Consider the following 57,671-nt stretch of genomic DNA (forward strand, 5'->3'; position numbering starts at 1 on the left):
TGGGGCGTCGCCATCAACGAGCGGAATTGGCTCGAGTCGATCGTCGGCCCTTCGGCGCCGTTCTCGCGAGCCAACATCTGAATCACCGCGAACAGCGGCGGAAAGTGATAGAGCAAATTGGTGCCGGCCAGCAGCAGCAGGAATCGGGAGAGGTACCGTTCCCACTTGGTCGCCGTGGGACGGAGCGATCTCCAGAACAGATAACCGCCGACGCATGCGATGTAAAAGGCGAGTTCCCACCAGCCGAAGAAGACCTTGGTATCCCAAAATCGGGCGAGCGCCGAAAAAAACTGCCGCTCGCCGCTGGCCCAAATTACCAGCCCGTTGATGGCGCCTAGCAGCATCGCCAAAACGAACGCCGCCAGCGACCACCAGGTTACCGATTTCGCGAGGGAAAAGAGGGGTTGGTTCCCTGCCTTGCCGCCGCGGGCGTCGATCCAAATTGCCGCTAAAGGCCCGGCCGCGGCGAAATTCATCCCCGCCAGATGGGTCGCCAACAGAAGAATTCGTAGGAGAATCAAGGTGATGGTAAGTGTTGGAGAGGCTGGGAGTTGCGAATTATTTCCAGATTATAGCGAGCCTTGGCCGAGAAAGGTTCCTCCCTCATGAAGCGGAAGGCGCCCGATTGACGATCTTTCTTGAGGTACGGTATTATTTCGGGTTTTCCGGGCGATTAGCTCAGTTGGTTAGAGCGCTTCGTTTACACCGAAGATGTCGGGGGTTCGAGTCCCTCATCGCCCACTTTCTGTAAATCAGGCCGAGGCTTTAACTTAGCCCCCTGCCATTTTCGGCGGTGCGGCCCACGAAGAGTTGCGAAAGCAACTTTGTACGGTTTTGCGAAACCGGGGAGTGGACGCACAGGTGCCAAAGCTACGTCATGTCGTGCCGAAATACTGTCGGCACAAGGCCCGAAATCTGGCCTACGTTCGGATTGCCGGCCAGGATATCTACCTGGGCAAATGGCGATCCGAGGAAAGCCGGCGACTCTACGAGTTGATAGTCGCCGAGTATCTCAAGAGCGGCCGAACTCTCGATCTGCGAGAGATCAATTCTTCCCACGATTCGGCCGCACTCGCCAAGGCTGAAGAGGTTTTGCCGTCGATCACCGTCTCGGAATTGATCGATCAGTATCTCGAAGCAGCAAAAACGCACTATGTGAAAAATGGCCGGCCAACGAGCGAACTGACGAATACTCGTATCGCGCTCGAGCTCGCGCGAAAAGAGTTTGCCGATCTGCCCGTCGATCAGTTCGGAGCACGTTGTCTCGAAAAGATTCGGGACGCGATGTTATCACGGAAGAAGAAGTGGATGCGTAAGACGATCAATGGACACTGTCAGCGCATCAAACGAGCGTTTAAGTGGGGGCTCGAGCGAGAGCTATTCGTCGCGACGTCGAAATACCAATCACTAGTCGCCGTCCGCGGCCTAGCTGCCGGCCGGAGCATAGCGAAAGAGTCGAAACTGGTCGCCGCGGTTTCCGACGATGTTGTCGAGAAGACGCTCGCCAAGCTCCCTGCGGTTGTCGCAGATATGTAGAATTCCCGCGTAGCAGGTCTGCTTACTCTTGTTTCACAACTCACATCCGTCGAAGCCCATCGTGGGATTGATGGTGCTGTCGCACCATTGAATTTCGGTCTTCTTTGCCATCTCATCTTCCACTCTTGTGTCAATTGAAATTGATCAGGGCAAACGCTTCGCACCTGAAACGAAAAAAGCCGCCTGACTTGCATCAGGCGGCTTTGCCGGTATTTCGCATGAGGTCCACCATGAACGACCCAACAAGCGAAGGGCTGTGGCTAACTGACAAAAAAACGTTGCGAGGAATGAGTAAGCTACACCCACTCCCGGCAACGCCAATGAAATATCGTAGGGCCCCGGCGTAACCAAGGCCAATTGAGTGCCAACGGTCAAATGACCGAAGATGCGAACACAAGTCCTTCCTGCTCCGTGGCATCATCCACGGCGGTCAGGAAAGGAAAGGCGATGGGCCGCTCGCCCGACACTGTTTCACTGTCGAAGATGAAATCGCAATTCCGGTCGGCAAAGCCGCCGAAACGAAGCCATTCCTTTCGACATTCGAGTACACGAACAGGTTACTGTTCCATTGATTTGCCACAGTCGACTACTTTCCGGGGATATACTGACCGTTGCTGGGATTGTAGGGCTGCGGCAGTCCACCACCGCCAGGCTTCATCGGCGGTGCGTTCCCATCACATCCGCTCGCCAAGGCGAGCGTACACACGACACAAAACGCAAGCAGTAGACTTTTCATTTACTTACCCTATTTTTCGGTGCGGTTTGTTCAGCCGCAACCACGCGTGAAAAGAACGAAAAGTACGATGAGAACAATCACCGTACCACATCCACCGCCAGCGGGAATCCACTCCGTTTCGATCCGTTTGTTTCCAAAAATGTCTTTGGAGACTGTCGTAACCTTCTTGTAGCGTTTTCGAGACATGCCTGGTGTTCACCCCTTGAACTTGTGCCATCCTGAACCGCCGCACTTCTTACAGGTGACAGTAAACGACCCACGGCCACTGCACTTGCGGCAAGTTGCCGAGAATCCACCAGTGCCGTTGCACTTCTTGCAGGTCTGAGAAACGGCGGGCTTGAAGTTCCCGGTTCCTCCACACTTGCGGCACGGATTTCCGAACTTTTGGCCCGTTCCCTCGCAGGTAAAACACGGCTTGGCCGACAATTCAAATTGGCCAGTCCCATGGCACCCGCGGCACTGCCCGGAATGGGTTCCCGTACCGTGGCAAGCTCTGCATTCCAGCGTCTTCGATCCACTTCCCTCGCAAGAGAAGCACGTCCCGTAATCGTTGATTGGGCTGATGAAGTTCTTGCCAATCGTGGAAGGCCGGTACTGATCTCGTTGGGCCTTCGATTTGTTGTCCTGTCCAAAAAGGAACTTGAACATGCCCAATAGGCTGTCTCCAACTATAAAGAAAAGGAAAACCGGAACGACCCAGCATCGTCCCGAACCCTATAAGTCTATCAGGTGGCTTGCAGGGCAAAAAAGGTTTCAGACCGAAAAAATATGAATAAAACCCGGTGAATCTGGGATCCGGCCACCGCCAATAATGCGACAGCATGCCTTTATTAACCGGCGAAGGGAATCAGCAGCAAGCCGAGCAAACTGAAGTCTGGATCGGACGACCGCTCAGCGAAGATCAAGGAAATCGTCCACACTTCGCCGAGACACTTTTTGCACGTGCCGTTGGGATGAATCGCAAGCCGATTGAAAAAATGAAAGAAGCTTTGATCGCCGCGTAAATCGGTTTGCTGCTTTTTGCCGCACTTTTCGCAAGTGAAGAGGACGGCGTTGGGAATCACGAGCATCGATATTGGTTGTTCGTCAGGGGTACGTCTTAGTCGATGCCAAAGAGAAAGTCGAGAATGCGCCAGCCGTTGGCGTTGCCCCCGACGATGTTCGCATCATACATCTGGACGAGGCCGCAAAAAGAACAACTTACCACAATGAACTCATTGAATTGGAAGTCGATCATGCGGGAAACGCCGGTTCCAGTGGCGGCAATTTGTTTGACCTGCCCGCCGTACGATCGGCAATTGGCGCAGCGGTAAGTTCGTCCCAGCTCTTCCGCCTTGGTTTCCTCCATCGTATCGCCGATGTATCGCGGTTTGTGACGACGAATTGGCGTTAATCGTGGGGCGATTCCATAGTTGCAGTTGGTGCAGCGATAAGCGGACTGCGGGTTTTCGGTTTTGCAACTGGGACAAATGATCAAAGAAGAAACTCCCGGCGATGAAGGTTCAACGTCACTGCGTCGCCGTCGATTCGCATCGCAGCGAATTCTGTTTTTATCATCGGTTCGAAGCGGTACAATACGAAAACCGTTAATATCATGCGTGCTATTAGATTTCGCCGCGACGGAAGCAGACGCATCTCCGGCAAAACGGCGCATTTCCCACGGTCAAGAGTTTCCCCCATGATCGACATCACCACTCTTTTCGCCTGGTTCGTGATGACGCTTCTTTTTTGCGTGATCGTCGTGGCGATCGTCGCGCTCGGCTCTTTGCCGGGGCGAATCGCCAAGCAGCGGCATCATCCGCATAGCGACGCCGTGAACGCCGCCAGTTGGATTGGACTGGCGCTCGGGGGCGTGTTTTGGCCGCTGGCGCTTGTCTGGGCCTTTATGTCGTTTGATAAATCGAGCGGGGCGAAAGCGGACGCCGGCAATTCGGCGGCGGAGCTGGCGTCGCTGCGCAAGCAGGTGGAACAGTTGCAAGCGGAACTGCGGTCGCACCAGGGAAGCGGCGGTTAGTCGAACGCATTAGGACTGGGAGCTTCGAACGATGATTGCAGTCTTTACGCTGCTCTATATAGCCGGCATCTGGCTCTTCTACGTCAAAATGAAAGTCGCACCAAAGCCGACCAACCTGGCTGTGTGCGCCGTGATCGGCGTGGTCGCGATCGGCGCGATTGTGATTCTGTGGCGGTTTTCGGCGCCGATGTCGAGCCAGGTGGTCGTGAATCGCCATGCGATTCAGATTGTGCCGCAAGTGCAGGGGCCTATCACCAAAATCGTCGCGCAGCCAAACGTTCCCTTGAAAAAGGGAGAGGACGTGCTGTTCGAGATCCAGAAGGATACGTACGAGTTCGCGCTGGAGCAATGCCAGGCGGCGCTGGCCGCTTCGGAGAAATTGGTCGAGCAGCAACAAGCCGCGATCAAAGTGGCCGACGCGACGCTGCAACAGGCGCAGGCCGAGATGGGGGTCGCGAAAGCCGATCTAACCGCCAAGGAGGCGTCGAACGAAAAGACGCCAGGCGCCGTTAGCCAATTGGAGTTGGCGGAACTCCGTCAGCAACTAGCGGGGGAAGAAGCGGCGGTGCGGAAAGCGAGTTTCAGCAAAGAGGAAGCGACGTTCGCATTGGACGTCGCCACCGCGCAAGTCGACGGGGCGAAAGCGAAGCTCGCCACCGCCGAGTTCAATCTGAGCCAATGCACCGTCTACGCGCCGGCCGATGGTTTCGTCACCAATTGGCAGGTTCGCGAAGGATCGATGGTGGTGCCGTTGCCGCTGGCGCCAATGGGAACGTTTATTGATACGTCGGACCTCGACGTCGTCGGCGTCTATAGCCAGAACGTGGTGAAGAACGTCAAGCCGGGGGACAAGGTTGAGATAGCCTTCAAGAATCATCCGGGACAGATTTTCCAGGGAACGGTCGACGCGGTGATCGCGGCGAGCGGAGAAGGGCAGTTCGTCACGTCTGGCCAACTGGTCGACGTTTCCGATATTCGTTCCAGCGGCAAGTTTGCGGTCAAAATCAAGCTGGACGACGAGACGATGGTTCATGAGCTGCCGATGGGCACGGCCGGCGTGACCGCCATTTATACCGACACCGGCAAGCCGTTTCATGTGATCAGCAAGGTCACGATTCGCATCAAAACGTGGATGTACTATCTGTTGCCGTTTTAGGCCTACGGCTTGAAAACTCGCGGCATTGGTGTTGCGTCTCCAGTGTTTTTTTCTTCGCCAATTGCTCGACAAGATTGGCGTCGAAAGTTCATTCGCGCAAGGTCGAGATTCTCGGTTACTCGGACCTTTCCGCGGCCGATCGATTGATCGTCGCGATCGCATTTTGCGCTGCGGTTCGTGCCGGTTCATATCGGGACGCTTCCGCGACTTGTTGCAGCAGTGAGATCGCGGAAGCCGCGTCCGCTCCAATCATTCCCAGGGCGTTGCAGAGCATGATTTGATCGTCATCGAGGAGGACGCCGTCGGCCTGATTGTCGAGAAAGCTCTCCAGCGATTTCATCAGCGGCTCGGTAAGCCAAGCGGGATCGACGATCGAGTCGTACTGCGTCATTTCCCAGGGAATTTGCCAACCGATCGGCTCCCACGGTTCGAGTCCTCGCAGCAGGTCCAGCGTGAGCTCTTCGAGCATATAAATCCAGCGATCAAGCGTTTGCTTATCTTCCGCGGAAATGAAGTGCCGCCCGTGGAAGTGCGGTTCGTGAGGGGGCTGAGTCAGCAGGCGGGCGCCGCGCGTCATGTCCCAGATCAAGTGAATCGTATCGCGATCGACATGCGGTTGATTCAGCAGGGGCGCAGCAAAGTAGATCGCTTTCACGATCTCCGAAAAGTACGCCTTGCGGATGCCGGAATAGGGACGCAAGTTGCCGATGAAGTTATCCGGTTCATCCGCAAGGTAGTTGTTATGCTTCTGCAGTAGAAGGATCGCGTCGTCTATGTTCATTGGACTTTCGTTGGCCTTGGGGTGGGAGCAAATGAGAAATGCCCCGCCCCATGGGAATCGATAGTCTCGCTTGTCCTGCGAACAATTTCAAGAATCACTCTTCGATGGATCGAAGGTGCAAATTAGCTCGCCGCTGCGGTGACGCCGCTGGTCAGCAGGTTGAGCAGCGTATCCGACGTGGAACTGCGGGGGTTGTTCGACATCCGTTCGGCGTTCACTTCCTGGACGATCGCTTCGATCTGCGGGCGAGAGGTAATGCCGGCCGCTTGCAGCGAAGTGGGGCAGCCGAGCTTGGCGATGAAGCTGTCGATTTTTTGACTCGCTTCGTCTAACGTACGACTCGCCAACAGATCGACGATTCGATCGATCTGTCGACGTACGAACGAAACGCCGCGCGGGTCGGAGCAGTCTTCCGCTTGGACCGAGCCGTTGTACTGGAGCATACGGCTGAGCGTCATCGCGACCGCCATGCCGTGCGGATATCCATGTCGCGACGTGATCGCATACGAAATCGCATGCGGCGCCGTGGTGCGGCTGATGTTGATCGCTTTGCCGGCCAGGTGCGAAGCGTGACTCATTGCGCGCCGCGCTTCGGCGTTTGGAGCATGCACCGCGGTCGGCAGATGTTCCAGGATCAGCGGCAAAGCTTCACTGGCGTAGGCGATCGATTCTTCGGTGCTGCCGACCGCCCAGAGCGATTCGATCGCCTGGCAAAAGGCGTCGAGTCCGGTGGCGGCCGTAATCGAGCGGGGGAGACTGCGGGTCAGTTCGCTGTCGACGACGACGAAGCCTGGAAGCAGATTCGGATGAGCGAGCGAGAACTTTTCGTTCTGGATGTAGACGACGGCGAAATGGGTCGCCTCGCTGCCGGTTCCGGCGGTGGTGGGTACGGCGACGAGCGGAACGTCGAAATCGGCGAGCGGCGCTTCGCCCCGAATGAGCATCTTCGCCGGTTGCGTTTGCTGCGAGAGCGCGGCGATCAACTTGGCGATATCGATGGCGGTCCCGCCGCCGACGGCGATGATCACGTCGGACTGCGACTCGCAAAAGAGTTGAACGGCGCGCTCTACGTCCGGCAGTTTCGGATTCAGTTCAAACTTGCTGAACCAGGTTGTCGAGCGCTTCGCGAAACTGGGCTGCAGCGCCGCTTCGGCGCCAGAGGAAACGAAGGCGGTCTCGTCAATGACGACGAAGGGACGTTCCGAATTCAGGTTCGCTAGGATCGATTCGACTTCGCGGATCGATCCGTCGTACAGATAAGTCGTAGGTTGTCGCATCGAGCGGTCGTCGTTTTGCAGAGCGAAAAGCGAAAGCGGAAAAGGTACGCGGCGATTAAGCGGGGCGAAGTTGCGTTTCGTCGAGCTTCAGGTCCCACATTTTGCGATCGTCGCGTTGAACCCACTCGGCATGGAGCGTCGCTGGAGTGCGGGTCATATCCGCTTCCAGGCGAAGCCACACGTGCGGGATCGCGGCGCCTTTGATGAGATCAGGATGAGCAACGTTCAGGCTGGGGATCGTTCGATCGTGGATCGGGGAAACGATGAACTGATGGATCGGATAGCCTGCCTGACCTGTCGTTTTATATCGTAACAATCGGCTGCAGTGAATATCTCCGCCGATCAAAACGACGCCGGTGATTCGCTGCTGGCCGATAAAATCGAACAGGGCGTCCCGCTCGTAGGTGTACGTGCCCCAGTCATCCGACTCGGTGTTTTCCTTGTCGTCCCAGATCATGCCGCAGGCGATGACCTTAAATGGCGCCGTCGAGCTGGCTAATCCTTCCTTGAGCCATTCCCACTGCCGTTTGCCAAGGAGCGTCGGCTTTTCCGGATCGACCGGCGACGGTTCGGTCCGCGAAAACCAGCGGGTGTCGAGCAGGAAGACTTCCATCCCCCCGTAGCGGAACTTGGTATAGATCCCTTCGTCGTCGTGACCAAACGCTTCGTTGGCGTGATACTCGACGAACGCGCGACGGGTATTCTCTTTTCCTGGGACGCGGCCATCGGTGTCGTTGCCAGCGAAATCATGATCGTCCCAGGTCGCCCAGACAGGCGTATGCCGAATCAGCGCGGCTAGCTCCGGCACCTGCAGGAACGTTCGTTGTTTGGTGCGCGCCGTTTCGAGCTTGGTCGAGTCGATGTAGGGAGTGTCGCCGAGGAGCACCAAGCCTTGGGCGCCGCGTTCTTCCATCTGCGACCACAACGACGACGGTTTCATGTCGGCACACGAGCCGAACGCCAGACAAGTCTGTTCACGGCGATCGGCAGGGGGCGCGGTAATCAAGTAGCACTCGTCGGGCGATGCGGCGGCGCCTTCGATTGCGTATTGATAACGCGTGGCCGGCTTCAGGTTTTCGACCTGCCAAGTCAGGCAGAGATCGTTGTCGAGCGTCGCTTCGGCATCGATCGACTGCGATTTTCCCTCTCCCTGCGCTTCGCGAATCTGCAGCCGGTATTTGCCGGGTGCCGCCGGGCGATACCAGACTTTAGCGGTCGTCTCGGAGACATGTCCGACCATCGGACCAACCGTATCGCCGGAGGTGGGAGCCGCGGCAATGGCCGTAGCGGCGAGCGTGCCGCTGGCCAGCGTGGCGGTGAAGGTACGGCGGTTAAGGAGATGATCGGTCATAGGAGAGAGACGTTCTGTTTTGGGTAGGTGCGTGCCGGCCAGTCGTGTCGGCGCGCAGGCAATACGTTGGTTTACGGCAGTTGCACGACTTCGTGCCCCAGGTCCTCGCCAGATCGTGATGTGAAGTTTTGGTGAACAGCTTGACGCGCGACCGTCACGCCAGGGATAAATGGTTTACGAAAGTTGACTTGTAATCAACAAAGAATAGATTAACCAAGTGTGAAGTTTTCGTCCAGCTTTTCATTTTGCGAAAAGTTGACCTGGGGCCTCGATGTCCCCGAGTCGCCAGCGCGGGGGAGTGAGAATAAAGTGAAGAGTCGCCCGTCCGATCCCGCTTCGCAGATCTCAGCCGCCGAAGAGACGTTGCTCGACCATCGCCGTAACGATACTGAAATCGCCTCCTCTGTCTCGTCGGAGATCGACGAGCGGAACCCACGATTTCGTCGATATCAATGGCGCGTCTTGCTGGCGACCATGTTTTGCTATCTCTTCTTTTACACCGGCCGGCAAACCTTCGGCTTCGCGATTCCCGGGATATCCGAAGAGCTCAAGATCACGAAAGAGACGCTCGGTTGGGCGAGCGCCGCACTGCTGTGGGCCTATGCCGTCGGGCAGTTCATCAACGGCGGGCTGGGCGATCGGTTTGGGGGACGGCGGATGATGAGCCTGGGGGCGATTCTGTCGTGCGGGCTCAACTGGATCGTCAGTTTCGGTACCAACGCGACCGAGTTGATCGTGCCTTGGGCGGCAAACGGTTACGCACAGTCGATGGGCTGGGCGCCGGGAAGTCGCGTTTTGTCGAACTGGTGGGGACATTCCGAACGGGGGAAAGCGTATGGCGCGTACGTCTTCGCCGCGGGAATGTCTTCGGTCCTGGCGTTCGCGACTTCGATGTTGATCCTCGAATGGAACCTCAACTGGCGATGGATCTTCCGGTTGCCGGTCCTGTTGTTGTTGGTCGGAGGCGTCAGCTACTACTGGCTCGTGCGAGACAAACCGGAAGAGCTTGGCTTTACGCCCCAGCGCGACGAGGAGCTTCCCAGCGATCAGGAATCTTCGCCGCAAGAGGAAACAGGCTTCGCAGCGCTGGTTCGCCGATATCGAAACGTCTTTTCGTGCATGCCGTTTTTGGTGGCGGCGGTTGCGATTGGATTTCAGAGCATGGCCCGCTACGGACTGTTGATCTGGGTGCCGGTTCATTTTCTCGGTGAAGACTGGAAAAACTCCGATACGAAGTGGATCAGCATCGCGCTGCCGATCGGCATGGCGCTCGGCGCGATGGCGAGCGGATGGATTTCGGACGTCTGGCTGAAAGGGAACCGCTCGCGGGTGATCTTTTTGTTTATGTCGGCGGCTGCTGCTTGCTCTGTGGCAATGTTCCTGCTGCCGAAGCATCATCCCTTGGGGATTCCGATTCTGTTTTTGACCGGCTTTTTCGCCTATGGTCCGCAATCGGCGTTTTGGGCGCTCTGCCCCGATTTGCTCGGAAGAAAGAACGCCGGGACCGGAACCGGCGTGCTGAATAGTTTCGCTTATGGGTTCGCCGGCTTTGGCGAGCCGCTGATCGGCTATTTGATTGACTCGAGCGGGAACACGTCGATCATTTTTGCGGTGGTCGCGAGCGCTTGCATCGCCGGAGCGTTGTTGTCGCTGGGGATTCGCAAGTAGGCGAACGCTATTCGTTCGGCGATTGGAAGACGCAGAGAACAACGGCGGGGCGTTTGCTTGAATTGATCAGACGGTGGGGAATTCGAGCGTCGAAATAAAGGCAATCGCCCGAGTCGAGCTTATGCTTTTCGCCGTCGTATTCGAATTCGACCGACCCGCTTTGGACCATCAAGAACTCTTCGCCCAGATGTCCGAGCGCTTCTTCCCGCGCGACGCCGGGGGGCATCGTGATCAGAAAGGGATCCATCGATCGTGATTTGCGGCGATGAGCGAGCGACTCATAAACCGAAGTATTGGTCGTCGACTTATCTCGTTCGACCACCTTGCGCTCGTTCTTGCGAATGATCGCCAGCGACGGCTTGTCGTCGAGCCCTTCGACCAGTTTCGAAAGGGGAACGTTCAACGCTTGGGCGATTTGGGCGAGCGCCGGGAGCGAAGGAGTGACCCGGAAGTTCTCGACCTTCGAGAGCCAACTGCGGGTCAAACCGGTGCGCGACGCAACTTCTTCCAGCGTAAGTCGCTGGTCGATGCGATGAGAGCGAATGCGTTCGGCGAGTTCGACGAGATTCATGGCAAGATTATAGCCAGCGGAATCAGCCGCACAACAAGCGCAAAACGGCTAGCCAAGCAAAAAATGAGGCCACCGATCGGGCCTTTTTTGATCACTGGCGGAATGAAAATGCAGGGAGACCGACTAGTCGCCCACCTTCTTGCCGATCGTCATGACCTTGTCGTCAATTTCGAGGTTACGCGCCCGCGCGGCGGTTGGATTGACCTCGACGGCGAGCGTTCCGGCGTCATCCATGAAGAAACCGATCGCGGCGCCGCAGGCCGTGACGTTGGCGCCTTCGCCGACGATCAAGATCGGCTGGCCGGCGGTCGCTTTCGCTGCTGCGGCGACAGCCTCTCGCTTCGCACCAGGCAGGTAAAGGAGATGAGCGCCGTGGAAACTGTGCATGTCGCCGATTCGCTCCAGCACAATCTTGCGTTGTTGAATCGACTTCTTCTCGACCACCTTGTCGAGCAGTCCGCCCAGGTCATCCGCGCCGACGATCACAACCTTGTAGGGCGAATGTTCGTCCGTGTGCGTTTCGGGCGGCCAGGTCGAACCGCGCAGCAACGAATAGATGTAGGCGGTCTTCACTTTCGCTTCGACCGACTGCGCGAAGACTTGCTGAGGAAAACTGACGCTGACGATTCCGGCGATCGCGAGGATCAGCCGGCGAGTCGCAACTGGGAGGAAACGGTTCATCGTATGGCAGTGGAAGAGGGAAGCGGAAGGTTGGGCGGTGGAGGGGAGCCCGCCTGAGGACGCTTCGAAAAGGTAGCTTTCAGCGCTTGCGTGGCAATCGGCGATCGGGAGAATGGCCGAGCAAACGAGAGAAGCTGCGACATTCCGCACCGAAAGCGTCGCCAGCTAGACGGGCTGTTCAGCTCGCGATTGTTGTGTAGGTCTCTATGGGGGGCAGGGCGTTGCGCGGAAATAGACGTGGCGACGTCGCCGCCTCCTCCCCGTCTCTACTAGTCGCAGCACGACTGACGAAAGACGCCGCGCAGTTGGAGCTCGATTTGCAGGTCGCTCACTTCCTTCTCGAGCGCCGCCTGACGTGCGCGACAGGCCTGCAGTTCTTCCAGCAGCAGCTGAATCGCTTCCGCCGCCGGCCCGTCTGAGAGATTCGACTGAAGTTCGGCCAGACGTTCGCAACGCGCGGCGGACAACTGAGCGGGACTGGGGCAAGAATCGGCGGACATGTCGAACAACTTGGTTGAGTGAGCGTGGCTTAATTCCTCTAGTCAACATAAGCCGCCGCCAGCGCCGCGGCAAGCGGAAGGCGTGTCGCCTATCGGTCGAGGACCGTATGCAGGAACTGCTGTGTGCGGGCTTCTTGCGATACAGGCGGAAGCGGAAGCGCCGACCAGAAGCACGTCGCGCGATTGCGACGTGCATGATGGGGGGAGACTTAACGGCGCCCTGGAAGAAGAAGTCGCTTAGTTCAGCGAGAACCGGGCGGTCCGATCATGAGCGACGACTTCTTGCGACACCTTCGGCGCTTCGTCGGTCAACGCAAAGTCGAAGACGTTGGAGCCCGGTTCGATCACGGCGATCAAACCCGAGGTCGGGCCGTCTCCGTAATGTTCCGGCAGCAAGTCGATGACATGCATCGAGCGGAAGTCATGGTGACCGTGCCAACGTCGGCGATCACGGCGCGTCTCGTCGCCATGTTCGGCCCAATCATCGCCGCGAACGGCGATCTCGTGGTCGCGATCAATTCGGTCGTTGCAGCGATCGCCCCAACCGTTGCCGTGATCAGCCCAGTCGCCCCCTTCATTGACTCGTTTGACGATCGTGACGGCGTACTTGCCGATCGGCAGCGCCTGGTCCATCCGCGAGTAAAGTCGGTAGCGTCCTTCGTTGTCGGTCTGGCCGTACAACGATTCGGACATGCCGCGGCACTTGAAAGTAATGAACGCGTTCGAAACCGGCTCACCGCGGTACGTCACAATTCCTTCAACCGTGGCGGGTTCGGGCTCGGCGCTGGCCGCGTGAAGGCGGAGAAGGACCAAAAGCCCCCCCAGAAGCAGCGCACCAGCAAACGTAGAAGCATGTCGAAGCATATCGTCTCTTTCCTGTTCCAAGAGGGTTTAACGACATCACCTATATAAACAATTCCCGCCAAAAAAGTTTCGCAATTGTTAACCCAACATTCGAAAAGAACTCGAAATGCCCGATTACTGCGGGAAATACGATCCAGACGATGAGCTGCCAATCGTTCGCGTTGTAAACGAATCGAAAGCGCGTTAGGGTGACGCTGGCACTTTTTAAAGCCGCCGTTGCGGCCGGCAATGGTAAACATCAGGCCAAACGTTCCGATCAGACAGGAAAGTGATCCACTTCAAGCGATGACAGAGTCTTCCCCCCAGGCGGAAAACGAAAGGGAGTCCCCTCGTTTGCGTCGTCCTGAAAAACAGGACGCTCAGTCGTTGTGGAAATTGGTGTGCGCGGACGAAACGCTCGATAGAAATTCCTGTTATCTCTATTTGCTCCAGACTACCGAGTTTTCCGACTCGTGCGTCGTCGCGGAACTCGGCGGCGAAATCGTCGGTTGTGCGACCGGTTTCCGCCCTCCGAAACGCCCCCGATCGTTGTTCGTCTGGCAGATTCTCGTTGCGCCGAACGCGCGCGGCAAAAAGCTGGCCAAGCGGATGTTGTCGTACCTGGTGCGGCATGGGGGTGGGGTACAGTTCGTCGAGGCGACCATCACCCCATCCAATGCGGCGTCGCGAGGTTTGTTCGCCTCGTTGGCGTCCCAACTGGGAGCGGCGATTGAATACTCGCCCTGCTTTGAGGCCTCTGACTTTGGCGCTTCCGGCCATGAAGCGGAAGAGCTGGTTCGGGTGGGCCCCATCTCGCCGAAAGAATGAATCGGTTTCGGCACCGGTAAGCCACGCCGAGGGGCGGCTACTGGTTGTCCCGTCGTCTCGGGGAGGATGCCGTTCCTAGCGGCTAGGCCATATCCCGTGCGGCGATAAGTCGCGTTATGATTACCCAAACGGCCGGCCCCAACGATGAGGTGGTCAAGACGCTGCCGCCGCTAACTATCGCCGAAGATGCGCTCGACAAGGGGCTGAATATTCTGGCCGATTCAGTGCGCGAAGTATTGGGAACTCCCAAGCGTAAGCCGGCCCAAACGATGGCGACCGCCGACTGGGCGAGTCCGTCGTAATTTCTTTCCATTTCACTACTGCGCGCTCCTGATCGGGGCGCGTTTTCGAGGAGTAAGCGCACTTTGATTATCAAGAAGTTGAGTGATGTCGTTGGAACGGAAGCCGAAGTCGTATCGGAAAACTGGATCAGCCGCCGCTTGTTGCTGAAGAAGGACAAGATGGGGTTCTCACTGCACGACACCATCATCAAGGCCGGAACCACCACCAAGATCCACTACCAGAACCACCTGGAAGCGGTTTATTGCATCGAAGGCAAGGGGAAGGTGGAGTTGGTCGATTCGGGCGAAGTCTTTGAAATCGAAGCCGGTACCGTTTACGCCCTCGATCAGCACGACAAGCACCTCCTCTCGGCTGAAGTCGACATGCGTCTGGTCTGCGTCTTCAATCCGCCGATCGCGGGAACCGAAAAGCACGATGAAAACGGCGTCTTTCCGGCATGCCTGGACTAGCGATCGCCACAGAAAAGAGTCGTCGCTTGAAGTGACGTGCGTGTCGATCGAACCGACATTCAAGCGAACGACGCAGGGGTGAATCGCCGCGTGAGTTGCCGTTTTTCCGGCATTTCGACGCGGGAGGCGAATCTTGTCGCACCGGCACAGCATGTGCTTTTAGATCGGCCCATACTGGCCTGCGCCTACTCGTACCGGATCGCGTCGGCGCGCGATCCGGTCGAGTTGGCCGCTATTCTTACTCCGCCAGGTTGACCGTGACGGTCTTATTCTCGAGATAAGCGTCGAGACCCGCGGCGCCCAGTTCGCGTCCGAGGCCTGACATCTTGAAGCCGCCAAACGGAGCGGCGGTATCAAAGACGTCGTAGCAGTTGACCCAAACGGTTCCGGCGCGAACTTCCGATGCGAAGCGGTGCGCCTTCTTCACGTCTTTGGTCCAAACCGCCGCGGCCAATCCGTAGAACGAATTGTTCGCACGGTGGATGATGTCGTCCTGCCCTTTGAAGCGGAGGACCGACATGACCGGGCCAAAGATTTCGTCGGTGGCGATCTTCATGTCGTCGGTGACGTCGGCGAAGAGAGTCGGTTCGACGTAGAAGCCTTTGTCGCCGAATCGCTTGCCGCCGCTCAGCAGTTTGGCGCCTTGCTTCTTGCCGAGATCGACGTAGCTGAGAATCTTGTCCATCTGACGCTGATCGACCTGCGGACCTTGCTCGGTCGACATGTCGAGCGGATCACCCAGCTTGCGATCGTGGTTCATGCTGGCGACCCGTTCGCAGAATTCGTCGTAGATCGAATCTTCGACGTAAACGCGGCTGCCGGCGGTGCAGCATTGACCTTGGTTGAAGTACAAGCCGAAGTGGGAGCCTTCGATCGCCGCGTCGAGGTCGGCGTCGGCGAAGACGACGTTCGGGCTCTTGCCGCCTAGTTCAAACGTCACCCGCTTCATTGTGTCGGCGGCGTTCTTCATGATGATCTGGGCGGTGGTGTGTTCGCCGGTGAAGGCGATCTTGTCGACGCCGTGATGTTTGACCAATGCGCCGCCGGCGGTCGGACCGAAGCCCGGCACAACGTTGATCACACCGTCCGGAATGCCCGCCTCTTGCGCCAGTTGCGCCATCCGCAAGCAGGTGAGCGGCGTTTGCTCGGCCGGCTTCATCACGATCGTGCAGCCCGAGGCGAGCGCCGGTCCCCATTTCCAGGCGGTCATCAGCATCGGGAAGTTCCACGGGATGATTTGCCCGACGACGCCGACCGGTTCGCGGCGGGTGTAGCAGAAGTATTCGCCGCGGATCGGAATGGTGGCGCCTTGGATCTTGTCAGCCCAGCCGGCGTAGTATTTCAAGCAGTCGATCACCAGCGGCAAGTCGGCGGCGAGTGCGTCTTTGATCGGCTTGCCGTTGTCGAGCGTCTCGAGCGCCGCGAGTTCTTCCTTTTCCTGTTCGATCAGTTCGGCCAGACGATAAATAAGAGCGCCGCGATCGCGGGCGTCCATCTTGCGCCATGGTCCGCTATCAAACGCATGACGTGCGGCGCGAACGGCGACGTCGATATCAGCGGCGTCCCCTTCGGCAACTTCGGCGATCACCTCCTCGGTGGCGGGATTCAGCGTCGCGAAGGTTTTGCCGCTCATCGCGGGAACCCATTTGCCGTCGATAAAGCACTGCGTATGGCGAACTTCGGGGGAAGCGATGGCGCGAGAATCAGAAATCGTAGCCATGATTAGGTAGTTCCTTTTGCAACAGGAAGAGACGGGTAATGAATTGTAGGGCGTTTCGCCGTCCCCAAGCAATCGGTTTTGAGGGAAGATCCGTCCTAGCTGCGTTGGAAAGGGAGTCGCATCGCGATAGAATGATCGCCGAGCAAGTCGCTCGTCCCATACGCAATCAGAGCGACGACGTCTGTCAGGAGAGATTTTTTGCAAGATTTCGACTACGCAGCACCGATTTCCACCAACGAAGCCGTCCGGTTGCTGGCAGACCCCGCCCAAAAAGCGGTAGTGCTGGCAGGCGGTACTGATATTTTGGTTTTATTACGAGAACGGCGTCGCCGCGCGACGCTGGTTGTCGACGTCAAAAAAATCGCCGAATTAAATGAGTTGGCGATGACTGCCGAAGGAGGACTCTTCCTCGGCGCGGCGGTTCCGTGCAGTCGCATTTATCGCGAAGCGACGATCGCCGAAAAGTACTCGGCCCTCACCGACGCCGTGAAGATCATCGGCGGTTGGCAAATCCAATCGCGCGCGACGGTCGGCGGCAATCTATGTAACGCGTCGCCGGCGGCTGACTCGATTCCACCCTTGGCGATCTATGACGCGGTCGCCGAAATCGCTGGTCCTTCCGGCCGCCGACAAATGCCGGTCGCAGAGTTCTGCAGCGGCGTCGGTAAGAATGTCCTCGCCCGCGGCGAACTGCTGGTCGCGATCATCTTTCCGCCGACGCCGGTGCATAGCGGCGCCGCTTATCAGCGATTCATCCCGCGCAACGAGATGGATATCGCGGTCGCCAGCGCCGCGTCGTACGTCGAACTTGATGACAAGGGAGCGATTCGCAAGGCGCGGATCGTGCTGGGCGCCGTCGCGCCGACGACGGTGCGAGCAACGAAAGCGGAGGAAGCGCTGATCGGCCAGCAGCCGAGCGACGCGTTATTTATCAAAGCGGGCGAACTGGCCCAACTGGCCGCCAGCCCGATTGACGATATGCGGGGAACGGTCGAGTACCGCAAGCATCTCTGCGGCGTACTGACGCGGCGCACATTGGCGATCGCCGTCGAGCGAGCCGCAGCGAACAAGAAATAGAACATCCAACCTTGGGACTTCAAGCGTGGCGAAGAAACAACTGATTACGGCGATCATCAACGGCGAAGAACGCGAGTTCGCGTGCGAGCCGCGGCAGAGCCTGTTGGAAGTGCTCCGTGACTCGCTGCAACTGACCGGCGCCAAAGAAGGGTGCAACAACGGCAACTGCGGCGCGTGCACCGTGCTGCTGAACGGCGAGCCGGTCGTCAGTTGCCTGGTGTTGGCGGTCGAAGCGGAAGGCGCCAAGATCGAGACGGTCGAAGGGATCGCCGCAGGGGGGCAGCTGCAACCGTTGCAGCAATGCTTTCTGGAAGGGGCCGCTTTGCAGTGCGGCGTTTGTACGCCCGGCTTTCTGATGACGACGAAGGCGCTGCTCGAGCGAAATCCGCATCCGACGGAAGAGGAGATTCGTTTCCAACTGGCCGGCAACCTTTGCCGCTGCACCGGGTACGACAAGATCGTCCGCGCCGTCCAAGCCGCCGCTGAAGGAGCGAAGTAATGAGCGACAACTCGCCAATCTCGTACAGCGACAAGAAGTACAAGGTCCTCGGTACGCGGCCGGTTCGTCATGACGGCGCCGACAAGGTGACCGGCCGTGCCCAATATGGCGCCGACGTGCAACTTCCGGGCATGACGCATGGCAAAGTTCTCCGCAGTCCGCATCCCCATGCACGCATCAAGGGGATCGATACGTCGATCGCCGAGAAGATCGACGGCGTCTACGCGATCGCCACCGGCGAAGATTGGCCTGACCTGATCGACAAAGTTGCGGAGCTGGGCGAAGGCGCCGTAAACCTGCATGACCTGGCCCAGAACTGCCTGGCGGTCGGCAAGGCGTTGTACAAAGGACACGCCATCGCGGCGGTGGCGGCTCGCAATGTGCATATCGCGGAAGAAGCGATCGCGGCGATTCGAGTCGACTACGAAGTGTTGCCGGCGGTCACCTGCGTTCTCGATGCGATGAAAGAAGACGCGCCGATTCTGCATCCTGGACTTCGAACCGAGACGCTCGATGAGCCGAGCGATCAGCCGACCAACATCGACCGTCACATTCACTTTGAGACCGGCGATATCGACGCCGGCTTCGCCGCAGCGGATGTGATCGTCGAGAAGGAATACAAAACGGCGACGGTTCATCAGGCGTACATCGAGCCGCAAGTCTCGACCGCGTTGTGGAACGAAGATGGCCATCTGAAGATCTGGACGTCAACGCAAGGCGCCTTCACTGCTCGTCAGCAAACGGCGGAACTGCTGCAGCTTCCGGTCTCAAAGGTGACCGTCACGCCGTGCGAAATCGGCGGCGGCTTCGGCGGAAAGATCCCCGTATACCTTGAGCCAGTCGCGGCGATCCTCAGCCGCAAGTGCGGTCGCCCCGTCAAAATGACAATGCAGCGCGACGAGGTGTTTGAAGGAACCGGGCCGACGCCGGCCACGTTCATGAAGGTGAAGCTTGGCGCTACCCGGGATGGGAAGCTGACCGCGGGGCAGGCGTACCTCGCGTACGAATCAGGGGCGTTTCCTGGCGGCATGATCGGCCCCGGCACGATGTGCGTCTTCAGCTGCGTCGAGCTTCCCAACGCCGTCGTCGACGGTTACGACGTCTGCGTGAACAAACCGAAGACGCAACCGTACCGAGCTCCCGGCGCCACGCAAGCGGCGTTCGCCTTTGAGTCGACGTTCAACGAACTGGCTGACCAGCTGAAGATCGATCCGATCGAGATCCGCCAGATGAACGGCGTGAAAGAAGGTTCGCAGCGCGTCGACGGGCCAGTCTATCCGCGGATCGGCTATTTGGAATGTCTCGACGCCGCGCAGAAGTCGGCACATTGGAATACGCCGCTCGAAGGCCCGAATCGTGGACGGGGCGTCGCGGCCGGCTATTGGTTTAACATTGGTATGAAGTCGAGCGTTTCGGCGTCGATCAATCCAGACGGAACGATCCATCTGCTGGAAGGTTCAACTGACATCGGCGGCACGCGGACTTCGATCGCGATGCAGTTGGCGGAGACCATCGGCATTCCGGCCGAAGACGTGTTGCCGAAAGTGGTCGATACCGACAGCGTCGGCTACACCGACGTGACCGGCGGCAGCCGCACCACGTTTGCGACCGGGATGGCGGCGCACAAGGTCGGCCTCGATCTGCTGCAGCAGCTAACCGCGCGAGTGGCGTTCCTGTGGGAATGCGAACCGAACGAAGTTCAAGTCGATGGCGACGTTTACCGCTATCGCAGTCAGCAGATGACCTTCAAAGAGCTCGCGGCCAAGTTGCCGGAGACCGGCGATCCGGTGATCGGGCGGGCTTCGGTTTCGCCGGAAGGATCGACCAACGGCTTTGGTGTGCATATCGTCGACGTTGAAGTTGATCCTGACACGGCGAAGGTCACGATCCTCCGCTACACCGCAATCCAAGACGCCGGCAAGGCGATCCATCCCAGCTATGTGGAAGGGCAGATGCAGGGAGGCGCGGTGCAGGGGATTGGTTGGGCGCTGAACGAGGAGTACTTCTACGGCGCCGACCACAAAATGCGAAATGCGTCGCTGCTCGACTATCGGATTCCGACGTGTCTCGACGTGCCGATGATCGATACGATCATCGTCGAAGTTCCCAACCCGGCCCATCCGTTCGGCGTGCGAGGGGTCGGCGAAACGCCGATCGTTCCTCCTCCGGCTGCGATCGCCGAGGCGATCTATCAGGCGACCGGCGTCCGAATGACGGAGCTGCCGATGTCGCCGCCCCGGCTATGGAAAGCGATGAGTCAGCGTTAAGCGGCCGCGCGTTCCTCGCTGCGGTTCGCTTCGTCCAGGAAGTCGCTGAGTTGGCGTCGCAACTGTGCGACGTCGACTTCGATGTTGGCGTCGGCGCCTTGTTGATCGACCGGCTGACCGAAGTAAACGGCGTAATGCAATTCGTTGATTTCGGCCAGGTAGTGGAAGAAGAGGGGAGGGCGACAGGTCGGCGTGATCTCGAAGACCGCCGTCCCCGGACGCGAATAGACAAGGTTCGAGAACCCGGCGCCATGCGGGCCTGCGACGACGTCCGCTTGTTGGAAGAGCTGAATCTGTCGCTGTAGCGGCAAATCTTCCAGGTAAACCTTCTGGAAGCCAAGCGGCTTCAGCGCTGCGAACAGTTCGTCTTCATTCACGATGTGTCGCGACAATCGCCGTCGCCGAGCGACGTACAGCTTCAACCGTTCGCTGTGATCGTAGTGCGACCAGCTTTGGCCGCTCATCCTGTCGCGCAGGTATTTAACACCTTCCGGTTGCGGAAAGTAGCAGCCGACGCTCGGCACGATCAGTCGATCGGCTTGGATGTGAGTGTAGTGTCCGACCGGCAAGATCCGCGACGGCTCGATGCCGAGCAGTTCAAGCGACTGCGTGGCGAAGGCGTGTCGCTTGGGAGCGGCGACATAGTCGAACGAGACCGCCGCTTTCTCCAGCAAACGCAGCTGCGCGAGCATCTCGAACGTCCAGTGATAGTAGTTCCGCTGCGCCAAAGCGCGCGTCATCACCAGCACGTTGCCGGCAATCTTGTGCGGCTTCGGCAGGTGCGAAGGACGCATGCTCTTACCGAACAAGGACGAAAGCGAGGCGCCTCCCAACGTTTCGAGGACTCCCTGCTTTGGCGAAAGCAGGATCCCGTTGCGACCGACGACGCTCCCTTGCTCGACGATGGTTACGCCGCTCTCGCGATACTCCAGCGCCGAGGCGCCGTCCCAATAGCGTTCGCTCGCTCCCAGCAGCCCGGCTTCCAGCAGCTTTTCGACCATCGGGCCGACCTGGTCGACGGCGCCAAACATGGTCCGGGGGCCAAAGCCTTGTCGGTAGGCGAACTCCACCAGCAGCGTCAGATTGGCGTCGTTGCAGACGTCGGTCGGCGCCGCAACGCCGAAGCTTCGCCACCACGCGTTCAGCGCATGTCCGCGTAGTTTTTTGACGGTCTCAAATTTCAGACGCATGCCCGGCTGGCCCCTAGGCGGTTCGATTTAGATCGCGGCAGTCTAGTCGGAATCGTCTGCTAGCGGCAAGAGAGATTTGCTGCCTTTGGGGCGCCAAGTGGCCATGCGTATGGCGTTAACCCCCGCCGATCGCCGGCAAGAAGTAGACTTCGCTCTCCGCCGCCAGTCGGGCGGCCAGTCCTTTGTTGCTTACGGCGCCGTCGATCGTCACCTGTAAGCCGGGGCGAATCCGGTCGCCGTCGCACAGCCGGGCCGCGATCCCGGGAAACTTGGCCTCCAGCGCCTCGATCAGCTGACGGACGTTCGTCGCTTCGACCTGCAGTTGTTCGGCGCCGGTTAGCGAGCGCAGCTGAGCCGGGATGTGGACGGTCGACATGACTGGTCCCTCTTCACGTGAAAAACGCCGCGTCTCTCATGTAGACGCGGCGCTTCGATTTTCAAATCCACTCGAAGTAAGCGGTCGCTTACTTCAGGCCCGAGACGGCGATCACCGAGCCTTCGTTCTTGTCGAACTCTTTGCCGAGCTGGGCGATGTAGAGCTTGCCGTCAGGACCGAAGGTGCAAGCGACCGGGCCGAGCAGCTTGTCGGTCAGCACTTCAACTTCGGCGGCGCCCGATTCTTCCGGCAGCGTGACGATCGCCAGCTTGCCCGGCTTCACTTCGGTCAGCGCCCAGTTGTTGTCGACCACGGCCAGCTTCTTGGTTCCGGGAATCACGGCGAAGCCCATCGGATCGAGCAGGCCCGGCACGGTCCATTGCTTGGTCGGCTTGCCGCTTTCCAGGTTCCACTCGACGATCAGGCCGTCATCTTTGCCGCCGGCGCCGGAGTACAAAGCCAGGATCGCGTCGTCGCCCCAGAGCGCGGTCGCCATCGGCGAGTTGATCGCGATCTCGTTTTCGTCGGCCGAGAAGAGCGTGCTCAGCTTCTTGTCGGCGACGTCGACCTTCAAAACCCAGGTCTTGGCGTCGGCGCCTTGGCCGGCGACATAGATCGTCTTGCCATCCTTGCTGGCGGTCAAACCGGTCAGGTTCCCTTCCCCCTTGTCGGCAGGATCGTCGGAGGTCGGCGGAACCGAGTTGGTCGCTTCGCCAGCGTCGACTTTGCCGGGACCTTTAAAGAAGACGACCGTTTCTTCGCCGTCCAGCAGACCGGCGTTGGTGACGGCCAGCGTTTCGCCATCGAGCCAAACGGCCGACAGCGGACCTAACTTGAATCGCTTGGCGCCCGATTCAGCGTCGACCTTCCAGTACTCGGTCGGGAAGCCGGTGATGTATTCTTTCAGCTCGCCCGATTCGAGGGTCAGGACGCGGCCGTCGGCTGAATCGCAAATCGTCAGCGTGCCGCTTGGGCTGAAGGTGACGCCGGACGGGTTGGACAAACCCTTCGCGGCGACTTCGGCCGAATACCCTTCGGGGAGACCGAGGTCAATCGTTTCGGCAAACGCGCCGGCGCCGCACCAGGCGGAAGCGGCGACGAACAAACTGCAAAGCATGGTTCTACGCATCAGTGGCCTTCCTTCTCATGAATCATCAAAGTGGAACCGTTACCGTCGCAGGAGGATAGTGTAACACCGTCGCTCCTCGTGCGCCGACAGCCCTAACGTGACGATTACTTGCCAGCTTTGTAGTTCGGATTGGCGGTAGGCAGGATCGCCCCCACCTGTTTCCGCCACTGACGCAGTTTTTGGTGAAGTTCCTTACGTTTCTCGGGCTGGGCGTCGGCCAAGTCATGCTTTTCGCCGATATCATCCACCAGATTAAATAACTCCACTTTGCCGTCTTCGTACCATTCGATCAGCTTCCAGTCCCCTTCGCGGACCGCAGCGGTCGGCTGGCCCCCTTGATTGCCGTAGTGGGGATAGTGCCAGAAGATCGGGCCGCGATCGAGCGGCTTTCCTTCCAAGGCCGGCACAATACTGACGCCGTCGGTGTCGATCGCAGGGCCCGGCTTGTCGACCAGCGCCAGGAGCGTCGGCAAAAAGTCAGGGCTGGTCACGATCGCATCGCTTTCGCTCCCTGCTTTGGTCAGCGGCGGATAGCGCACGATCAGCGGTTCGCGAATTCCCCCTTCGTACATCCAACCTTTGCCGCCGCGGAGCGGAAGGTTGCTGGTCGGGTGACCTTCCGACGTGGCGAGTCCGCCGTTGTCCGAAGTGAAGATCACCACAGTGTTGTCGGTCAACTTCAGGCGATCGAGCGCGTCGAGCACTTTGCCGACCGCCGCGTCCATCGCTTCGACCATCCCGGCATAGACCGCGTGCTCTTGCACCAGGCGAACCTTGCTCTTTCCTTCTTCACCCCAGATCGGACCGGCGATGCGGATCCGCGATTTAATGTCTTCGTACTTCTGCTTCAGGTCCTCGCGCGCCATCAGCGGCGTGTGGACCGAATAGAACGAAAGGTAAGCGAGGAACGGCTCGTCCTTGTGCGCTTCAATAAACTTCACCGTTTCGCTCGCCAGGCGATCCGGCAGATGCTCTCCTTCCGGTCCGTCGGGCAGGCGCGGATTGCCATACGGCGAAAAATACTTCTTGCCGCCGTAAGGACCGCCCCGGTCGATGCCTCCCATGTTGACGTCGAATCCTTGGTCTTCCGGCCAATTGCCCTGATTCCCCAAGTGCCATTTGCCGGCGAAGAAGGTGGCGTAGCCGCGCTCTTTCAGCGATTCGGCCAACGTCTTCTCTTCCAGGTCAAGCTTCGTGTTGTAAGGCGCCGGCAACAGCGGCGTGTTCCGCTTCCAACCTTCCGGCTGGGCGGCGCCGATGTAGTCGGTGATCCCGACCCGCTGCGGATACTTGCCGGTCATGATGCTCGCGCGCGTCGGCGAACAAACCTGGCAAGCGGCGTAAGCGTTGGTGAACCGCATCCCGGTCGCCGCCAGGTGATCGACGTTCGGCGTCTGATAAAAGCTCGACCCATAAACGCCGATATCGGTCCAGCCAAGATCGTCGACCAAAAAGAAGACGATATTCGGCGGACGTTTTTCCTCCGCCGCGGCGGCGAAATTGGTCAGCATCAGCGTGGTCAGCAAAGCCGCCAGAGTAAGGCGACCGAGGACCGAAGGGCGGAACGTGTGCATGAGGGATCTCAGATAGGGGATGTCGGCGAGCGAAACGGAAGCGATTGAGCCCCTCAGTATCGACCGAATTCCATGCGAGGTCAATGTTTACGCCGCCGCGGCGTCCGCCGAAAAAATGGGACCGGACCCCGCGCACTTTTTTCTTACGTCGGATCTTATCCTCTGGCGCCATGCTCTTGTCGCGTCTTCGCAAGAAGAGCATGCCTTCCCACCGCAGGATCCCAAAAATAGGACCGGACCCTCGACCGTTTTTTTTTCAAACCGGGTGGCCCGTCCAGCAAACGTAGGGCAGGCCATGCCTGCCGTCGATTGGCGCCGAATCACCTCGGCAGGCACGGCCTGCCCTACGACTGGACTGGACCGCACGCTCCGTTTTTTTCGCGCGGAGTGGACTGGACCGCAGCGCCTTTTTTTCGCGAACCCACTCTCCCGTCCGAAAACCCCCTTTTACTTTCCCGCATCTCCCCCAGTCCGCCTATCATGTGGACCGCAACACGCAATTTTTTTCGCGAACGAGTGGACTGGACCGCAACCAATTTTGTTCACGGCGGCCGCTACCGAGTCCGCTCACCCCGGTGCCATGCTCTTATCGCGTCTTCGCGAGAAGAGCATGTCTTCCAAGGAGAAGATTGGACTGGACCGCGAGACGCCATTTTTTTCCCCAGCACAGTGGACTGGACCGCAACCAATTTTTTTACGGCGGACCCTATCGAAACCGCACACCAAAACAGCGCAGCCGCGACCGCCAGCACGAATCGCCCACGCTCAAAAAAGCGGCCGGCAATTCGCCCTTCAAACAGGAAGACGCACGACTTCAAACCACCCCGCAATCGATCACGAATCCGTGCGCTTTGTCAATAGACAACGTTGGGCGTTCGGGTAGGCTGGGGCGAGACCGAGCAGGGTAAGAAGAGGGAACTGGGAGGCTATTCTGGCGACGCTTCAAAAAGACCCCCGTCCCCTTTTCTTAGCCTATTCGCAGGAAAGAGCCGTCTGAAAAACTTGACCTTTGAACAGATTGTCGAGGTTCGCTATTGAATGAGATAGCCAAGTAAGACCACTGTCGCAGACGACAGTGGCGCCCGAAGAAAAGGATTTGCAAACAGTGCCACCCCGCCGCTACTTTATCAAATTCCTCCGATGCCAATGGATTGCTTTTAAATCTGGAAATAAGGCCGCGGCGATGATAGCAAAAACCTCCACTGTTTTGACTTTACCGAGCATGGGGCTGCTGGCTACCTGGACTTTGCTTGCCGCGCTGCCGTTCCACGCGTGGGCGGATGATGGCAATAGTCTCGTGCCACTCAACGAAAGGCAAGTCGCACTCATTACCCAATTTGACCTTGCGTATGCCGCTAATGATTTCAAGGCCCAAAGAGAGGTAATGCAGCGCTTGTACGAAATAACAAAAGACGACACTACCGGAAAACGGCTTGTAACTGCCGCCGAAGCTCGCATGATTCTGAATGAACTCGATGCAGCTTTGGCAATGAATGCAGAATCCTTTCAAAAGGCACGCCAACACCAAATCGAAAATCAGCTTGGCAAATCCGATGCTCACCGTGGGGATTTCGTTGGCGCGGTTTCCCATCTAAACAAGGCGTTGGATTTCGCCAAGGTTTACGACGATGACTCCTATTGCATACTTGAGTCAAAGATGTTGTTGGCGAGCGTTATTCTTCATAGCGGCAAAGATCTTGATAAAGGCGCCTCCTACGCGATAGAAGTCAAAACCGCGCTAGAAAATCGAAACATGGCGGATTGCTATCTCTATGGGGAGAATCTGGCCTATTTGTTTGTGCTGCAGTTAGCTTCAAATCGAGTCATCGAGGGAATCGAGAACGGCGAAAAGCTTATCCGTTTGTATCAAACTCAAGGGACCGAAAGGACGCTACGATTCGCCAAGGTAACAGGAATCGTCGCAGAGCATCTAAATGGCGTAAAGGAATACGAAAGAGCGTATCATATTGCTGCACTTGGGCTAAAAACCTGTCCCGAATTGACGGGCGGTGATGTTAGGCATGGACTGCGTCTTCTGCAGGAGTGCGCAAGGGCTGCCGTAAGCTTAGAGGACTACGAGCAAGTACCAGTGATGTACGAGAGAATATTGGCCATCATCGCTGCGACTCCCGGATACCCGGATGACTTGCGGCTTGGATTTCTCGAAGAGTACTCGGTAGTTCTAGAAAAGATGAATAGTGAGACGAGAGGCAAAGAGATTACGCGGGAAATCGAAAAAATAAAGAATCCTGCAGTGCCTCAAAAGAGTCGTTACAGTGATTAACTCTTCAATTTGCGGCGTGGCCCTGCTAGGCCTCCTTATGTTGTAGCATCCATGAGGACGCGGCCGACAATTTGATAGCGGGATAGAGTTCGGGGACTTCCAACGAGGAAAAGGGGCGGCAGCGTCGCCCAAGAGGAGAACGTCCGACTGCACCACCCCGCGGGCAAGCACAACATTGGGAAAAGAAGAAGAAAAAGGGACGGGGGTCATTTCCGAGCACGACTTAAAAAGACCCCCGTCCCCTTTTCTTGCCCCAATAGACAACGTTAGGCGATCAGGTAGGCTGGGGCCGGGCGCCATGGTCACGGCTTTGCGTGGCCATGTTTGTGGTACTGGAAATCCTCGAAAGTGCGACGCCGAAGTGTATACGGACTGATTTGTCGCGTAGACTGAGCCCTGTCCGCAACGGGGTGACGACCGCATTCATGGCCACGCAAGACCGTGGCCATGGCGCCCGCGCGTTGGACGAGAGTTGAGCGCTGGTGATGAAAGGGGCGATAAATGAAGTTCAGAATTCTGTACCGCGACACATATGGAAAACTTCGAGAGCGCCAGGTCGATGCAGCTGATGAATCAGAAATCAGGGCATCATTCGATCAAGGAAACGCTGAGCTAATTAGCGTTTCGGAACTTGATTCCGCTCCACGTGAAACTTCAGGAAGTCAACATGCGGAATCAACTGATTCCAAATCAACACGGTCCGCAGCATTACGAAACTCGTTTGTCGAAGATTTCGCCATGAACTATGCCACCTGGTTAGGATGGGTGTTCGGCGTTTTCGCCGTCCTGTCCGCAATAAATGTTTTCTTTAACCCAGAGATCGGTCCAGTGGCGCAGCTAATAGCAAGCATTATGATGCTTTTTGGTTGTGTTATTTCAGCAAATCTACGGGCAATCTTGCTTGAAATTCGCAGTAGATCCTAATCATTGCCTGCTTCCCTATTTTGCGTCTTTTCACAAATCAACCACACCAAATCCCAAAAGGATTCTTTCAAAATCAGTCGCCGCGCGCCATTGGACTTAAGCCGGTGTCTTCCTCGGAAGCGGTTAGAAGATTTGCGATCTTGGGAGAATTGGACGTAACAGTCTGACACGTTGAAGAGAGCACTGGCTATGGCCAGTGGCGCGCGATAGGAAAGCGTCCGACAGGGGCCGTCTCGCCCCGTGGGAAACGAGAATTCCTCTACTGCAAGATCTCGTGGACGACATGGCCGTGGACGTCGGTGAGTCGGCGATCGATTCCATTTTGCCGGAACGTCAGCCGGGTATGGTCGATCCCTAGCAGGTGCAAGACGGTGGCATGGAAGTCGTAACAGTAGGTTTTGCCTTCTTCGGCTTTGTACCCCCAGTCGTCACTCTTGCCATAGGCGGTCCCGGCTTTGACCCCGGCGCCCACTAACCAGGTAACGAAGCTGCCGCCGTTATGATCGCGGCCATCGCCCCCCTGGGCAAAAGGAGTTCGTCCGAACTCGGTCGTCCAGATCAGCAAGGTATCTTCCAACAATCCCCGGGCCTTCAGATCGCCAATCAGCGCGGCGATCGGTTGGTCGACGCTCTGAGCGATCGGCGGCAGTTCGTTCGGGATGCTGCCATGATTGTCCCAGTTGCCGGTCGCGCCTTGCGGACCGCTCCAAACCTGAACGAACCGCGTGCCACGTTCGATGAGCCGCCGAGCAAGCAAACAGCGCCGACCGAAATCCTGGGTGACGCTTTGCTCCAGACCGTAGGCCTGGTGGGTCTGTTTGGTTTCTTGCGAGAGGTCGAACGCTTCCGGCGCCGAAAGCTGCATCTTGGCGGCCAACTCGTAAGACTTGATCCGCGCATCGAGTCGCGTGTCGTCCGGCCTTTGGGCGGCGTGCGCTTGATTGATTTGCTTCAATAAGTCCAAACCATCGCGGTCGGCCGAACTGGTCGCGAATTTGTACTGATCTTTGGCGAAAAGATCAGGCACCGGTTGGGGCGATGCGGCGTCGATGACGGTTCCTTGGTGAATCGCCGGCAGAAAACCGGAAGAGAACGGCCCACGCTGGTTGTAGGGCAAGCCTTTGGCGTCGGGCAGAACGACGAACGTCGGCAGGTTATCGGTGAGATTACCGAGCGCGTAGGAGATCCACGCTCCCATGCACGGAAAACCAGGCAACAGAAAGCCGGAGTTCATCATGTACGTGCCAGGCCCATGCACGTTGGTCTTCGAGGCCATCGCCATGAGAAACGCCATCTCGTCGACCCATTTCGCCTGATGCGGAAAGACGCTGCTGACCCAGCGTCCGCTTTCGCCATACTGCTTGAACTTGAAGGGACTCTTCATCAGCGCGCCTGGCGCCGCGGTGAAGCCTTCCGGCTTTTCCGCTGGACCAAGCTTCTGGCCGTGCAGTTTCTCGAGCTCCGGTTTGTAATCAAACGTGTCCATCGGGCTGGCGCCGCCGGTCATGAACAGTTGAATGATCCGCCGGGCTTTCGGGGCATGGTGCAGTCCTGCGGCCAGCGCCGTCGAAGTCGCGGCGTCGGCGTCGCGGGCCAGCATCTGCGTCATCGCGATGCCCCCCAGACCTCCTCCGATGGTCCAGAGGAAGTTGCGTCGATCGGTTTGCTGCGTTGATTCCATGGGAGCCTAATCGACAAACAGGTATTCGTTACTATTGAGCAAGACGCGGCACAGCGCTTCCAAGCCGTGCGCTTGGACGTACGCCTGAAACGCTTTCTCTTCCGTCATCGTCGGCGCTCGCTGCCAGCAAAGCTCCACGGCACGTCGAATCTGTTGATCTTCCGGCGACTCACGTTTCACGCGATCGGCAATCCAAGTCGCAGCATGCAGCATGAAGTCGTTGTTGTAGAGCGTGAGCGACTGCAGCGCGGAGACCGAGAAGTTTCGCTTGGGGGTTAATAGCCCCAAATCTGGGAAGTCCAACGATTCCATAAACGGATCGGGAATGCCGCGCCAAACCACCCGGTAAATGCTCCGGCGTGCGGCCGAGTCGCTGTTCCAGTCGTATTGCGCGTAATCAAGAGCCGGCGTCGCTTGAGGCCCTTGCGTTTTGGCGAACTGTTCAACCCCTTCTCCCCCCATCGTCAGATCCAATCGACCGGAGAGTTGCAGCGTGGAATCGCGAATCGCATCGGCGTCCAAGCGAACGCGGTTCATGCGCCAGAGGAAGCGATTGTCGCGATCCGCCTGGAGCGCAGACGCAGGGAGCGGGTCGATGACGCTCGCCTGCTTCCAGGTCTGGCTGGTCAGAATCAACCGATGCAATTGCTTGAGCGATCCCTGAGCGTTGTCACGAAACCAGACCGCGAGCCAATCCAGCATTTCTGGATGAGACGGCTCCCCTCCCATGCGGCCAAAATCATTCGGCGTATCGCAAACGCCACGGCCAAAGTGATAGTGCCACACGCGGTTCACCACGCTTCGCCAGGTCAGCGGATTGTCGGGATGGGCCAGCCAATCGGCCAAAGCGGCCCGGCGTAACGATTCTTGCTTGGGGGCCGCCATTTCGAACCGCGCCGGCAAGTGGTGGAGTGCCGAGATCGCCCCCGGCCCGACTTCGCGAATCGGCTTGTCGATATCGCCCCGTTTGAGCAAGTGAACCGATTTCGGCGGAATTGGCTCCTCTTGCTTCTTGGCGTACGACCAGAGTGGTGAGACGCCGTAAACCGCTTCTCTCGTCGGTAACTTAGCGATCGTTTCTTTGGCATAGGGGGCTAGCGCGATCGCCGCGATCGCGACTTGCTCTGCCGGCGTTCGCTGGTCCGCTGGTTTCTCTAGCGCCTGGCGAACTTCTTCTGGCAGAATCCGCGCAGAAGCTCCGTCCGCAGCGGTGATCGACAAACGAAATCGCCCGATAAAATGCTTGGGAGGATAAAGCTGCTTGAGCGTGATCGCCAGTTTGCCCCCTTGCTCGGCGTCGATCGGCTCGGCGAACTCGAACACGATGAAGTGCGATTCGCCGACCCGCGGGTGAATCGCCCAGCCTGACTTGAGATCTCCATCAATTGCCTGAGCCGAGGTCCAGCCTGCCTGGTCGAAATCTGCCGAGGCTTGAGCGATCTTCAGCTTGACCGGCGTCGCGGATCCCGCGGCAAACCACTGCATCTCGACTTCCGACAGGTGGAGGTTGCCGTTGTCGGCTCGGCCTGGTCCCCCTTGCGGAAGACGCTCGTCCTTCAGCACATCGAGTCGCACCGCAGTGACCCGTTTCAAATCGACTGCCGAAGTGACCGTGTATTGCTCTTCATCGGCGAGGGCGCCGTCGGCGAAGATCGATTTGTCATCCTGCTTGGTCAGCGTCGCGCCCCCGGCGGAAAGAAACACATCCGCTTCAAGCGGCTGCCATTCCACCGGTTTCGCTTGGCCTTCTTCCCAGCGTGCCGTCCACTGATCGACGATCGGAGCGTACGCGGGACTCAACAAGACGGCGGCGTCTTTCGCGGTAACGGCGGCAAGCAAGGCCTCCATTTCCTGCCGCTGACGCATCACCTCGGTCGAGGCGTCGTATTCGACGTCCCCTTTGCCAACGCCGGCGAAGACCGCCTGGAGCGAGTAGTAATCCTCTTGGGTAATGGGATCGAACTTGTGGGTGTGACAGCGTGCACAGTTGGCGGTCGTGCTGGCGAACGCCGCCATGGTTTGCGTAACGATGTCGTCGCGATCGAGGTAATCGAACGTCACCGGCGCGGTCGATGCGCGACTCAATTCGAGCGGTCCCGCCGAAATAAATCCAAGCGCCGGAGTCAATTGCGGCTGATCGGGATAGAACACGTCGGCCGCCAACTGCTCGCGAATGAATCTTTCCCAAGGGACGTCGGCATTGAGCCGCTCGATGACGTAGTCGCGAAACCGCCAGGCATTGGGGCGTTTCACATCATGCTCGCAACCATGCGAATCGGCATAGTGAATCACATCCAGCCAATGTCGCGCCCAGCGTTCGCCATACCGGGGCGAATCGAGCAGCTTGTCGACAAGTTTCTCCCAGGCCTGTGGATCGGGATCGTTCGCAAACGCTTCGACTTCCTCGGGCGTTGGCAGCATGCCGTGAAGATCGAGATATAGTCGCCGAGCCAACGTCCGACGATCCGCCTCGGCGGATGGCTCCAAACCTCTTTCCTGCAGTTTGGAGGCGACAAAAGCGTCAATCGGATTGGCGTGGCCGATCGGAACCGGCGGCGGATTGAGCGGCTTCAGCGACCACCAATCGAGTGGATCGGACTTCGGTGCGTCAAGGACTCGGGGATCGGGCGCGCCTTGTTTGACCCACTGTTCCAACAACGCGATGTCCGCCGCGGCCAACTTTTTCTCAGGAGGCATGCGATGGTCTTCGTCGGTCCAGCGAACCTTCTGGATCAACAGGCTCTCGTCCGGCTTGCTCGCGATAACGGCGACGCCAGAATCGCCCCCTTGCTCCCAACCTGACCGCGAGTCGAGCGCCAGCCCCCCTTCCATCGACGCGTCATGCGAATGACACTCGTAGCAATGGGTTCGCAAGATCGGCTCGATCTTGGACAAGAAGAAATCATCGGCCCACAGCTGGACCGGGAAGAACGCCAGCAGCAGGATCGGAAGCGAACGAGTCATCGCTGCATCTTCCTCTCGATCGCGCGTGCCGCGTTGATCACTTCTTTCCCAACGTCTGGAAAGACCTTCTTGGGCATGCGGCCGGCAATGCCGGAGACCCATATCGTCGCGATCAACGTCCCCAGCGGATCATGAATGGGAGCTGCGACGCAGTGAATCCCTTCATCCGCTTCGCCCCAGTCGGTCGCATATCCCTGGTGGAGGATTCGGTCGCACTCTTCCTTCAGCTTGGTTCGACTGGTGATCGTCCGGTCGGTGGAGCGGCTTAGTTTGATCCGCTTGATCGTCGCATCGCGCTCCGCCTCTGGCCGATGAGCCAACAGAATCTTGCCGGGGGCGTTGTTATGAAGCGCGAAACGTAGCCCGAGCTCCACGCCAATGCGGATGGCCGACGTGCTTTCCAGTTTCTCGATAATCACCCCTTCATCTCCGGTCGGAAGTCCGAGTTGGACGGTCTCTCCGACCTGGTCCCGCAGGGTTCGCATCGCATCGAGAGAGCATTGCACGAGACTGACGCCATGCACGCGTGGGTGCGCGATATTCAGAAGCTTGCCCGTCAGGCGATAGCGGGAGGGAGATTCATCCCGGGCGACATAACCAAGGGCGACCAGGGTCTGAAGCAAGCGGAGCGTCGAATTTTTCGGCGCGTCCAGCTCGGCGCTGATTTTCGCCAGAGTCGCCCCGCTAGGCTGCGCGGCCAGCTGCTCCAGGATCTTCATGCCGCGCTCCAGCGCAGGCGCCAACGCCGCCTCGGGCTCTAAAATCGCTTGTTCGCTCATGAGTTCCATATTTTGAACGGGTTCCTTATGTGGAAACCGATCGTAATGCCTGCCGCGCCTGGCGTCAACTTTTTTCAAGGACCACAACAGCGGAAGAGGACGCTATCGATTCCTGGCGAGCACGCGCCGCCGCCCGGTCGCCATGGGCCCGGCTTAGCATGGCCATGACTGGACTGGGAATTCTCGAAAGCGCCCCGCCGAAATGTATTCGGCTTGATTTATCGCGTAGACTGGGACCCGTCGGCAGCGGGTTGATGACCCCATTCATGGCCAAGCTTGGCCGTGGCGCCCGCGCTAATTGCATCATGAGGGTCGTGGTATGAAAGCCAACGAAGGGGACGTGCGGATCGCTGAGGAGTTGCTGAGAAAACTCGACGCTGCATGGGCAGGCTTGCCAATTCCTACGCTGCCAGATTATCTAAAAGGGGATCGCGAGTTCGGCCCGCTCTTTAAACATATCAGCGGCAAGGCTTGGAGCGAAGTTGAAATAACACACGGCCCCTTATACCGTGAATTCTGGCTTCAGTACCTTCCCACCGAGGAACGGCGATACTATTTCGCCACCTTCTTGCACTATTCTTTGGTCTTCTTCTGCGACAACTGGAATAAACAATACCCAGACGCAGATCAAGAGTTTTTGGGCATGATTTGGATGTTGAAAGACTCTAGCGATTGCATGCACACGGCAACGCAAGAGCAACGCGACTGTATTGCGGATATCTTGAGATTTATTGTCGCACGTGTGGAGCATTTTGGTTATGAAATCGAAACATTTCCGGAGGTTACCACTGATCTCTATGAGGCCCTAAGCCTATGGTCAGGCGACAAGGATTCGTCTCAGGAATAGAGCAACGGCCCCGCCGCCATGGCCACGGCTCAGCATGGCCATGACTGAGCTGGAAATTCTCGAAAGCGCCCCGCCGAAATGTATTTGGATGGATTTATCGCGTAGACTGGGACCTGTCGGCAGCGGGTGGATGACCCCATTCCTGGCCAAGCTTGGCCATGGCGCCCGTGCTGTTTCTCGTTCACCCCACTCGAGATGACGATCATGCTACGTTTCACGGCAACCTGGCGGCTTGTTGGGCTTCTCTTGGCGATCGGAGCATTTACTGCCGCGGCCGTTGCGGAAGAGGATCGCCTCCATTCGTTTCAGCGGATCGCGCTGACGGAGAGCTATTTTTCGGAAGGCGCCGGCGCCGGCGACATCAACGGCGACGGCGTGCCGGACGTGGTCTATGGTCCCTATTGGTTTGCCGGGCCCGACTTTAAGACGAAGTATGAAATCGACGTCGCGACGCCGCAGGATGTGAACAAGTACGCCGACAAGTTTTTTAGCTGGGTTTACGACTTCAACGGGGATGGCGCAAATGACGTCATGATGGTCGGCTTGCCGGGGAGTTCCGCCGTGATTTACGAGAACCCCGGGAAGGATGGTCTGGACGCACACTGGAAGCGGCATCGCGTCTTTGACGGCGTCAACAACGAGTCTCCGCAGCTGGTCAACCTGGTTGGTGACGAGGGCCCGGAACTTGTCTGCACGCACGACGGCTTCTTTGGGTTCGTTGCGATGGATCGGGACGATCCGTTTGGCGCGTGGACGTTTCATGCCGTCTCGGAGAATACCGGCGCCGGCCGTTTTGGGCATGGCCTCGGCGTCGGAGACGTCAATGGCGATGGTCGACCTGACATCTTGCATCCCCAGGGATGGCTGGAGCAGCCGCGGGAAGTTCCCGAAAAATCGCGGTGGCGCAATCATGCGATTTCTTTTTGCGCCGGGCCTGGCGGCGCGGATATGTATGCGTACGACGTCGATGGGGACGGCGACAATGACGTCATTACGAGTCATTCGGCGCATGCCTTTGGCTTGGGCTGGTACGAACAGGTGCGCAGTGGCAACGACGTCGCATTCAAGCATCACCTGATCATGGGATCGCGGCCGATCGAAAATCGCTACGGCGTCGTGTTTAGCGAACTGCACGCCGTCGGGCTCGTCGATATGGATGGCGATGGCCTGAAGGATATCGTGACCGGGAAGACGTATTGGTCGCATCACCGGCAAGCTCCGCAATGGGACGCCGGCGCCGTCGTCTATTGGTTCAAGCTGGTCCGCGGCGAACAAGGAATCGATTGGATTCCGTACCAGGCGGACGGCGAAGCGGGAATCGGGCGCCAGATCACCATCCAAGATCTCAATGGGGATGAGCTTCCGGAAATCATCGTGGGAGGGATGAAAGGAGGGCATGTGCTGATGCACTCCGCCAAGGCGGTTTCTCCGCAGCAGTGGCAAGCCGCGCAACCGAAACCACTAAACGCCGACAGTTCTGCGGCGAGCAGCGCCGCCAACAATCTACGCGGGGCCAAGGCCGTCTTGGACGAGGATGGACGGATGGCCGGCGCGATCGAAGGAGAGTCGCTCTCGGGGCGACCAACGTCCGGCCAGGTGGGCGTGCAGGCGATGGGGGGATTCAAGTCGGATCGTTGGAGCGGAAACGCGCAGCTCTTTTGGACCGGCGGCAAGCCGAAAGGCAAATTGGCGGTCGAACTGCCGGAGTTCTCCGGGACGATTGATCTGGAGGTCGTACTGACGTGCGCCAAGGACTATGGGATTGTGCAGCTCTGGCTGGACGATCAAAAGCTGGGCGAGCCGATCGATCTGTACGAGAACAACGTTGTGACGACCGGCGTATTGCGCTTCCCGAAAATCGCCGCCAAAGGAAACCGCCACACCCTGCACGTGGAGATCATTGGAGCGAATCCCCAAGCGGTCCAAGCGTACATGTTCGGCCTGGACGCAGTGCGGATCGTTCCGCGCGACGGGGACGCTGGCGAGAAATAGGGACGAATTCACCGCAGGAGAAGCGTCATTGGAATCGAGGCGATGGATTCTGAAGAGTTGAAAGGGAAACTGGAGGAGTTCGAATCGCTCATTCGTGAAGTGATCGCGATATTCGTTCATCAATTTGGGCGAGCCAACCCTGGTTCCTTGTGGCGCAAAGGCGAAATCGAGCGAATCGGCCTGGCTGGGCCGAATGAGGAAGTTGAATTCTCGATACATGGACGGGGATGTACGGTTCTTTTCAAGAACGCACATCTTTCGTTTGACTACGACCAGCAAGGCGACATCGTCTATACCCCGTTCAAATTCTTGTTGTATTTGCCGGATGGCGTCATCGAACATCGCGAGCTAGAGGCGTTATTCGTGGAACTTTACGACGTTGGGGAACTGGAGTATATCGAAGGGCGTGGAGTTCGATTGAAAGGGTAGCTATTGCCGGCGTCGTCCCGCCGCACGAAGCCAAAAGCGCTATTCGAATTCAAGATGAAACATTCGGAAGTAAGGAATGAGACGAACCCTGAAAGAATCAATAGAACGACTTGGCGGATATGTAGAAATTGGTAATTGTGGATCAATTCTTGGGATAGGTCTTCGTGGTAAAGAGATCGACGAGGAAGCGTTGGCGTTACTCAGGGACGCCGATGCAAGAGAAGTTCAGTATTTGTCTCTCGCTGAATCCGGAGTAACAGACGCCTCGTTAGATATTCTGGGATTCCTTCCCAAACTTGAGAATTTGGATCTTTTTAATACCGGAATCACCGGGACCGGATTTGATCGCGACAAGACGGCAAGCTTGAAAAAGCTGAATCTGGTGGCTTGCAGAGAGATTTCAGTCGCCGGAGTTTCGCGTCTTGCGACGATTAAGAGCATCGAGAGGCTGAAGCTCAGCGATTCAAGCATTGACGACGACGGGCTGGGTGTCGTCGCAACGCTTCCCAATCTTAAGATGCTTTGGCTCGATGATACGAACATAACCGATGCCGGGTTAGCTGCGCTTTCGAGTGCTAATGAGCTCGCGTTTCTTAGCGTTGATGGCACAAATGTGACTTCTGAAGGATTCAATAGGCTATATCAAACGCTTCCGAGTTTGAGGCGGTCGTTAATTATGTAGGTCATGGGCGAAGAATGTTGGACAGAGGCTACGGCAATCGCCAGGCGCCACCGCGGTGTTCCTCTCTACTCAAAACAAAAGCGTCGCAGCATGGGAATAACAGTCTTTGTCGACGGTAAAGATGGAGGGGAAAGGGATTACTTTCCCGTGATTGGCTCCTCTGGCCTGGAACGTTATTGGATGCCGATCATTAAACGCAGGGAGTTGATCTACCTCGAACACCTTGTCTCCGCTGGCCTGCTCGTCACTCCAGAAAACTGTAGCGAGATCCTGGCGGAATTCCACGTGTTGTTCGAGGAATTAAAGAAAGTGGATCCAGACTTGAGCGACAATTACAATCCGGCGTCACGCTGCAAACGCGTTCTCGATCTGATCGCAGATTATTGTGCAAACGCAGGCATTGAGATTTACATTGGTTAACGAGCCGCTCAGGCGGCAGGGTCATTTCCTTAAACGCATGGCGCCCGCGCTCTCAAGTAATAGGGATAGGAAACCTTGCACGAAGGTCCGCAGATTTCGGCAAAGAGACCTCAATTGGAGCAGCCATGTACTGGATCGTCTTAAAGCGAGCGATTCTCGATCTCTTTGAGAGCGAAAGCGGAAGCAAAGAGGAGTTTGCAGGTTACCTCCACTGGGAGGTAACAAAGCTTGACGAACTCATGGATCGTGACGAAGCGCCAAATTACGATGTGGGACGCGAGTTGGAGCGTTTGCTGAGAAACTCAATATCTTTTCGCGTGAGTCGTCTAGGGCGGGATGGATTACGCCCCGGCTGTTACAGGGTGTATCCTCAGCCGGGACTTACGGGACCAGTTGTCTCGATGCGGGTGTCCGAGAACGGTGAAATTGAGTTCCGTCCTAACATCGACATAGGAATTGATTCTTTTGAGGGATACATGGTGCAACGAAATCTGGAAGCCGAGTTGGCTTCAATAGGATAGGCGGCCAGCGGCGTCCAAGAGGAGAATGTCCGCCGTCCAGTCGCAAACGACGTCGATGAACTCCTTTTTCTTCGGCGTTACGTAAAACAGGGGCATCCCGGGATCGAATCGCGCAAGATTTTGGCCCGGTCGTCGAATAGCCTTGATTCAGGGGAAACTTCAGTTCGTTTCGAGCCAGCAGTCGGAATGGCGGCCAGGGGAAATTTGCGGATGTGGTGGACGATCGGAAAGCGGGTTCTGGGGGTGCTGGGCATCCTCTGGATGACGGCGGTTGGCGGTATCCTGGGCGCCAACTTGCTGGGGATTATCGGCACGCAGTTCTTTGCGACCGAGAACAAGGATCTGTATGTGATGCCGTGGTCGCACGCTGGGTGGTACCTCGGAACGATTCTGTTCTTTTTGGGGGCGGTCACCGGAAGACTGCGATTCATCAATGGGACAAGTTTAGGGAGCAGTTCCGGCGGGACTGCGGACGAATCGACGGCCCAAGAGGAGAAAGCCGTCGCTGCTCTGAAAGCCGAACAGGTCAAGGAGACGAGCGGCGTGCTCGGGTCCGCCTTTGCAGGCGGACTGGCCGGAGGAGTCCTCGGGCTTCTCCTGGGGGCGAATCTCCTCACCTTCTGGTTCTCACTGGCCTACAGTCCCTTCGCTCCGCAGCAGGTCGTGTCGTCGGTCGAAGTCGTTCACGAGTCGCAGCCTGCTGGTTCGGTTTTCAAACGCCCCATTATGCGAAGCAGCCATCCAATCGCGCTCTATCTCTGCCTTACCCCGGTCGCGTTGGGCGTTGTCGGTGGAGCTACGGCAGCGGGAGTGATCGCCTTGAAGTATCAAGGCGAGACGGCGTCTTAGTGTCGTAGTCGTAGGCTGACTCATGACCCAGCACGGAAAAGGCTGGAAGTTTCATTCTGGCGCGATCTAATGCTGGCTGCGAATTGCGGCAGCTGGGTCTCGACCCAGCCTACGATCCATGACCGTTCCTGATCGGGAAAGAGGAAGATTATCCATGGTAAATCATGCCAGTTGGCCTGCGCTTCTCGCGCTGTTAGGCGTCTTCTTTTTTGCCGCCGGCGCTTTCGCGGAAGTGGGCGATCCAACGTTACGAACCGATCATCCCGTCTATCCAGGCGAAGGGGCGTTTCAGACGATTGATGATTGCGTGGCGTTTGCGACGCGCGATGCGAAGACGTCGCAGGAAAAAGCGATCGCGATGTACCTGTGGATCTTGCAGCATCAATATCATGAGGCGTCGCCGCAGGAATGGCTGGCCGGCAGTCAAACGCCGGACGCGGCCAAGCCGAACGAAGCGCTGATTCCGTACGATGCGAACGCTGCACGCTTCTCGTATGGATATGGGCTGTGCGGGACGGTGCATGCCTGGAATGAGCCTTATTGGCGAGCGCTCGGGTTTGAGCCGCGGCGCCGGGCGTTTCCGGGGCACACCAATAGCGAAATCCGTTATGACGGCGGTTGGCATGCGTTTGATACCGACATGGCGGGGCTCCTCTTTCGCGCGGATGGGGTCGTCGCCGGGTATGACGACGTCGCTCGCGATCCAGGCCTGGTCAAACATTCTCGGCCGCCGGTTCCTTGTTACCCGTTCGCGTGGCCGGCCGATTTCGAGGCGATGCAAAACGGTTGGCGGCAGATCGCCAAGCAGGGCGCCGGCAAGTTCTACCGGATGTATTCGACCGGCTATGCCGCTCAGCCGGGCATCGTTCGTTTGCGGAGCGGCGAAACGTTCACGCGGCGGTTCGATCGAGACGCCTACGGCGGCGTCGAAAAGCGACGGTTCTGGCATGCGAAGGCGAGCGAAGGGGGCCCGTTCCGCAACTGGACCTATGTGAACTCGGTTCAAGCGACGCATGCCGAGAAACTGAATCGAGCCGATGCGCTTGGTAACGCGAGCTACTGCAATGCGGAGTTCGTCTATACGCCGGACTTGAATGGGGATAAGTGGCGGGAAGGAGTCGTGGAACTGTCGGACGATCTGGCGGTCGGCGGATCGCCCAAGCTGTGCGGCAACCAGGGGCGTCCGGCGTTCGTCACGTTTGAGCATTTTTCCCCTTACGTCATCGCCGGCGATCCGGTCGACGATGCGAATCCGATGGCCGGCAAAGCGACCGATGGCTTGATCGTCCAGGGGGAAGCGGTCGGCGTGGTCCAGGTCAGCGTCTCGGCCGATGGAGGGCAAAGTTGGCGAGATGTCGGCGCCGTAGAAGGAGCGTTTCGGCTTGATCTCACGGAGTATGTGAAGGGGCGGTACCAGTGGCAGGTGCGGTTTGCGATGCAAGGGTCGGCCGGGCTCAACGCGATCTCGTTTGCGACGACCTGCCAAATGAGTCAGTCGATCTACCCGCGTCTGGCGAGCGACGGTTCCCACGTCGTCTATCGAAACGCCAACCGCGGCGTCGTGGCGCTCAAGCCGAACTTCGCCCTCAGCGAACAAGAGTTGGCAGAGGTCGAAGTCGCCGAGATGCGTTCCCCCAATTTGAAATACGTAGGACGGACGCGGGCCGAAGAGAAGGCGTTTGTGACGACCAACAACAAGCCGGCCCATGTCGTGTTCCGGCTGCAGAGCCCGCGGAAGTTGCTGGAGATCAACGCCGCCGCCAAGTTCGCGCTGCGCGTCCCGGCGCCGGAGTCGGCCGACTTTCGCCTGGAGGTTTCGACCGATGAAGGGAAGACGTGGCGCCCCATGAGCAAGGCCGATCTTCCGCCCGACAATGAGTATTCCAGCGGGTGGATGTCCGGTGCGGCCGACGTCGCGGCAGCGAACGTCACGTCGGCGCTCGTTCGCGTGCAGCTATACCTGGGAGGTCACACGACGGGGCTCTTCCAATTGGAGGCGTATGGAACGTACGAGACGCCGGACGCACAAAAGGTGGAAGTTATCTACGGTTGGAAAGAAGGGGACGCGGCCAAGACGTTTCGGCAGGAGATCCCAGCCGGCGCCGAGTCGTTCGAGTTCACCGTTCCTACCGGGAAGCAGGTCGTCGATGACTTCGTGACGATCGCCGTCGAGTGACGCAAAAACCACTGGCTGACTGGCAATAAGTTTATTCGCGCTAGAAAGCCAGTTACGATGGAAGCCGCTTAGTTCGTGTCTCTCTGTCTTGAACTCGCAACGAACATGACGCCACTCGAAACGAACGACGATCTGCGCCGACGCGACTTCTTGCGTTTGCTGACTGGCGCCGCGGCGGCGGCCGGAACGCTGCAAGTCGGCTTGGAAACCGCGCGATCAGATTCGGACTTGGGGGAGCCGACCAAGTTTCAGATCGCTTGTATGACGCTTCCCTATTCCCGTTTTCCACTGCGACGCGCGCTGACCGGCATCCAGGGAGCGGGTTTTGAGTTCGTCGCGTGGGGCGTGTCGCATCAGGAAGGGGAGGGAAAGGAGCGCACGCCGGTGTTGCGCGAAGACGCTCCCCTGGCCGACGCCAAGAGCTTGGCGCGTCAGTGTCGCGACATGGGGCTCTCGCCGGTGATGATGTTTTCGACGGTCTATCCGGAGCGAGAGAACGGGCTGGAGCTCTTGACGCATCGGATTCGCCAGGCGTCGGCGGCGGAGATCCCTCAAGTCTTGACGTTTGGTCATACCGAGGGAGGCGGTCGCGACCTCTGGATCGAGCGGCTGAAGAAGCTGGGCCCGATCGCGAGCGACCATGGAGTGATGCTGGTCATTAAACAGCATGGCGGCGATACCGGAACCGGTCAGGCCTGTGCCGAGATCGTGCGTGAAGTCGATGAGCCGAACATTCGCGTGAACTATGACGCCGGCAACGTGATGGACTATTTGAACGTCGATCCGATTCCGGATATCGGCAAGTGTGCCGACGTCGTGCATAGCTTCTGCATCAAGGACCATCGCAATTGGCCTGTCGACCAGGACTGCGGGCCAGGGCTGGGGGAAATCGATCACTATCGTTTGTTGCATCCCGTCGCGCGAACGGGACGTCTGATGCCGCTCTGTTGCGAAAACATCTTCGCTCCCCTGATGCCGCAACCGCAACGTCCGGAAGAGCTGGATAAGCTGGCCGAGCGGGCTCGCATCTTCCTAGAGACCGTCGTGGCGGGCCTCAAGCAGGTAAACTCCTAACGAACGAAGGCCGCAGTTCCGATGACCTGGTGTCCACTTGCCATCCTGATCGCCTTGGCCGTTTTTCCAGCGGTCCTAACAGCGGCCGAACCGATGGAGCCGCGCGACAAGGTCATCCATCCTTTCAATGGCGTCGATTTGGAAGGGTTTGTCCCTTATCTTCGGCCTGTCGATCGAGCTGCGGCGCGAGACGCCTACTCGGTGAAAGATGGCGCCATCCGCATCTCAGGCGAAGGAATGGGGTACCTGGCGACCGCTGACGCCTACAAGAATTACCACTTGAAGATCGAATACAAATGGGGAGAGCGAACGGACGGCAGCAAGTATGTTCGCAATTCCGGAATTCTACTGCACGCCAATGGACCTGACGGCAACGCGAAGGGAATCTGGATGGCCTCGATCGAAGTGCAACTCGCCCAGGGGTGCGAAGGGGATTTTATCCTGATCCGCGGCGACGACGAAGCAGGCAAACCGATTCCGGTCGCGCTGTTCAGTAGCGTGACGAAAGGGAAAGACGGCCGGCCGCGCTGGGATCCTAGCGGCGAGCGAACAGCGTATACGAATCGGCAGTTCTGGTGGTCGGATCATCAGGTTGGGTTTGAAGAGCTGAAAGATACGCGGGGAGAAAAGGATGTCGCGAGCCCGCTTGGCGAATGGACGCTCGTCGAGTGCATCTGCCGGGACGATACGATCACCGTGAAAATCAATGGACGCATCGTGAACAAATGCGACTGCGTGACGCCCTCGGCAGGGAAGATCTTGCTGGAAAACGAGTCGAACGAAATCTACTTCCGAAACTTTGAAATCTGTCCCTTGCCGGAAGCGGCCGCGGCGGAAAACGGGGATTAAGGGAATCGTCATGCAGGAATACCCAACGAGTCGGCCTTCTACGGAAAATGGCCGACGACAATTCTTGAAGACCGCCGGTCTGGCGGCGACCGGCGCGGCGCTGCTATCGTCCGTCAGTCCGGTGCATGCGGCCGGCGACGATCGGCTGAAGGTCGGCTTGGTCGGTTGCGGCGGCCGCGGAACTGGCGCGGCGCTGCAAGCGTTGACGGCGGACCAAAACGTCCAGCTGACGGCGATGGCCGACATGTTTCAGCCGCGGCTGGATGATTCGCTCCGTTCCCTTTCGGTGCGGACCGAAGTAGCGAGCAAGATCGACGTTCCCAAAGAACGGCAATTCATTGGGTTCGACGCCTACAAAGAGTTGATCGCCAGCGATGTTGACGTCGTGCTGTTGGCGACCCCGCCCCATTTCCGGCCGATGCATTTGAAAGCGGCGATCGAAGCCGGCAAGCATGTCTTTGCCGAAAAGCCGGTGGCGGTCGACGCACCTGGCGTTCGTTCGGTGCTGGAGAGCTGCGAGCTGGCGAAACGGAAAGGTCTGTCGGTCGTTTCGGGGCTCTGCATCCGCTACGACCAAGGCTTTCAAGAAGGAATCGAGCGGATCCATGACGGCGCGATCGGCGAGGCGCACACGATTTTCGCCGACGACTATCGGGGACCGATTTGGGTGAAGACGCGCGAGGCGTCGTGGACCGACATGCATTGGCAGATGCACAACTGGTACTACTTCACGTGGCTCTCGGGAGACTTTAACGTCGAGCAGCATGTGCATTACCTGGACGTTTGCGCGTGGGTGCTGAACGACTATCCGGTGAAGGCGATCGGCATGGGAGGGCGACAAGTACGCACTGACGAAATGTATGGCAACATCTACGACCATCACAGCGTCGTCTACGAATATGCCAGCGGCGCGCGCGTCGTCAGCAATTGCCGGCAGCAAAAGGGATGCAAGAATCGGATGGGCGCCGTCGTGCAAGGCTCGCGGGGGACCGCTCAGCTCTCGGAAAAGGGGATTGCGATCGAAGGGGATTCGTCCTGGGCTTTCACGGAAAAGGCGAAAAGCATGTACCAGGTCGAGCATGACGAACTCTTCGCCAGCATTCGCGCAGGCAAGCCGCGAAACGACGGCAACTACATGGCCAACAGCACGATGATGGCGATCATGGGACGGATGGCGACTTATACTGGGCAAGAGGTCAGTTGGGACCAGGCGTTCGGTTCCAAACAAGATCTTTCTCCCGCCGCGTACGAATGGGGAGACGCGCCGGAGGTGATCATCGCTCAGCCGGGGATTACCAAGTTGATTTAACCTGGCGATCGTACGGCATTTGTTTTCCCGTTTTGAGAGTCGCGTTTGTCCGATCTATTGAACCCCGAAACGTCGCTGATCGGCCGGTCTATTCAGCGGCTCGTCGACAAATACGTCGCTCGACGACTGCGCCGCTTCCAGATTTGGGAATCGGACTGGGGACGAACGGCCGGCTGGATTCTGGAATACGACGGGGCGCCGATTGCCCTGTTGTCCGATCCAATCTGGGAAGACATGTTCTGGTATAGCTATGAGATGGAGTTCCGCCAGAACGACTACGTCACGGAAGCGGAATTTTATTCCGATGACTTTTGGAACGTGCGCGTGTTTGAAGGATATCGCTGGCGAAACTGCTACTTCGACGGCTACGACGGCAGTCCTTTCTCGGGCAAGCCGCCCACCGTCCCTGGCATGCGGATTTTCATGCGGGCGCTCTACTTAAGCAATTTGCCGCGGCGAACGCCGTTCGACAAATGGATCCTCTGGTGGCGAAAGAGGAACGGGCAAACGTGGACGCCGCCGGTTCCCGCGTTTCCAAGGGAATAGTTGTGACCGACGTCGTAATGCCATTTCTCCCGGCAGAGAGGCTGGTGCTCATTCAATGGACTGTGCCAGAGGGAACGCAAGTCCAAGAGGGTGATCTAATCGGTGACGTCGGGGTGTTCCCGGACGCTCGGACAGGTATTGAAGATGTCATTGTCATGTTGCCTTTCCCTGTGCGAATCCGGCCAAGTTGAGGTGTGGTACGTCTACTACTGCCACTTCCGCATCGGCCAACTCGACGAACGAACCAGGGGGGCCCACCCAAAAAAGGACGAGAAATCAAACTGACGTAGGTGTCACCCATGTGTCCGAACGGGGGTTGCCTATGTGTGCGGTCTGTACGCACCGCGGACCCTACTTCGATACCGTGAGTGGCGTTAGGAGATGTCGGGCTTCATCAGCTCACGATACGCCAACTGATCGTCGTGCATTCGCTGGAAGACTTCGTACTTCGCTTGGTGGTACGCCGCGGTTGGGCCGGAGGTTGGTTCCAAGACTCGGCTGACTCCGCTCATTGCGGCCATCGCGGAGAGGAGGTTTGAGTGATCGCCGGAGGCGACGGCGCCGAGCATGGCGCTGCCGAGGAGGACTGATTCGCTTTCTTGCGGCAGGACGATCCGGCACTGGGTGATGTCGGCATGTTCGCGGAGGAAGATCGGGTTTTTCACGCCGCCGCCGCACGCGAAGATCGTGTCGATGCGGTATCCCGCGCGATTCATCACTTCGATGATATGCCGCGTGCCGTAGGCGATCGCCTGAATCACGGCCAGGTAAAGCCGCGCCAAGTCGTCAAGCGACGCCGACATCGTGAGCCCAGAGATCATGCCGCGGAGCGTGGGATCCGCCCAAGGCGAGCGATTGCCGTGGAAGTAGGGAGAAACATGCAGTTCGCGAGTCAGGGAGGCCGGGACTTTGCGATCGGTCGAGAGGGCAGTGAGCCGCTCGTTCAAGATCTCATAGACCGACTTGCCGGTTTCCGTCGACAGCTGTCGCAGCTGAGCGGAGGCGCCATGGTTTTCGACGACGAAGTCAACGAGCGCGCCGGTCGCCGATTGGCCTCCTTCGGTCAGCCACATGCCGGGGACCATCGCCGAATAATACGGTCCCCAGATTCCTTGGATATAGCGCGGCTCCTGCGAGACCGCCATGTGACAGCTGGAAGTTCCGCCGATCAACGCGAGACGCCGATCGAGATTGACTTCTTCGTTCTCCAGACAGGCGCCGATCATGCCGATACCGCCAGCATGGGCGTCGATGATCGACACGCCGACGGCGGTTCCGGCCGGAACGCCAAGCTCTGCGGCGGCCGACGGCGTGACGCCGGGCGAAATTGATTCTCCCATCGCGCGAACGCGGCGGCCGATGCGGGCGAAGTTTTCGTCGGCTAAATCTTCGAGTCCGATCGCGCGGAAGTAGTAGGCGTCCCAGCGGCCAGGCTGATCGGCGCCATCGACCTCTTCATGGCCGAGGTAAGTCCACTTGCAGACGGTGCTGCAGAGAGAGCGAGTCTCGTCGCCGGTCGCGCGATAAGTGAGGTAGTCGGGAAGATCGAAAAACTTTTGGCCGCGGCGCCAACTCGCAGGCAAGTTTTCTTTCAGCCAAAGGAGCTTCGGCGTTTCCATCTCCGGCGAGATGACGTTGCCGACGTACTTCAGCACTTCGTGACCGCCGCCGTTGATCCGGGCGGCCTGATCGGTGGCGCGGTGATCCATCCAGACGATGACGTTTTGATCGTCGTCGCCGTCGGGGCTGACCGTGACCGGACGGCCTTCGGCATCAGTGACGACGAGCGAACAAGTTGCGTCAAATCCGATGCCGCGGATCTTTGCCGGATCGACGTTCGCGGCGGCGATCGCCTGACGCACGCATTGGCAAACCGACTGCCAAATGTTGGTGGAGGACTGCTGGACAAAGTTGGCCTGCGGGCGATAGGTGGCGATCGCCTGGGTGGCGGAACCTTTTAGCGTGCCGTGGCTGTCGAAGAGCCCTGCCCGGGCGCTGCCTGTTCCGACGTCGACGCCGATGTAGTAGCGGTCGTTCATCCCGTTACTTGGCTCCATTCCAGCGGACGCCCTCTTTGTTCGTGCCGCACAAGTTGACCTGCATGCCGAGGGCAGCAGCCATTGCGGCGCGAGCCCACATCGCACGGTCGGCGGACGCGGCATCGCTCGCGTAGGCGACCTGAATGTGGTTGGCCTTGTGCTTGGCCATCATCTGGTCGCGACTGACGCCGTAGGTAACGCCGTGCATGATCGGCCAGACCGGAGTGGTCGAGTCTAAACGGCGTTGCGTCTCGGCTTCTGGCAGCGTAATCGCTTCGCCGCGGCCGAGATCGATGTGGAGGGCGTTGTCGGCGACGTAGATCCGGGACCAGACGATTTCGCCGGGGCGAGAAACGCCGGCGAGCGTCGACCCTCCCTTCGGAAAATACATGGGCGGCTGACGATAGCCATGGCACTGGCTCCAGCCGCCGAGATGCTCGGCCGGCGCCGAGCCGGAGATCTCGAAGACCCAGACATATTGGTCGGTCGTGCCCGACTCGTCGGGACAGCCCCAGCGCAAATCGTGCAGCGTCGTTTCGACCGGTTCGCCCAGCTCGCGGTGGAGACGCTGAATCAGGATCGCGTCGAGGCCGGCGCATTCGTCGACTTCGTTGAAGTGAGGAATGCTGCGTTTGAAGAAGAGCTCACGCTGGCCGCGGCGATCATAAACCGGCGGCCGCGCGGTGCTGTTAAGGGTTCCTTCGACCAGGTCGCTGGCCGGGGTCATATCTTTGAGCCCCTGCTGGTACTGAATGCCGATCGTCTCGCAGCCAAAGTGATCAGCCATGCGGACGGCGGCGATATACATGCGGCATTGCTGCATCACTTGCAGTTCGGTCAGATCTTGCGCCTCGTCCGGGCCAAAATGAAACCGCATGCCGTTGTCTTCGTACCACGCGAAGACCTCATTCGCTTCAATGTCGGTTACCTCTTCCATTTCGGCGACGAGCGCCGACTGGCTGAGCCGTTCTTTAAAGACGCCGACCGGGTGAAGAAGATGGTCGGGAATGATCGCGTTGAACATCCCCATGCATCCTTCGTCAAAGACCCCCATGATCGCTTTTTCGCGAATCAGCTGGTGCGCCAGTTTCTTGCCGAGCGTCTCCTCTTTCTCCGGAATCCAACTGGGATCGAGCGGCGCGACGTGATCGAGCGGGTGATCGCACTTGCCGGTTTCGAGCCAGGTTTTCAAGCGACTGGTGAAGTAGTCGTCGGTGAAGTCGACGCTCCATAAGGTCGAGTAGTTGACCCCGGCCTTGGTGAGCGAGCCGTTCAGGTTGAGCATGCCGACCAGGCCGGGCCATTGGCCAGACCAGTTGGCGACGGTCAGGATCGGGCCACGATGACTGATCAGCCCGGCCAACACATGGTGCGAGTATTGCCAGACCGCCTCGGCGACGATCAGGGGCGCATCGGGATCGAGGGAGCGAAAGATCTCCATCCCTTGCTTTTGACTATCGATAAAGCCATGCCCATCGGCGCTAACCGGATGGGCGCGCTCGATGCGGCGGCCGAGTTTTTCGACGGCGGCGGCTAGTTTTTGTTCCAGCTCTTGTTGGGCGGGCCAACAAGTTTGGTTGGCCGAGAGACGAGAATCGCCGCTGGCGACGAGCAGAACCGACGGTTGCGCGTGGGGCATGCGTTTCAACCTTGAACGACGGGGATATCTAGTTCCTGCAGAATCTTGGCGATCTTTTCACGTTCCGGGGCATGGAACTTGTGAAACGGTTGCGCCATGCAATCATCGCAGATTTTCAGCAGCGATAAACAACACTTGGTCGCTTTGATGTATTTCGACGCATATTTGCCGACTTCGTAAATCCGCTGGAACTCGACAATGCGGCGATGAAGCTCGGCTTGCTTGACGCTGTCGCCGGCGACGATCGCCTCGTAACATTCGACGAAGAGCCGCGGTAAGACATTGGCGCCGCCGTTAACGCCCCCGTCTCCGCCGAGCTGCATCGCTTCGGGAAGCAGCGCTTCGGGACCGATCAAGACCGACCAATCGGGACGAAGCCGCTTCAGGCCGGTCGCTTTGCCGAAATAGTCGAGATCGCCGCTGCTATCTTTCAGCCCGACGATCCCTTCCAGGTCGCTCAGCTTTTCGAGCGTCTCGATCTCGAACCAAACTTTGGTGAGCGCCGGCATGTTGTAAAGCATCAGCGGAAGCGGCAACTCGGCGACGATGTTGCGGACGTAGGAAGAGAGTTCCGTTTGACCCGCCGGAAAGTAATAAGGAGTCGACAAGACGACTGCCGCGGCGCCGGCGTCGGCCGCATGTTGGGCCAGCGCGATCGACTCGATGAAGGCCGTATCGGTAACGCCGACCAAGACCGGGAAGCGACCCGCGGTCTGACGACAAACGGCGTCGATCACTTCGCGCCGCAAGCGATAGCTGAGACTCGGCGCTTCGCCGGTGCTGCCGAGAATGAAGAGTCCATGGACGCCTCCTTCGATCACATGCTCGAGCAATCGCTCGAGGCCTGCGTGGTCGAGCTGATCGTTCCCCAAAAGCGGCGTCACCAGGGGCGGAATGATTCCATGAAACTTCGACATTGCACGACTCACGCGGTTCGGTTGGAAAAAGGGGGAGGACGATATTGGCGATAGAAAGCGGCGATTAAACTTCTTCTTGCGGCTGCGGTTCACGCGGTTGGTCGAGGGCGGACTGCGGCTCCTTTTCGCTGGAGCGATCGAGCAATTGCGTCAGGGCGAATCCGACCAGCAGAATGGCGAGCGTGCCGAAGACGGTGGTCAGGAACGAATCGAACGGGCTCTTGGCGTCGGCCCACGCTGCGGGCCAGATCGGCATGTGCGAAAGGGTCATCCAGAGGATCACAAGCACGCCGGAAGTGACGCCCAGGATAGCCGAGAGGTTGCGTGTGCGCTGCGAGAGGAAACCGAGCAGAAATAGCCCCAGCATGCCGCCGCTGAAGATCCCGGCCAATTTCCACCATGCGTCGAGGATGCTTTTCACTTCCATCAGCGCCAACGCGGCGCTGGTTCCGATGACGCCCCAGAGGAGCGTACTGACGTAAAGGACGACCATCGATTCTTTCTCGGTGGCGTCGGGACGATAGAAACGCTTGTAAAAGTCGGCCAGCGTGAGCGTGGCTGCGCCATTTAAGCTGGTCGAAAGGGTGCTCATCGCCGCCGCGAAGATCGCTGCGACTAGCAGGCCGGAAACGCCGACCGGCAGTCCCGCGACGATGAAGAAGGGAAAAACGCCGTCGCCGTTTCCCTTGGCGATCTCCGCTTGAATCGTCGGAGGCAACAGCTCTGGTCGGGCGCCGTAGTAGGCGAATAGCGACGTACCGATCCAAAGGAAGAGAATTGAGATTGGTACGTAGACGAGCGCTCCGAGCCAGACCGAGCGACGAGCGTCGCCGTCCGACTTGGCGGCGATGTAGCGCTGGATATAGCTTTGGTCGATGCCGAAGTTTTGCAGGTTGATGAACAGACCATAGACCAGCACGACCCAGAAGGTCGGCTCGGTCAAAACCAATTGCATGCTGCCGAGACTGAACTTGTGATGTTCCGCCGCGATCGTCATCAACTGACCAGGACCTTCCGGCATGCTGAGGGGAATCAGGATGGCGCAAACAATCGCGCCAGTTGCCAGCACCACGCTTTGCAGCGCGTCGGTCCAGATCACCCCTTCGATCCCGCCGAGCAGCGTGTACAGAGTGGTTAGTCCGCCGGTGACCAGGATCAGCATCGGAATGTTCCAGCCGAGCAGTTGATGGAGCGGCAGCGCGAGCAAGTACATCACCGAGCCCATCCGCGCCACTTGCGTCAGCAAGTAGCAAACGGCGGCGTAAGTGCGGGCCCAAGTGCCGAACCGTTTTTCCAGGTGCTCATAGGCCGAGACGGCGTTCCCTTGGCGATAGTAGGGAACGAACCACCGCGTCGCCGCCCAGGCGGCGATTGGCAGGGAGATGCTGAACGCGATGGCGTTCCAGTTGCTCGAAAAGGCTTTGCCCGGCAGGGCGATAAAGCTGATGCTGCTGACGTAGGTGCCGAAGATCGAGAGCCCGACCACCCAGCCTGACATCGAGCGGCTCGCCGCCATGTAGCCGTCGGGATTGCTGCTCTTCGTATAGAACCAGGCGCCCAGACCGACGACGCAAACGAGATAGAGGACGAGTACGCCCACGTCGATCGGGGAAAAATGTGGCACGAAAATCTCCTCGCTTCGTATCGCTACCAGGTTGCCTGAGTGTATCCCACTGGTATCCCAGCAGTATGGACGGGGGAAATTCGAGATGCAACCCCTTGGGCGGATTGTTGGCCGTCGCGGCCAGCTTGAACCAGGAAGCGGCGACAAGTCTCACGAGCCTGGTGATAGAACGCAGAGCGGCATCGGCGCCGCAGACGTAAACGATCCTACCGCCGAGAGTTCGTCGAAGAAGCGGACGCAATTCGGCGATATTTTCTCACGGCCGGCGTCGAACTGCATTGGAAGTAATAGGTTGCGGCATCCTGGCAATTCCGCAGACGATCGAGTAATGTGAAACGAGGGACCCGGTAGTAAACGTCGTCCCGAAACGTGTTGATTGGCCGGAGGGGACTCGATCGAAGTTCGCTTGTCGGTCGGCGTTATCAGGGGCGGGTTGCTGCTGATCGAGCGGCAGTCGTACGCTAAGATACATTAAGTCCAACTGCTCATCGATTTGGGATTCACGCACAATCGTTCTGCTTTCGCGCCTGGCGCGTTAAAAGTAAGTCATGGAAAAGATTCCCCGGCGACGTCAGGCCTATCTCTACATCCAGCAGCGGATTCTCTCGGGAGAATTGCCGGCCGGAAGTCAGATCTCGGAACTGGCGTTGGCGAAAGAAATCGGCATGAGCCGCATGCCGGTTCGTGAGGCGATTCGGCAGCTTGAAGTGGAAGGGCTGGTGCGGCAAGTTCCTCGCGTCGGCACGATCGTCCATTCCCTCGATCGGGCCGAAATGGCCGAGCTTTACGAGGTTCGCGAGGCCTTGGAGAGCCACACGGCCGAGACGGTCGCCGGGCGTTTATCGGACGAAGATCTGCAAATGCTCTCGCTCCTTTGCAAGCGACTTTTGCAGGTGGCGCGCGAGCTGCGCAGCAGCGGAAAGAAGACCTTCAGCCCGAAGTTGCTGCAAAGCTTTTTGGCGGCCGACATGGGTTTTCACATGGTGATCCTGCGGGCCGGCGGCAATCGACGCATGATGAAGATCGTCGCCGATCTCCGCGTCTTGTCGCGCATTTTTGCGACGCAGCGTGAACCGCACGACTTGAAGATCGTCGTCAACGTTTATCGCTTTCACCGCCGCATTCTGCGGCAACTGAAGAGCGGCGATGGAGAGCGGGCTCGCTATTGGATGCAGCAACATATTCGGGCGAGTCGTCACTTGGCGCTCGAATCGTTTGATCGCCGGCAAGCGCTGGGCGACGCGAAAAACGCGATGCCGCTCGCGCTGCCGGAAGACTTGCTGGAAGAGCTGAATCAAATCGAAGCGGGCGAAGCGAACAACGCGTGACGCTGCGGTCTCGCATCGCAATGGATGTCCGCGCTTGCGCCGTTTCGAACGTGATCTAGTCGATTGAGCGATCGCATTCGCGTTCGCATTTTCATCCTGTCGGTCCCGGTTAGAAAAAATACTTGCGTTCTGATTTTCGATGGCCTATTCTGGGATCCCAGTGGGATTCAGCAGCTCGCCGGCGTTGTTTTCTTGCCAACGGTCGGCGAAGGACGGATACTCCCATCGCCCCCCCCGCCGATTGTTCTGCCGGAGTTTTGACCGACGATGAAGTTCACGCCCCCCTGTCTGCTTTCTCTGCTGTTTGTGTTGTTCTGCTCGATTTCTGCGCTGGCGCAGGAGACGCTTGAGCCGGTTCTCTACGGCGATTCGGCGCTGAAGGTCGATTTGGGAGTTGGCCTCTGGGCGTGGCCGATGCCGATGGACTGGGATGGGGACGGCGACTTGGATCTGGTCGTGTCGTGTCCTGATGTGCCGTTCAACGGTTCGTATCTCTTCGAGAATCCTGGCGGCGATGCGAAACTGCCGGTCTTTCTGCCACCGGTCAAAGTGGGACCAGGGATGCACTCCCTGCAAGTCTCCTATGTCGATGGGAAGCCGCGGGTCCTTTCGCCGGGGACCGAGTATCGCGACTTCTTGAAGAAGCGCTTCGCCGACAAGACGAGCATCTACCCGAAGTCGAACATCTACAAAAACAAAGTCCGGGCCAATCAGTGGCGCTACGTCGACTATGACGCGGATGGCGCGTTGGATCTGGTCGTAGGGGTCGGCGACTGGGCCGACTACGGCTGGGACGATGCGTTCAATGCCGAAGGAAAATGGACGCGGGGACCGCTGCACGGTTACGTCTTTTGGCTGCGGAACAGCGGCACGAATGAGAAGCCCGACTATCAAGAGCCGGTTCAGCTGGAAGCGGCCGGCGGACCGGTCGACGTCTTTGGGATGCCGACGCCGAATCTGGCCGACTTTGACGGAGACGGCGATCTCGATCTGCTCTGCGGCGAGTTTCTGGACGGCTTCACCTACTTTGAAAATGCCGGAACGCGGAAAGAGCCTCACTTCGCCGCTGGTCGCAAGCTGACGCACAATGGTCAGCCGCTGAAGATGGACTTGCAGATGATCACGCCGACCGCGATCGATTGGGACGCCGATGGGGACGTCGACTTGATCGTCGGCGACGAAGATGGTCGTGTGGCGCTGGTCGAACATACCGGCAAGATCGAAAACGGCACGCCGCAGTTCTTGCCGCCGGTTTACTTTCAACAGCAAGCCGAACGCCTGAAGTTTGGCGCCTTGGTGACGCCGTACAGCGTCGATTGGGATGGCGATGGAGACCAAGATGTCATCGCCGGCAATTCGGCCGGCTACATCGCCCTGATCGAGAACACCGATGGCGGAAACCCGCCGAAGTGGGCGCCGCCGCAACTTCTGGAAGTCGACGGCAAGCCGATTCGCGTGCAGGCCGGTCCGAATGGTTCGATCCAAGGTCCCGCCGAAGCGAAGTGGGGCTATACCACCTTGAGCGTCGCCGACTGGGATCATGACGGCCGCTTGGATCTGATCGTCAATTCGATCTGGGGACGAGTCGAGTGGTACAAGAACCTGGGAGGATCGCCGGCGAAGCTGGCCGCCGCTCAGCCGCTGGAAGTCGAGTGGCAAGGGGCGTCGCCGAAGCCGGCCTGGAATTGGTGGAATCCGAAAGGAAAGGAATTGGTCACGCAGTGGCGGACCACGCCGTATGTGATCGACCTGAATCAAGATGGCTTGAACGATCTGGTTTCCCTCGACCACGAAGGTTACCTGGCGTTCTTCGAGCGGAAGAAGAATGGCGAATCGCTCACGCTGTTGCCAGGCAAGCGGATCTTCACCAATCCGAATGGAGACCCGCTCCGTTTGAATGAACGAACCGCCGGCGGTAGTGGGCGTCGTAAACTTTGCTTCGCCGACTGGGATGGAGATGGACGTTTGGATCTGCTGATCAACAGCGCCAACGTCGACTTCTACCGAAACGTTTCGACCGACAAGCTTCTGTGGGCCTTTGAGAATCGAGGGCAGGTGAGTAAGCATCGCCTGGCGGGACATACCACCAGCCCGACGATCGTTGACTGGGATCAAGACGGACGTGCGGATCTGTTGATCGGCGCGGAAGATGGCCACTTCTATTATCTGAAGAACGACGTGGCGCCGGTCGCGGTGAAATAGAGAGCGAGCCGATCGATGTTTCCTCGCCAGCAAATTGCATCTCTGGCTTTGAGCTTGTTCGTCGGCGTCCTCTCCGTTTGCGCGGACGAGGCGCCGGCCCGGCCGAACATCGTCTTCATTTTGATTGACGATATGGGTTGTAAAGACGCGGGCTGTTACGGCGCGACGAATTTTGCGACTCCGCACGTCGATCGACTGGCCAGTCAGGGAATGCGATTTACCAGCGCCTATGCGGCGCCGGTTTGCTCACCGACGCGGGCCAGCTTGATGACCGGCAAGCATCCGGCCCGGGTTCATATCACGAATTTTATTCCGCAGATCGGGCGGCAATTGCCGACGGGGAAGCTGATTCCGCCGAACTTCGACCACGCGCTATCGCTTCACGAAAAGACGCTGGCCGAATCGCTGCACGCCGGCGGCTACCAGAATGCGATGATCGGCAAATGGCATCTGGGGGAAGAGCAGGGCCCAGAGTATCGGCCGCAGAATCGCGGTTTCGATCACGTCGTGCTGAGCCAACACCACGGGATTTTTAACTACTTCTATCCGTTCGTCGATCAAGAGAAATGGCCGTATGCCGGTCCGCTGCCAGGAAAGGCCGGCGACTACTTGCCAGATCGACTGACGGACGAGGCGATCGAGTTCGTCCGCGAGAATCGTGAGAATCCGTTCTTCCTTTACCTTTCGCACTGGTCGGTTCATGGACCGTACTTTGCACCTGAGAAGCTGGTCGCCAAGTATCGCGAGCGCGGGCTCGAAGAGCGGCCGGCGATTTATGCGGCGATGATGGAGACGGTCGACAATTCGGTCGGGCGACTGATGGCGACGCTCGACGAATTGAAACTGACCGACAAGACGCTCTTTATTTTCATGTCGGACAACGGCGGCGAGCGGATTACGTCGATGGCGCCGCTCCGCGGATCAAAAGGCTCTTTGTATGAAGGGGGCGTCCGCGTTCCGCTCGTCGTTCGTTATCCCGGCGTCGTACCGCAAGGCTCGACTTGCGACGTGCCGGTAATCAGTCACGATCTCTTTCCGACGCTATTGGACGTCGCCGGCGTGACCTACGACGCGGATCAGCTGGACGGGGTGAGCATCGCCGGCTTGTTGACTGGGAAACAAACCTCACTGGATCGGGAGGCGCTCTATTGGCACTTTCCGCATTACTGGGGATCGACGCGTCCCTGCGGCGCGATTCGTAAAGACGATTGGAAGCTGGTCGAGCATTTTGAAACGGGCCGCTGTGAGCTCTATGACCTGAAGTCCGATCCCGGCGAACAGCACGACCTGGCGGATGACATGCCGCAGCAAACATCCGAGCTGCGCGACTCGTTGGCCCAATGGCGCAAGCGTGTGAATGCGCAAATGCCGACACGGCCATAGGCGGAGCGTCTTGCGTTGGGAGAATCGCGATCGGCGTGTCGCGAAATTGACATCCGTATCCGCGCTGTGGCGGGCGCTATCGCTGAACGTCACTTCGCACAGTCGTCACCCCGGCGGCGTGCAGTCGCTGTTTTGCGACGGCCACGTGCAGTTCGTCCGCGATACGATTCAGCTGGAAGTGTGGCAGGGATTTAGGAGCCGTTCTGGCGGCGAAGCGCTGGGAGCGTTCTAGAGAGGCTTAGGTTGCGTAGCAATTAAAAAGGGCGTCCGACTTGCGGAACGCCCTTTTCGTTTTCAACGCGATTCGCGCGAAGCAAACTACTGCGGTTTGATCGACTCAAGGTCTTTCAGTCGTTTCAGCGCATCATCCTTCTGGAGCAAGCCGTAATTGATGCCCGCGGCATTCAGCGACGAGCCGGTTTGATACGGGAAATCGTTGAAGTCGGCGAAGAAGTTCTTGATCTGCTGCTGAATTGGGACCAACAGCCACATCTGCCGGGCGTACCAATCCAAGTACTGCCCCCCTTCGTCCATGGCTCGCTCGTACGGATCCATACGCAGGTTGGTGATCATCGCCCAAGAGGTCACCTTGCGGGTACCTTCAGCAATATTCCCTTCATTCTGCGCGAAGCTCACTTTCCAGTCGTTCCAGCGGACGGCGTTGAGATTGCCTCCCTGGTCGAAGTAGTAGATCTGCTCGCGCGGCCCCTTCTTTTCGTCCCCTTTGAGGTAGGGAACGAAATCGTAACCGTCCAGCTTGACCTTGAAATCTTTTTTGTTCAGGTTCGATCCTTTCGCCAACTGCCCCTTGATGTCATCGGCGCCGGCAGCGGTGCAAAGGGTGGGGAACCAGTCGAGGTTCGAGATGATCTCGTTAGAGATAGACCCTTCTTTGACGACGCCGGGCCAGCGGATCATCATCGGGACGCGAAAGCCCCCTTCCCAGGTCGTACCTTTTTCGCTGCGGAAGTTGGTCATGGCGCCATCCGGCCAGAGCGCCATTTCGGCGCCGTTGTCGGTGCTGTAAACCACGATCGTGTTGTCGGCGATCTTCAGTTGGTCGAGCAAGTCGAGAAGCTGGCCGACGTGGCCGTCATGTTCGACCATTCCGTCCGCATGGATCCCCATGCCGGTAACGCCGAGCGATTCTTTCTTCAGGTGCGTGAAGACGTGCATGCGGGTCGAATTGAACCAGCAGAAGAACGGCTTGTCCGCTTTCGCTTCGCGCTCGATGAAGTCTTTGGCGGCGGCCAAAAATTCTTCGTCGATCGTTTCCATTCGCTTGGTCGTGAGCGGGCCGGTATCTTCGATCTTGCCGTCGGCCGACGACTTGATGACGCCGCGAGGGCCATACTTTTTGCGGAACTCCGGATCTTTCGGATAGAAGTATCCTTCCGGCTCTTCTTCGGCGTTGAGGTGATAGAGGTTGCCGAAGAACTCATCGAAGCCGTGGTTGGTCGGCAGGTGTTGGTCTTGATCGCCGAGGTGGTTCTTGCCGAACTGCCCCGTCGCGTAGCCTTGCGTCTTCAAGGCATCGGCCAGGGTCGGCATCCACTCGGTGATTCCATGCGGGTCGCCAGGCATGCCGATCGTCAACAGACCGGCGCGGAACGGTTCCATCCCGGTAATAAAGCTAGTGCGCCCCGCGGTGCAGCTCTGCTGACCGTAGGCGTCGGTAAAGATCATC

General features: G+C 58.4%; 51 protein-coding genes and 1 tRNA gene (2 of these 52 only partly in view). 29 read left to right on the top strand and 23 right to left on the bottom strand.

Annotated elements, in window-relative coordinates; all coding sequences use genetic code 11:
- A protein-coding gene (locus LOC68_RS07475; protein WP_230217312.1) for a hypothetical protein crosses the window boundary here: on the bottom strand, positions 1–497 show its 5' portion. Its footprint begins 397 nt before the window's first position; the window shows 497 of its 894 coding nt (coding positions 1–497); its start codon is at positions 495–497; its stop codon lies beyond the left edge, outside the window.
- Between the two features lie 170 nt (positions 498–667).
- Here LOC68_RS07475 and LOC68_RS07480 point away from each other — a divergent pair.
- Together LOC68_RS07480 and LOC68_RS07485 are read left to right on the top strand one after the other, a co-directional pair.
- Positions 668–741: transfer RNA gene (locus LOC68_RS07480), tRNA-Val, on the top strand.
- Positions 742–861: 120 nt separating this feature from the next.
- Complete coding sequence (locus LOC68_RS07485; RefSeq protein ID WP_230217314.1) at positions 862–1,536, top strand: hypothetical protein; 675 nt, start codon at positions 862–864, stop codon at positions 1,534–1,536.
- Between the two features lie 1,566 nt (positions 1,537–3,102).
- Here LOC68_RS07485 and LOC68_RS07490 read toward each other — a convergent pair.
- Together LOC68_RS07490 and LOC68_RS07495 are read right to left on the bottom strand one after the other, a co-directional pair.
- Complete coding sequence (locus tag LOC68_RS07490) at positions 3,103–3,342, bottom strand: hypothetical protein (RefSeq protein WP_230217316.1); 240 nt, start codon at positions 3,340–3,342, stop codon at positions 3,103–3,105.
- A gap of 29 nt (positions 3,343–3,371) precedes the next feature.
- The gene (locus tag LOC68_RS07495; RefSeq protein ID WP_230217318.1) at positions 3,372–3,749 is read right to left on the bottom strand and encodes a zinc ribbon domain-containing protein; all 378 of its coding nucleotides are present in this window, start codon (positions 3,747–3,749) and stop codon (positions 3,372–3,374) included.
- 201 nt (positions 3,750–3,950) lie between these two features.
- On the opposite strand from LOC68_RS07495, the gene LOC68_RS07500 reads away from it, so the two are divergent.
- Positions 3,951–4,286 (top strand): DUF3302 domain-containing protein, encoded by a 336-nt coding sequence (locus LOC68_RS07500; protein WP_230217320.1) that lies wholly within the window; start codon positions 3,951–3,953, stop codon positions 4,284–4,286.
- Between the two features lie 31 nt (positions 4,287–4,317).
- Positions 4,318–5,442 carry an HlyD family secretion protein gene (locus LOC68_RS07505; protein WP_230217321.1) on the top strand — a complete coding sequence of 375 codons (1,125 nt, stop codon included), beginning with the start codon at positions 4,318–4,320 and terminating at the stop codon, positions 5,440–5,442.
- A gap of 115 nt (positions 5,443–5,557) precedes the next feature.
- Here the strand turns inward: LOC68_RS07505 and LOC68_RS07510 are convergent, their stop codons facing one another.
- From LOC68_RS07510 to LOC68_RS07520, 3 genes are all read right to left on the bottom strand, one after another.
- Positions 5,558–6,223: a hypothetical protein gene (locus tag LOC68_RS07510; protein ID WP_230217323.1), complete on the bottom strand. Its 666-nt coding sequence runs from the start codon at positions 6,221–6,223 to the stop codon at positions 5,558–5,560.
- 122 nt (positions 6,224–6,345) lie between these two features.
- Complete coding sequence (locus LOC68_RS07515; RefSeq protein ID WP_230217325.1) at positions 6,346–7,500, bottom strand: phosphonoacetaldehyde reductase; 1,155 nt, start codon at positions 7,498–7,500, stop codon at positions 6,346–6,348.
- 55 nt (positions 7,501–7,555) lie between these two features.
- A complete protein-coding gene (locus LOC68_RS07520; RefSeq protein ID WP_230217327.1) occupies positions 7,556–8,851 on the bottom strand; it encodes an alkaline phosphatase D family protein in 1,296 nt (431 codons plus the stop codon).
- A 309-nt stretch (positions 8,852–9,160) separates the two neighbouring features.
- Between LOC68_RS07520 and LOC68_RS07525 the strand changes: the two genes are divergently transcribed.
- The gene (locus LOC68_RS07525) at positions 9,161–10,519 is read left to right on the top strand and encodes an MFS transporter (RefSeq protein ID WP_230217329.1); all 1,359 of its coding nucleotides are present in this window, start codon (positions 9,161–9,163) and stop codon (positions 10,517–10,519) included.
- 7 nt (positions 10,520–10,526) lie between these two features.
- On the opposite strand, the gene LOC68_RS07530 is transcribed toward LOC68_RS07525, so the two are convergent.
- From LOC68_RS07530 to LOC68_RS07545, 4 genes are all read right to left on the bottom strand, one after another.
- Positions 10,527–11,090, bottom strand: coding sequence for a helix-turn-helix domain-containing protein (locus tag LOC68_RS07530; RefSeq protein ID WP_230217331.1), 564 nt, complete (start codon positions 11,088–11,090; stop codon positions 10,527–10,529).
- A gap of 123 nt (positions 11,091–11,213) precedes the next feature.
- Entirely contained in the window at positions 11,214–11,771 is a 558-nt protein-coding gene (locus tag LOC68_RS07535; RefSeq protein WP_230217333.1) for a YfiR family protein, read from the bottom strand.
- A gap of 269 nt (positions 11,772–12,040) precedes the next feature.
- A complete protein-coding gene (locus LOC68_RS07540) occupies positions 12,041–12,271 on the bottom strand; it encodes a hypothetical protein (RefSeq protein ID WP_230217335.1) in 231 nt (76 codons plus the stop codon).
- 237 nt (positions 12,272–12,508) lie between these two features.
- The gene (locus LOC68_RS07545) at positions 12,509–12,964 is read right to left on the bottom strand and encodes a hypothetical protein (RefSeq protein WP_230217337.1); all 456 of its coding nucleotides are present in this window, start codon (positions 12,962–12,964) and stop codon (positions 12,509–12,511) included.
- A gap of 504 nt (positions 12,965–13,468) precedes the next feature.
- Here LOC68_RS07545 and ectA point away from each other — a divergent pair.
- The 3 genes from ectA (at position 13,469) to LOC68_RS07560 (ending at position 14,694) form a co-directional block, all read left to right on the top strand.
- Positions 13,469–13,942, top strand: a complete 474-nt coding sequence (gene ectA / locus LOC68_RS07550) for a diaminobutyrate acetyltransferase (RefSeq protein WP_230217339.1) — start codon at positions 13,469–13,471, stop codon at positions 13,940–13,942.
- 116 nt (positions 13,943–14,058) lie between these two features.
- Positions 14,059–14,244 carry a hypothetical protein gene (locus LOC68_RS07555; protein WP_230217341.1) on the top strand — a complete coding sequence of 62 codons (186 nt, stop codon included), beginning with the start codon at positions 14,059–14,061 and terminating at the stop codon, positions 14,242–14,244.
- A 63-nt stretch (positions 14,245–14,307) separates the two neighbouring features.
- Positions 14,308–14,694, top strand: coding sequence for an ectoine synthase (locus LOC68_RS07560; protein WP_230217343.1), 387 nt, complete (start codon positions 14,308–14,310; stop codon positions 14,692–14,694).
- Positions 14,695–14,932: 238 nt separating this feature from the next.
- Here the strand turns inward: LOC68_RS07560 and LOC68_RS07565 are convergent, their stop codons facing one another.
- Entirely contained in the window at positions 14,933–16,414 is a 1,482-nt protein-coding gene (locus tag LOC68_RS07565) for an aldehyde dehydrogenase family protein (RefSeq protein WP_230217345.1), read from the bottom strand.
- Positions 16,415–16,612: 198 nt separating this feature from the next.
- On the opposite strand from LOC68_RS07565, the gene LOC68_RS07570 reads away from it, so the two are divergent.
- Genes LOC68_RS07570 through LOC68_RS07580 form a run of 3 tightly spaced genes read left to right on the top strand, consistent with a single transcriptional unit; the run spans position 16,613 to position 20,257 of the window.
- Positions 16,613–17,491, top strand: a complete 879-nt coding sequence (locus LOC68_RS07570) for an FAD binding domain-containing protein (protein WP_255671107.1) — start codon at positions 16,613–16,615, stop codon at positions 17,489–17,491.
- A 25-nt stretch (positions 17,492–17,516) separates the two neighbouring features.
- Positions 17,517–17,990: a (2Fe-2S)-binding protein gene (locus LOC68_RS07575; protein ID WP_230217349.1), complete on the top strand. Its 474-nt coding sequence runs from the start codon at positions 17,517–17,519 to the stop codon at positions 17,988–17,990.
- Positions 17,990–20,257, top strand: coding sequence for a xanthine dehydrogenase family protein molybdopterin-binding subunit (locus LOC68_RS07580; RefSeq protein WP_230217351.1), 2,268 nt, complete (start codon positions 17,990–17,992; stop codon positions 20,255–20,257). The genes LOC68_RS07575 and LOC68_RS07580 overlap by 1 nt, the downstream gene beginning before the upstream one ends.
- Here the strand turns inward: LOC68_RS07580 and LOC68_RS07585 are convergent.
- From LOC68_RS07585 to LOC68_RS07600, 4 genes are all read right to left on the bottom strand, one after another.
- Positions 20,254–21,447 carry a glycosyltransferase family 61 protein gene (locus LOC68_RS07585; protein ID WP_230217353.1) on the bottom strand — a complete coding sequence of 398 codons (1,194 nt, stop codon included), beginning with the start codon at positions 21,445–21,447 and terminating at the stop codon, positions 20,254–20,256. The two genes, LOC68_RS07580 and LOC68_RS07585, sit on opposite strands and share 4 nt — an antisense overlap.
- Positions 21,448–21,562: 115 nt before the next feature.
- A complete protein-coding gene (locus LOC68_RS07590) occupies positions 21,563–21,823 on the bottom strand; it encodes a MoaD/ThiS family protein (RefSeq protein ID WP_230217355.1) in 261 nt (86 codons plus the stop codon).
- Positions 21,824–21,911: 88 nt separating this feature from the next.
- Positions 21,912–22,952 carry a hypothetical protein gene (locus LOC68_RS07595; protein ID WP_230217357.1) on the bottom strand — a complete coding sequence of 347 codons (1,041 nt, stop codon included), beginning with the start codon at positions 22,950–22,952 and terminating at the stop codon, positions 21,912–21,914.
- Positions 22,953–23,056: 104 nt separating this feature from the next.
- Entirely contained in the window at positions 23,057–24,526 is a 1,470-nt protein-coding gene (locus LOC68_RS07600; protein ID WP_230217359.1) for a sulfatase, read from the bottom strand.
- A 1,075-nt stretch (positions 24,527–25,601) separates the two neighbouring features.
- On the opposite strand from LOC68_RS07600, the gene LOC68_RS07605 reads away from it, so the two are divergent.
- Together LOC68_RS07605 and LOC68_RS07610 are read left to right on the top strand one after the other, a co-directional pair.
- Positions 25,602–26,810: a hypothetical protein gene (locus tag LOC68_RS07605; RefSeq protein WP_230217361.1), complete on the top strand. Its 1,209-nt coding sequence runs from the start codon at positions 25,602–25,604 to the stop codon at positions 26,808–26,810.
- Between the two features lie 501 nt (positions 26,811–27,311).
- Positions 27,312–27,734 carry a hypothetical protein gene (locus tag LOC68_RS07610; RefSeq protein WP_230217362.1) on the top strand — a complete coding sequence of 141 codons (423 nt, stop codon included), beginning with the start codon at positions 27,312–27,314 and terminating at the stop codon, positions 27,732–27,734.
- Between the two features lie 259 nt (positions 27,735–27,993).
- Here the strand turns inward: LOC68_RS07610 and LOC68_RS07615 are convergent, their stop codons facing one another.
- Genes LOC68_RS07615 through LOC68_RS07625 form a run of 3 tightly spaced genes read right to left on the bottom strand, consistent with a single transcriptional unit; the run spans position 27,994 to position 33,167 of the window.
- A complete protein-coding gene (locus LOC68_RS07615) occupies positions 27,994–29,415 on the bottom strand; it encodes a DUF1501 domain-containing protein (protein ID WP_230217364.1) in 1,422 nt (473 codons plus the stop codon).
- Positions 29,416–29,421: 6 nt separating this feature from the next.
- Positions 29,422–32,379, bottom strand: a complete 2,958-nt coding sequence (locus LOC68_RS07620) for a PSD1 and planctomycete cytochrome C domain-containing protein (RefSeq protein WP_230217366.1) — start codon at positions 32,377–32,379, stop codon at positions 29,422–29,424.
- On the bottom strand, positions 32,376–33,167 hold the full coding sequence (locus LOC68_RS07625) for an IclR family transcriptional regulator (RefSeq protein WP_230217368.1): 792 nt from the start codon (positions 33,165–33,167) through the stop codon (positions 32,376–32,378). The genes LOC68_RS07620 and LOC68_RS07625 overlap by 4 nt, the downstream gene beginning before the upstream one ends.
- Positions 33,168–33,477: 310 nt before the next feature.
- Between LOC68_RS07625 and LOC68_RS07630 the strand changes: the two genes are divergently transcribed.
- The 12 genes from LOC68_RS07630 (at position 33,478) to LOC68_RS07685 (ending at position 44,852) form a co-directional block, all read left to right on the top strand.
- Positions 33,478–34,005 carry a hypothetical protein gene (locus LOC68_RS07630; protein ID WP_230217370.1) on the top strand — a complete coding sequence of 176 codons (528 nt, stop codon included), beginning with the start codon at positions 33,478–33,480 and terminating at the stop codon, positions 34,003–34,005.
- Positions 34,006–34,209: 204 nt separating this feature from the next.
- Positions 34,210–35,997, top strand: coding sequence for an FG-GAP repeat domain-containing protein (locus LOC68_RS07635; RefSeq protein WP_230217372.1), 1,788 nt, complete (start codon positions 34,210–34,212; stop codon positions 35,995–35,997).
- Between the two features lie 42 nt (positions 35,998–36,039).
- Positions 36,040–36,426 (top strand): DUF6896 domain-containing protein, encoded by a 387-nt coding sequence (locus LOC68_RS07640; RefSeq protein WP_230217374.1) that lies wholly within the window; start codon positions 36,040–36,042, stop codon positions 36,424–36,426.
- A gap of 76 nt (positions 36,427–36,502) precedes the next feature.
- A complete protein-coding gene (locus LOC68_RS07645; RefSeq protein ID WP_230217376.1) occupies positions 36,503–37,108 on the top strand; it encodes a hypothetical protein in 606 nt (201 codons plus the stop codon).
- Positions 37,109–37,111: 3 nt separating this feature from the next.
- Positions 37,112–37,528, top strand: coding sequence for a hypothetical protein (locus LOC68_RS07650; RefSeq protein ID WP_230217378.1), 417 nt, complete (start codon positions 37,112–37,114; stop codon positions 37,526–37,528).
- A 125-nt stretch (positions 37,529–37,653) separates the two neighbouring features.
- Positions 37,654–38,049: a hypothetical protein gene (locus tag LOC68_RS07655; protein ID WP_230217380.1), complete on the top strand. Its 396-nt coding sequence runs from the start codon at positions 37,654–37,656 to the stop codon at positions 38,047–38,049.
- 210 nt (positions 38,050–38,259) lie between these two features.
- Positions 38,260–38,898, top strand: coding sequence for a hypothetical protein (locus tag LOC68_RS07660; protein ID WP_230217382.1), 639 nt, complete (start codon positions 38,260–38,262; stop codon positions 38,896–38,898).
- A gap of 154 nt (positions 38,899–39,052) precedes the next feature.
- On the top strand, positions 39,053–41,074 hold the full coding sequence (locus LOC68_RS07665) for a hypothetical protein (RefSeq protein ID WP_230217384.1): 2,022 nt from the start codon (positions 39,053–39,055) through the stop codon (positions 41,072–41,074).
- A gap of 105 nt (positions 41,075–41,179) precedes the next feature.
- The gene (locus tag LOC68_RS07670) at positions 41,180–42,148 is read left to right on the top strand and encodes a sugar phosphate isomerase/epimerase family protein (RefSeq protein WP_230217386.1); all 969 of its coding nucleotides are present in this window, start codon (positions 41,180–41,182) and stop codon (positions 42,146–42,148) included.
- Between the two features lie 21 nt (positions 42,149–42,169).
- Positions 42,170–42,997: a 3-keto-disaccharide hydrolase gene (locus tag LOC68_RS07675; protein WP_230217388.1), complete on the top strand. Its 828-nt coding sequence runs from the start codon at positions 42,170–42,172 to the stop codon at positions 42,995–42,997.
- Positions 42,998–43,007: 10 nt separating this feature from the next.
- The gene (locus tag LOC68_RS07680) at positions 43,008–44,306 is read left to right on the top strand and encodes a Gfo/Idh/MocA family protein (protein WP_230217390.1); all 1,299 of its coding nucleotides are present in this window, start codon (positions 43,008–43,010) and stop codon (positions 44,304–44,306) included.
- A gap of 45 nt (positions 44,307–44,351) precedes the next feature.
- Entirely contained in the window at positions 44,352–44,852 is a 501-nt protein-coding gene (locus LOC68_RS07685) for a hypothetical protein (RefSeq protein ID WP_230217391.1), read from the top strand.
- Between the two features lie 374 nt (positions 44,853–45,226).
- Here the strand turns inward: LOC68_RS07685 and LOC68_RS07690 are convergent, their stop codons facing one another.
- The 4 genes from LOC68_RS07690 to LOC68_RS07705 all read right to left on the bottom strand — a co-directional run bounded on the left by LOC68_RS07690 (position 45,227) and on the right by LOC68_RS07705 (position 51,071).
- Positions 45,227–46,891, bottom strand: coding sequence for an FGGY-family carbohydrate kinase (locus tag LOC68_RS07690; protein WP_230217393.1), 1,665 nt, complete (start codon positions 46,889–46,891; stop codon positions 45,227–45,229).
- 4 nt (positions 46,892–46,895) lie between these two features.
- Positions 46,896–48,530 (bottom strand): L-fucose/L-arabinose isomerase family protein, encoded by a 1,635-nt coding sequence (locus tag LOC68_RS07695; RefSeq protein WP_230217395.1) that lies wholly within the window; start codon positions 48,528–48,530, stop codon positions 46,896–46,898.
- Between the two features lie 5 nt (positions 48,531–48,535).
- A complete protein-coding gene (locus LOC68_RS07700; protein WP_230217397.1) occupies positions 48,536–49,447 on the bottom strand; it encodes a dihydrodipicolinate synthase family protein in 912 nt (303 codons plus the stop codon).
- A 64-nt stretch (positions 49,448–49,511) separates the two neighbouring features.
- Positions 49,512–51,071 (bottom strand): sodium:solute symporter, encoded by a 1,560-nt coding sequence (locus LOC68_RS07705; RefSeq protein ID WP_230217399.1) that lies wholly within the window; start codon positions 51,069–51,071, stop codon positions 49,512–49,514.
- Positions 51,072–51,619: 548 nt separating this feature from the next.
- Here LOC68_RS07705 and LOC68_RS07710 point away from each other — a divergent pair.
- The 4 genes from LOC68_RS07710 to LOC68_RS07725 all read left to right on the top strand — a co-directional run bounded on the left by LOC68_RS07710 (position 51,620) and on the right by LOC68_RS07725 (position 56,216).
- Positions 51,620–52,399: a GntR family transcriptional regulator gene (locus LOC68_RS07710; RefSeq protein ID WP_230217401.1), complete on the top strand. Its 780-nt coding sequence runs from the start codon at positions 51,620–51,622 to the stop codon at positions 52,397–52,399.
- Between the two features lie 267 nt (positions 52,400–52,666).
- Complete coding sequence (locus LOC68_RS07715) at positions 52,667–54,601, top strand: FG-GAP repeat domain-containing protein (RefSeq protein ID WP_230217403.1); 1,935 nt, start codon at positions 52,667–52,669, stop codon at positions 54,599–54,601.
- 15 nt (positions 54,602–54,616) lie between these two features.
- A complete protein-coding gene (locus tag LOC68_RS07720) occupies positions 54,617–55,984 on the top strand; it encodes a sulfatase (RefSeq protein ID WP_230217405.1) in 1,368 nt (455 codons plus the stop codon).
- Between the two features lie 46 nt (positions 55,985–56,030).
- Positions 56,031–56,216 (top strand): H-X9-DG-CTERM domain-containing protein, encoded by a 186-nt coding sequence (locus LOC68_RS07725; protein ID WP_230217407.1) that lies wholly within the window; start codon positions 56,031–56,033, stop codon positions 56,214–56,216.
- 86 nt (positions 56,217–56,302) lie between these two features.
- On the opposite strand, the gene LOC68_RS07730 is transcribed toward LOC68_RS07725, so the two are convergent.
- Positions 56,303–57,671 carry the 3' portion of an arylsulfatase gene (locus tag LOC68_RS07730; RefSeq protein ID WP_230217409.1) on the bottom strand. 191 nt of this gene lie beyond the right edge of the window, so only the last 1,369 of its 1,560 coding nucleotides appear in the window; its start codon lies beyond the right edge, outside the window — the gene reads right to left on this strand; its stop codon occupies positions 56,303–56,305.

The sequence above is a fragment of the Blastopirellula sediminis genome, assembly GCF_020966755.1.
GTDB classification, from domain to species: domain Bacteria; phylum Planctomycetota; class Planctomycetia; order Pirellulales; family Pirellulaceae; genus Blastopirellula; species Blastopirellula sediminis.

Excerpts from the sequence above, each read along its gene's own strand:
- LOC68_RS07580 (WP_230217351.1), top strand. The coding sequence starts at position 17,990 with ATGAGCGACAACTCGCCAATCTCGTACAGCGACAAGAAGTACAAGGTC.
- LOC68_RS07535 (WP_230217333.1), bottom strand. The coding sequence starts at position 11,771 with ATGAACCGTTTCCTCCCAGTTGCGACTCGCCGGCTGATCCTCGCGATC.
- LOC68_RS07640 (WP_230217374.1), top strand. The coding sequence starts at position 36,040 with ATGGATTCTGAAGAGTTGAAAGGGAAACTGGAGGAGTTCGAATCGCTC.
- LOC68_RS07600 (WP_230217359.1), bottom strand. The coding sequence starts at position 24,526 with ATGCACACGTTCCGCCCTTCGGTCCTCGGTCGCCTTACTCTGGCGGCT.
- LOC68_RS07615 (WP_230217364.1), bottom strand. The coding sequence starts at position 29,415 with ATGGAATCAACGCAGCAAACCGATCGACGCAACTTCCTCTGGACCATC.
- LOC68_RS07715 (WP_230217403.1), top strand. The coding sequence starts at position 52,667 with ATGAAGTTCACGCCCCCCTGTCTGCTTTCTCTGCTGTTTGTGTTGTTC.
- LOC68_RS07555 (WP_230217341.1), top strand. The coding sequence starts at position 14,059 with ATGATTACCCAAACGGCCGGCCCCAACGATGAGGTGGTCAAGACGCTG.
- LOC68_RS07610 (WP_230217362.1), top strand. The coding sequence starts at position 27,312 with ATGAAGTTCAGAATTCTGTACCGCGACACATATGGAAAACTTCGAGAG.
- LOC68_RS07585 (WP_230217353.1), bottom strand. The coding sequence starts at position 21,447 with ATGCGTCTGAAATTTGAGACCGTCAAAAAACTACGCGGACATGCGCTG.
- LOC68_RS07635 (WP_230217372.1), top strand. The coding sequence starts at position 34,210 with ATGCTACGTTTCACGGCAACCTGGCGGCTTGTTGGGCTTCTCTTGGCG.
- LOC68_RS07625 (WP_230217368.1), bottom strand. The coding sequence starts at position 33,167 with ATGGAACTCATGAGCGAACAAGCGATTTTAGAGCCCGAGGCGGCGTTG.
- LOC68_RS07655 (WP_230217380.1), top strand. The coding sequence starts at position 37,654 with ATGTACTGGATCGTCTTAAAGCGAGCGATTCTCGATCTCTTTGAGAGC.
- LOC68_RS07720 (WP_230217405.1), top strand. The coding sequence starts at position 54,617 with ATGTTTCCTCGCCAGCAAATTGCATCTCTGGCTTTGAGCTTGTTCGTC.
- LOC68_RS07620 (WP_230217366.1), bottom strand. The coding sequence starts at position 32,379 with ATGACTCGTTCGCTTCCGATCCTGCTGCTGGCGTTCTTCCCGGTCCAG.
- LOC68_RS07590 (WP_230217355.1), bottom strand. The coding sequence starts at position 21,823 with ATGTCGACCGTCCACATCCCGGCTCAGCTGCGCTCGCTAACCGGCGCC.
- LOC68_RS07700 (WP_230217397.1), bottom strand. The coding sequence starts at position 49,447 with ATGTCGAAGTTTCATGGAATCATTCCGCCCCTGGTGACGCCGCTTTTG.
- LOC68_RS07540 (WP_230217335.1), bottom strand. The coding sequence starts at position 12,271 with ATGTCCGCCGATTCTTGCCCCAGTCCCGCTCAGTTGTCCGCCGCGCGT.
- LOC68_RS07530 (WP_230217331.1), bottom strand. The coding sequence starts at position 11,090 with ATGAATCTCGTCGAACTCGCCGAACGCATTCGCTCTCATCGCATCGAC.
- LOC68_RS07630 (WP_230217370.1), top strand. The coding sequence starts at position 33,478 with ATGAAAGCCAACGAAGGGGACGTGCGGATCGCTGAGGAGTTGCTGAGA.
- LOC68_RS07595 (WP_230217357.1), bottom strand. The coding sequence starts at position 22,952 with ATGCGTAGAACCATGCTTTGCAGTTTGTTCGTCGCCGCTTCCGCCTGG.
- LOC68_RS07520 (WP_230217327.1), bottom strand. The coding sequence starts at position 8,851 with ATGACCGATCATCTCCTTAACCGCCGTACCTTCACCGCCACGCTGGCC.
- LOC68_RS07690 (WP_230217393.1), bottom strand. The coding sequence starts at position 46,891 with ATGAACGACCGCTACTACATCGGCGTCGACGTCGGAACAGGCAGCGCC.
- LOC68_RS07665 (WP_230217384.1), top strand. The coding sequence starts at position 39,053 with ATGGTAAATCATGCCAGTTGGCCTGCGCTTCTCGCGCTGTTAGGCGTC.
- LOC68_RS07645 (WP_230217376.1), top strand. The coding sequence starts at position 36,503 with ATGAGACGAACCCTGAAAGAATCAATAGAACGACTTGGCGGATATGTA.
- LOC68_RS07505 (WP_230217321.1), top strand. The coding sequence starts at position 4,318 with ATGATTGCAGTCTTTACGCTGCTCTATATAGCCGGCATCTGGCTCTTC.
- LOC68_RS07565 (WP_230217345.1), bottom strand. The coding sequence starts at position 16,414 with ATGGCTACGATTTCTGATTCTCGCGCCATCGCTTCCCCCGAAGTTCGC.
- LOC68_RS07660 (WP_230217382.1), top strand. The coding sequence starts at position 38,260 with ATGTGGTGGACGATCGGAAAGCGGGTTCTGGGGGTGCTGGGCATCCTC.
- LOC68_RS07500 (WP_230217320.1), top strand. The coding sequence starts at position 3,951 with ATGATCGACATCACCACTCTTTTCGCCTGGTTCGTGATGACGCTTCTT.
- LOC68_RS07515 (WP_230217325.1), bottom strand. The coding sequence starts at position 7,500 with ATGCGACAACCTACGACTTATCTGTACGACGGATCGATCCGCGAAGTC.
- LOC68_RS07710 (WP_230217401.1), top strand. The coding sequence starts at position 51,620 with ATGGAAAAGATTCCCCGGCGACGTCAGGCCTATCTCTACATCCAGCAG.
- LOC68_RS07695 (WP_230217395.1), bottom strand. The coding sequence starts at position 48,530 with ATGCCCCACGCGCAACCGTCGGTTCTGCTCGTCGCCAGCGGCGATTCT.
- LOC68_RS07510 (WP_230217323.1), bottom strand. The coding sequence starts at position 6,223 with ATGAACATAGACGACGCGATCCTTCTACTGCAGAAGCATAACAACTAC.
- LOC68_RS07670 (WP_230217386.1), top strand. The coding sequence starts at position 41,180 with ATGACGCCACTCGAAACGAACGACGATCTGCGCCGACGCGACTTCTTG.
- LOC68_RS07650 (WP_230217378.1), top strand. The coding sequence starts at position 37,112 with ATGGGCGAAGAATGTTGGACAGAGGCTACGGCAATCGCCAGGCGCCAC.
- LOC68_RS07680 (WP_230217390.1), top strand. The coding sequence starts at position 43,008 with ATGCAGGAATACCCAACGAGTCGGCCTTCTACGGAAAATGGCCGACGA.
- LOC68_RS07675 (WP_230217388.1), top strand. The coding sequence starts at position 42,170 with ATGACCTGGTGTCCACTTGCCATCCTGATCGCCTTGGCCGTTTTTCCA.
- LOC68_RS07490 (WP_230217316.1), bottom strand. The coding sequence starts at position 3,342 with ATGCTCGTGATTCCCAACGCCGTCCTCTTCACTTGCGAAAAGTGCGGC.
- LOC68_RS07545 (WP_230217337.1), bottom strand. The coding sequence starts at position 12,964 with ATGTCCGAATCGTTGTACGGCCAGACCGACAACGAAGGACGCTACCGA.